Raw genomic sequence first — 55,584 nt, forward strand, 5'->3', positions numbered from 1 at the left:
CAGAACCCGGCCGTCCGCAATACCGCGGAGTCCGCCGCCCTCGGCGGCCGTGAGGTGGCCACCAAGGCGTTCGACAAGGTGTCCGCCAAGGTCGGCGACCGGATGCCGGGGCCGGTGGCCGAGCGCATCCGGGCGCTGCGCGAGCAGCGTGGCTCCGACGAGGACGACTGGGGTACGAGCAACACCTGACCTCCGGAGCGCGCGGGCGGCCGGGAACGGCCGCCCGCGTCCACCGTCCCGGCCCCCGGGGGTGTGAACCTGGCGGCCGTCCTGTCCCGTCGATGGGGCATCATCTGGGGGCATGGGGATAGTCGCCGGGCTGGACAGTTCGTCCGAGAGCACACGGATCGTCGTCTGCGACGCGGACACGGGTGCCGTCATCAGGCAGGGGTACGCGCCGCACCCCGCCGAAAAGGGACACGAGATCGACCCGCAGGCGTGGCTGATGTCACTCGGCGAGGCCGCGGGCAACGGGCTCCTCGAAGGCGTGCAGGCGATCGGGGTCTCCGCCCAGCAGCAGGGGATGCTGCCGCTGGACGCCGACGGCGCTCTCGTACGGCCCGCGCTGGTCGGCAACGACAAGCGGGCGCAGAGCGCCGCGGCCGATCTGATCGACGCGCTCGGCGGGCGGGCCGCCTGGACGCAGGCCGTCGGGGCCGTCCCGCACGCCGCCCAGCCGCTGACCAAGCTGCGCTGGCTGGCCCGTAACGAACCGGCGAACGCGGCGCGTGTCGCCGAGGTCCTGCAGCCGCACGACTGGCTGGTGTGGCAGCTGCTGGGGCGCCCGGCGCGGCGTACGACGGACCGGGGCGGCGCGTCCGGCACCGGGTACTGGTCGGCGGCGGCCGGCGCGTACCGGCCCGATCTGGTGGAGCTGGCGCTCGGGCACCAGGTGCGGCTGCCGGAGGTGCTGGGTCCGTCCGGCACCGCCGGGTTCACGCCCGAAGGGCTGCTGATCTCCGCGGGTACGGGCGAGACGATGGCCGCCGCCTTCGGGCTGGGGGTCGGCGCGGGCGACGCGGTGGTGTCGCTGGGCGCCTCGGGTTCGGTCTTCGGCATCCACCACGAGGCGCTGGCGGATTCCAACGGGACGATCACCTCGTTCGCCGACGCGACGGGGATGCATCTGCCGGTGGTGCACACGAGCAATGCGGTACGGGTGCTGCGCGGCACGGCCGAGATGCTGGGCACCGATCTCCAGGGCCTGTCCGAGCTGGCGCTGAAGTCGACGCCCGGCTCGTACGGCATGGTGCTGCTGCCCTATCTGGAGGGCGAGCGGACGCCGCACCTGCCGCACACGGCGGGGTCGCTGCACGGGCTGCGCCGCGAGAGCATGAAGCCGGAGCATCTGGCGCGGGCGGCCTTCGAGGGCATGCTGTGCGGGCTCGCGGACGCGCTGGACGTGCTGCGCGGGCGCGGTGTCGAGGTGCGCCGGGTGTTCCTGCTGGGCGCGGCGGCCGAGCTGGGCGCCGTGCAGGCGGCGGCGCCGGGACTGTTCGGGGCGCAGGTCGTGGTGCCGCAGCCGGCGGACTACGCGGCGCTGGGCGCGGCGCGGCAGGCGGCCTGGGCGCTGGGCGCGGCGCACGGCACGCTGGCGCCGCACGAGCCGCCGCGCTGGCCCGCGGCGGCCAGCCAGGTCTTCGAGCCGGGCGAGGATCTGCCGGTCGGGCAGGCGGTGCGCCAGCAGTACATCGCGGTACGGGAGGAGAGCTACGCGGGGGCGTTCCTGTCCGCGCAGTAGGGCGACGGAAGAGCGGCAGCGGGGCGGCGGAAGAGTGTGCGAGGGCGGTCGGGAGAGAGTGAGACGTACAGGACGGGCCAGGGGCCGTAGGGCCCACAGGTCCGCTCAGGGGCGGTAGGCGCGCAGGCGGCCCGGGGCCGCGGGTCCGTTGTCCGGCCCAGGAGGACTGCCTTCCGGTGCAGGTGCAGGCGCAGGTGCGGGAGACAGCCCTCTGTCCGGAGGCCCCGGAGCGGTCCGGGCAGCTCCGGGTCAGTCCAGATAGCCCCGGAGCTGGTCCGCGAAGGCGTGGTCGCGGAGCTTGTTCAGCGTCTTGGACTCGATCTGGCGGATGCGTTCGCGGGTGACGCCGAAGATCCGGCCGATCTCCTCCAGGGTGCGGGGGCGGCCGTCGACGAGCCCGTACCGCAGCTGGACGACCTTGCGCTCCCGCTCGCCGAGCGTGGACAGGACCGCTTCGAGGTGCTCGCGCAGCAGCAGGAAGGCGGCCGACTCGACGGGGGACGCGGCGTCGCCGTCCTCGATGAGGTCGCCGAGCGCGACGTCGTCCTCCTCGCCCACGGGGGCGTGCAGGGACACCGGCTCCTGGGCGAGCCGCAGCACCTCGCTGACCCGTTCGGGGGCCAGGTCGAGCTGGGCGGCGACCTCCTCGGGCGTGGGTTCGCACCCTCGCTCCTGGAGCATCCGGCGCTGTACCCGTACGACCCGGTTGATCAGTTCCACGACGTGTACGGGGACGCGGATCGTGCGGGCCTGGTCGGCCAGCGCGCGGGACATGGCCTGGCGGATCCACCAGGTGGCGTAGGTGGAGAACTTGTAGCCGCGGGCGTAGTCGAACTTCTCCACGGCTCGGATCAGCCCGAGGTTGCCCTCCTGGACGAGGTCGAGCATGGTCAGGCCGCGGCCGACGTAGCGCTTGGCGACGGAGACGACCAGGCGCAGGTTGGCCTCGATGAGGCGGCGTTTGGCCATCCGGCCGAGGACGACCAGTTTGTCGAGGTCCAGGGCGAGTTGGGAGTCCAGGTCGGGGGTGAGGCGGAGTTTCTCCTCGGCGAACAGGCCGGCCTCGACGCGGCGGGCCAGTTCGACCTCCTCCACGGCGGTGAGCAGCGGAATCCGGCCGATCTCGCGCAGGTACTGGCGGAACAGGTCGGAGGAGGGGCCGCCGGCCTCGGCACGTGGCGGCGGCTCCGGGGCGATCTCCTCCACGAGGATTTCGGGCGCGGGCGGCTCGGCCTGCTGGGGCACGGTGGCCGAATCCGCGGCCGGCGCGTCGGCGAGGGTCCGGGTCTGCACGGGGGCGACCTCCAGTGTGATCGCTGCTGAGGCGGCGGAAAGGCCGGGAGCGTCTGCGGCCGAGCCGCTGTCCGTCCCGTACATCAAGAGCGGTTCCGCGGGGGATTCCGGTTCCGTACGTCCGGACCCGCCGCGCTCCGAGGACTCAGGCACCGCTCCTCAGTGTGGAGTACGACACAGGTCCGCCACGAGGGGCGTGCGGGCACTTTTTGGGTCCGGACGGTGACCGCGCGGCTACGGCGGGGTGGGTACGGGCCGTGCGCCGCGCCTCGGCCGCGTACGGGCCGCCGGCGCGGGCGGCGGGCTCCGAGGGGCCGGCCGGGGTGCCCGGCCGCCGGGCGTGGGCGGCTACAGCGCCGCGTAGCCGCGTTCGCGCAGGGACTGGCCGTACTGCTGGAGGACCCACAGTTCGTTCTGGACGGCGGCCAGGTGCTGGGGGTCGGCGTTCGGGCCGAGGCGCTGGAGGGCGCCGCGGATCTCCGTGACGCGGCGGTTGACGGCGGCGAGCCGGACGGTCACCAACTGGACGCCGGCGTACGCCTCGTCGGGGTCGCGGCGGGTGTGCAGCGGTTCCACGGCCAGCTCGGTGACCTGGGCGCGGACCGTGTCGTCGGGGGCGGCCTCGCGGACCCGGGCGAGGTAGGTGTTGTCGCCCGCGGCGGACATCGCGCCGCCCGCGTCGGCGATGCACCGGCGGACGGTCGCGTACGGGGGCGCGGTGAACTCGTCCGCGCCGTACGCGTCGAAGGCGGGCGAGACCAGGTCGGGGCGCTGGAGGGCCAGCTTGAGCAGTTCCCGTTCGACGAGGAGGGCGGGGCTGCGGAGGTTCAGCGCGGGGCCGCGGGGGGCGGGCGGCGGCTGGGCGGCCTCGGGGGCCTGCGGGGCGGCGCGGCGGCCCGTACGGGACGGGTCCTGGCCGTTCTGTCCTTCCCGGCCGCGCTCGCGGGCCCAGCGGGCGAGCTGGCCGACCCGGCGGACGACGAACTGGGTGTCGAGGATGCCGAGCATGCCGGCCAGCTGCACGGCGGACTCGTGCTGGATGGAGCTGTTCTTGATGTTGGCGACGATGGGCGCCGCCTCGTCGAGGGCGGCGGCGCGGCCCACGGTCGTGTCGAGGTTGTGCCGGGCGACGACCTGGCGCAGCGCGAACTCGAACAGCGGTGTACGGGACTCCACCAGGCCGGCGACGGCGGCGTCGCCCTCGGCCAGGCGCAGGTCGCACGGGTCCATGCCGCCGGGGGTGATGGCGATGGAGGTCTGGGCGGCGAACTTCTGGTCGTCCTCGAAGGCGCGCAGCGCGGCCTTCTGGCCGGCCGCGTCACCGTCGAAGGTGAAGACGACCTCGGAGCCCGAATTGTCCATCAGCAGCCGGCGCAGGATCTTGATGTGACCTTCGCCGAAGCTGGTACCGCAGGTGGCGATGGCGGTGCGGACGCCGGCCAGGTGGCAGGCCATGACGTCCGTATACCCCTCGACGACGACCGCGCGGTTGGTCTTGGCGATCTCCTTCTTGGCGAGGTCGATGCCGTACAGGACGTGGGACTTGCGGTAGAGGGGGGTCTCCGGGGTGTTCAGGTACTTCGGGCCGTTGTCGTCGTCGCGCAGCTTGCGGGCGCCGAAGCCGACGACCTCGCCGGCGATGTCGCGGATCGGCCACATCAGGCGGCCCCGGAAGCGGTCGATGGGGCCGCGGCGGCCGTCCTGGGAGAGGCCGGAGAGGATCAGCTCCTTGTCGCTGAAGCCGCGGCCGCGCAGGAAGCGGGTGAGGTGGTCCCAGCCGGCCGGGCTGTAGCCGACGCCGAAATGCTGGGCGGCGGCCTGGTCGAAGCCGCGCTCGGCGAGGAACTTGCGGCCGATCTCGGCCTCGGGGCTGTCCAGCTGCTCGGTGTAGTACTGGGCGGCGATCTTGTGCGCCTCGACCAGGCGGGTGCGCTCGCCCTGCTGGCGGCCCGGGGTGTAGCCGCCCTCCTCGTAGCGCAGCGTGATGCCGGCCTGGGAGGCGAGGCGCTCGATGGTCTCGGCGAAGGAGAGGTGGTCGAGCTTCATGATGAAGTCGACGACGTCCCCGCCCTCTTGGCAGCCGAAGCAGTGGTAGAGGCCCTTGGCCGGGCTGACGTGGAACGACGGGGACTTCTCGTCGTGGAAGGGGCACAGGCCCTTGAGGTTGCCGCCGCCCGCGCTGCGCAGCTGGAGGTACTCGGACACGACGGCGTCGATCGGGACCGCGTCCCGTACCGCCTTCACGTCGTCATCGTTGATCCTGCCTGCCACGCCTGAATTCTACGGGTGGGGTACGACAGTCCGGTCCGGGCCCGCCCGGCCGGGTGGGACGGTCCGGTCCGGACGGGTACGGCGATCACGTCCGGCCGGGTACGGCGATCCCGTCCGGGCCCGCCCGGCGGCCGGGTCGCCGCCGCCGTACGGGCCCGGGGCGGCCGTCCTCAGGCCATCAGTTCCAGGAAGCGGTCCAGCCCGATGTTGCCCCCGGAGATCACCACGCCGACCCGGCGCGGCAGCGGCTCGACCGCCCCGGCCAGCAGGGCGGCCAGTGCGCTCGCCCCGCTCGGCTCGGTGACGATCTTCAGCCGTTCGAAGGCCAGCCGCATCGCCGCCCTGATCTCGTCGTCGCTGACCAGCACCACCGAGTCCAGCAGTCGCCGGTTGACGGCGAAGGTCAGCTCGCCGGGCTCGGCCAGTGCCTGCCCGTCGGCGATGGTGCGCGGTACGGGGATGCGGACCCGCTCGCCGGCCGCCAGCGAGCGCCGGGTGTCGTCCCCGGTCTCCGGCTCGACGCCGATCATGCGGATGCCGGGTGACAGCGCGGTCGCGGCGACGGCCGAGCCCGCCATCAGCCCGCCCCCGCCGACCGGCGTGAGCAGGGCGTCCAGGGGGCCGGTCTCCTCGATCAGTTCCAGGGCCGCGGTGCCCTGACCGGCGATGACGTGCGGGTGGTCGTACGGCGGGATCAGGGCCAGGCCGCGTTCGGCGGCGAGCCGTGCGCCGAGGGCGGCCCGGTCGCCGGTGTAGCGGTCGTAGGTGACGATCTCGGCGCCGTAGCCCTCGGTGGCGTCCCGTTTGGAGCGCGGCGCGTCCTGCGGCATGAGGATCACCGCGCTGCTGCCCAGCTCCCGGGCGGCCAGGGCGACCGCCTGGGCGTGGTTGCCGGAGGAGTACGCCGCGACGCCGCGCGCGAGCTGCTCCGGCGCCAGCCGGGAGACGGCGTGGTAGGCGCCGCGGAACTTGAACGCGCCGGCCCGCTGGAAGTTCTCGCACTTCAGGTGCGTCTCGGCGCCCACGAGGACGTCGAGGGTGCGGGACCGCAGCACGGGGGTGCGGTGGACGACGCCCTTGATGCGGGCGGCGGCGTCCTGGACGTCGTCGAGCGTGACGGTGGCTTCGCTCATGGGCGGGTCTCCCTGGGCGTCGGCTGCGGTTCGGGTCCTCGTCCTCCGGGCGCGCGGGTCCCCGGGCCCGGCTCCTCGGGCGCGGGTCCTCCGGGCGCGGGGAACCGGGCTCAGAGCAGCGAGTCCAGGGCCACCTCCGGGTCGGCCAGCGCGGCCGGGTCGAGGATTCGGCCCGAGCGGATGAGCTGCTGGATCGGTCCGGTGACGTCCCACACGTTGACGTTCATGCCCGCCAGCAGCCGCCCCTCGGACAGCCAGAAGGCGATGAACTCGCGCTTGCCGACGTCGCCACGGCACACGACCTGGTCGTACGAGCCCGGGGGCGCGTAGCCGGAGTACTCCAGCCCGATGTCGTACTGGTCGGAGAAGAAGTAGGGAATCCGGTCGTAGGTGACGTCCTGGCCGAGCATGGCGCGGGCGGCGGCGGGGCCGCCGTTGAGGGCGTTGGCCCAGTGCTCGACGCGCAGCCCGGCGGGCCCGCCGTCGTCCCCCGCGCCGGGCGGCAGGGGGTACGGGAAGGCGGCGACGTCACCGGCCGCATAGATGTGCGGGTCGGAGGTGCGCAGCGCGGCGTCCACCGCGATCCCGCCGCCGTCCTTCCGGCCGATCAGGTCCAGGCCCGCCTGCTCGGCCAGTGCGGTGCGCGGCGCGGCGCCGATCGCGGCGAGCACGTCGTGGGCCGGGTGCTCCTCGCCGTCGTCGGTGCGGGCGGCCAGCACCACGCCGTCGTGTCCGGCGATCTCGGTCAGGCGGGCGCCGAAGTGGAAGCGGACGCCGTGCTCGCTGTGCAGGTCGGTGAAGAGGCTGCCCAGTTCGGGCCCGACGACGCCGTGCAGCGGGGTCGGCTCGGGCTCCACGACGGTCACCTCGGCGCCGTACGAGCGAGCCGCGGCGGCGACTTCCAGGCCGATCCAGCCGGCGCCGGCGATGACGATGTGGCCGTTGTCCCGGCCCAGGGACTGCAGCACACCGCGCAGTCGCTCGGCGTGCGCGAGGCGCCGCAGGTGGTGGACGCCGACCAGGCCGGTGCCGGGGATCTCCAGGCGGCGCGGCTCGGCGCCGGTGGCCAGCAGGAGCTTGTCGTACGCGATCAGGGTGCCGTCGCCGAGGCGGACGGTGCGGGCCGCGCGGTCCAGGTGGACGGCGGGCTGGCCGAGGTGCAGTTCGATGTCCGCGCCGGCGTACCAGGCGGGCTCGTGGACGAAGACGCTGTCGCGCTCCTCCTTGCCGAGCAGGTACCCCTTCGAGAGCGGGGGGCGCTCGTACGGGTGGTCGCGCTCGTCACAGATCAGTATCACCCGGCCGGTGAAGCCTTCCGCACGAAGGGTCTCGGCGGCCTTTGCCCCGGCCAGGCCACCTCCGACGATGACGAACGTCTGGTGTGCGTCGACCACTTGCTTCCTCCTCGCTGCGGCGCGGTGCGTCCGCGTCCGTGAACGCCCCCGGTCGTGTCCCCGTTCTACCCCCCGCAGTGCTTCCGCCGCGTACTGCCCGGCGCGGCCCGCCGCGTGTCCCCGCCCGGTCGTGTGACGCGGGTGGGGACGTCCCCCAAGCCGTTCAGGTACTGGGGGACATACCGCGTTCCGCGGCCGTCCACCCTGTCGTGCCCCTGATGTGTTTCCCCCGTTCGAAACACTCAGGCTCGAGCGTCCCGCACCGCGCGCGCCGCGGGAAGGGGGCCCGTTCCCCAGGGGTCGCACCGGCCCCGTCCATGGTGGCCCGGTGGCGCGGGTGCCTGCTGGTCAGAGCGTGCCACGCGGCCGGGTGAGCCGGGCGTGCAGGGAGCGCGCCGAGACGTCGGTGAGGGCGGCGATCTGGTCGATCAGGGCGCGCATCCGGGCGGTGTCGTCGCCGGCCGCCTCGGCCCGGTCGTACAGGGCGCGGAACTGCGGGTCCAGGCCGTCCGGGGCGCGGGCGACCAGTGCCTCGGCGAGTTCGGCGATGACGATGCGCTGGTCGGCGCGGAGCGCTTCCTGCTCGGGGCGGCGCATGACGTACCGTTCGGCGACGGCCTTCAACACGGCGCATTCCAGGCGGGTTCCGGGCGGTACGACGAGCCGGGCGCGGTGCCGGGTGAATCCCCCCGTACCGGCCGCCGTGCCGGAACGGCCGGGAAGGTACCCCCACTCGGCGCGGGTGGCGGTCTCCGCGGCGAGGCAGAAGCGGCCGATGAGCTGGCTGGTGGCGTCCTTCAGGCGGGCCTGGGCGACGGCCGTGCCGTCGTAGCCGTGCGGCCACCACTCCTGGTCGAGCAGGCGGTCGAGGGCTTCGCCCAGTTCCTCCGGGTCCGCGCCGGGGGCGTAACGTTCGGCGGCGATCGCGAACACTTCGGCACGTTCGGGTTCGGCGAGCAGGCAGTTCGGGTCGACGTGGCCGGCGTGCAGCCCGTCCTCCACGTCGTGCACCGAGTACGCCACGTCGTCGGCCCAGTCCATGACCTGTGCCTCGAAGCTGCGCGCCGCCTCCGGCGCGCCCTGCCGGAACCAGCTGAAGACCGGCAGGTCGTCCTCGTAGACACCGAACTTGGACGAACCGGGATCGGTGGGGTGGCCGCCGCGCGGCCACGGGTACTTGGTCGCGGCGTCCAGGGCGGCGCGGGTCAGGTTGAGGCCGACGCTGACGGCCGTGCCGTCCGTGTCGGGGACGAACCGTTTCGGTTCCAGGCGGGTGAGCAGCCGCAGCGACTGGGCGTTGCCCTCGAATCCGCCGCAGGGCGCGGCGACCTCGTTCAGCGCCTGCTCGCCGTTGTGCCCGAAGGGCGGGTGGCCCAGGTCGTGGGCGAGGCAGGCGGTCTCCACCAGGTCCGGGTCGCAGCCGAGCGCCGCGCCGAGTTCGCGGCCGACCTGGGCGCACTCCAGGGAGTGGGTGAGACGGGTACGGGGGCTGGCGTCCCACAGGTGTCCGGTGGTGCCCGGGGTGACGACCTGGGTCTTGCCGGCGAGGCGGCGCAGCGCGGCCGAGTGCAGCACCCGGGCCCGGTCACGCTGGAAAGCCGTGCGCCCCGGGCGTTTGTCGGGCTCGGGGACCCAGCGTTCGGTGTCGGCCGCTCCGTACCCCGTACCGTCGTGGCCCGCTTCGCGGCCGGTCGTCGTTCGTGTGCCCGTCATACGGCGACGGTAGCCGCCCCGAGGGAGTCCTGGACGCACCCGCCGCGTGCAGCGAGTGCCTGGTCGTAACGGTGCAGGACCAGCCGCGCCAGCGCGGGATGGTCACCGAGCGGTGCGGCGGCGGGCCCGGGGACGGCCGCGGCGCACTGCGCGGCGAAGCGGCCGGGCGCGGTGAAGCAGGAGGCGAGGGCGGGCCGGTGGTGGCCGCGGGCGGCGAGGGTGCGCAGCGCGGCGGGGACGGAGAGCGGGGTGCCGGCCGGGCCGCCGTCCGGGGGCGCCGAGGCGTAGGCGGGCACGACCGGTACGCCGCCGAGCCGCTGGGACAGGAGCCGCGCCGTACGGGCCGTGTCGGCGGCCGCTTCGGGGGCGCGGGAGCCGGCGGCGGCCAGCACGACGGCGTCCGGGCGCCGGGCCCCGGCCTCTTCGAGACGGGCGTGCAGGGCTTCGGCGAGCAGGGGGTGCGGGCCGAGCGGGCGGGCGGAACGCGCCGTCAGGTGGGGGGCTCCGGCCAGCGCGGCCGGTATGTCGTGGCCGACGTGCCGGCCGCGCGCGAGCAGCAGTGGTACGACGACGGCCGTACCGCTCAGCTCCGCCAGCGTGTCCGGGAGCAGCGGCGCGTTCAGCTCGATGTGGCCGAGACGGACGACGAGCCCGGGGCGCAGCCGCCGTACCCGGTCCAGGAGGGCGGTGACGGTACGCAGCGCTGCGGGGTCACGGCTGCCGTGCGCGACGGCGACGAGCGGGGGCGCCTGCCAGGCCGTCGAGGCGCTGAGGGAGGGGCGGGAATCGTCCGGTACGTGGGCGGGACGGGGGCCGTCCGGTACGTGGGCGGGGCGGGGGCCGCCGGGTGTACGGGCGGCCGGGGGCCGCGGGGGGAGGCCGCGCAGCCCGACCCGGGTGAGCCGGTCGCTGAGCCGGTTGCTGATCTCCGTCATGAGCTGCGCCGTACTGTCGAAGGGAACCGCGGGGAGCGAAGGGTCCACGGGTGGCGGGGGCGGTATCGACGCCTTCATGAGGGGAGCCTGGCAGCCGGGCGTTGCCGGGCCGTTGCGCGGGTGTGACGGCTGGTTACCGGTGGCTGTCGGGGTGCCGGGGGCGGGGGTGAGGGGTGCGGAGAGCAGGCGTGAGGAGTGCGCCCGGAAGCCCGGAGCACCAGGAGCGCCCGAAGCTCCCCCGACCTCCGACCTCCGACCTCCGACCTCCGGTCCCCGGCCCCTGACCTCTGACCCCTGGGCTTCCTCACCTCCCCCGTACGGACGCCGTGAGGCACGCTTCCCCGGCCCGTAACGCCGCCCCGGACCGGCGGAAACACGGGCGCCGCAGGCTGGCCGTATGAACGCCGCCACCCCCCGCTCCACCGCCACCGCGGCGGCCCCCCTCCCGACCCCGCTGCCGGAGGCGGCCCCGGAAGCCACTCCGCCGCCACTCCCCGATCCGCACACGCCCGTGGACACCCACTGCCCCTACTGCTCGCTCCAGTGCGGCATGAGTCTGCGCCGCCTCCCGGCGGGCGCCACCGGCGCCCCCGCCGAGGTCGTGGAACGCCCCGCCTTCCCCGTCAACCGGGGCGCCCTGTGCGGCAAGGGCCGCACCGCCGCCGAACTGCTCGCGCCCGGCGTCCGGCTGACCGAGCCGCTGGTGCGCGACGAGGCGACCGGCCGTCTCGTCCCGGCGGACTGGGACACGGCCCTCGACCGGGTCGCCGCGGGCCTGTCCCGTGCCGGCGCCGCGTACGGCAAGGACGCGGTGGGCGTCTTCGGCGGGGGCGGCCTGACCAACGAGAAGGCGTACGCGCTGGGCAAATTCGCGCGGGTGGTGCTCGGCACGTCGCAGATCGACTACAACGGCCGGTTCTGCATGTCCTCGGCCGCCGCCGCCCACCAGCGGGCCTTCGGCCTGGACCGCGGCCTGCCCTTCCCGCTGGCCGACATCGCCCGCACCGGCTGCGTCGTCCTCGTCGGCTCCAACCTGGCCGAGACCATGCCGCCCGCGCTGCGCTACCTGACGGAGCTGAAGGAGAACGGCGGCCGGCTGATCGTCGTCGACCCGCGCCGCACCCGTACGGCCGAGCAGGCGGACCTGCACCTGGCGCCGCGCCCCGGCACCGACCTGGCCCTCGCCCTCGGCCTGCTGCACCTGGTGGTGGCGGAGGGCCGTACGGATGAGGAGTTCATCGCGGCGCGCACCAGCGGCTGGCCGGCGGCACGGGCCGCCGCGATGGCGCACTGGCCGGAACTGGTGGAACGTATCACCGGCGTCCCCGTCCCCCACCTCCGCGCCGCGGCAAGCCTGTTCTGCGACGCGGACACCTCCATGGTGCTCACGGCGCGCGGCCCCGAGCAGCAGTCCAAGGGGACGGACACGGTCGGCGCGTGGATCAACCTGTGCCTGGCGACCGGCCGCGCCGGACGCGAGTACTCCGGTTACGGGTGCCTGACCGGCCAGGGCAACGGGCAGGGCGGGCGCGAACACGGCCAGAAGGCCGACCAGCTGCCGGGCTACCGCAAGCTGTCCGACCCCGCCGCGCGAGCGCACGTCGCAGGGGTGTGGGGCGTGCCGCCCGAGTCCCTCCCCGGCCCCGGCCGCAGCGCGTACGAACTCCTGGACGCCCTGGGCGGCGACATACGCGCCCTGCTCCTGATGGGCTCCAACCCCGTCGTCTCCGCACCCCGCGCCGCCCACGTCGAGCAGCGCATCCGGGCACTGGACTTCCTCGCGGTGGCCGACGTCGTCCTCTCGGAGACCGCGGCCCTCGCGGACGTGGTCCTGCCGGTGGCCCAGTGGGCCGAGGAGACCGGGACGACGACGAACCTGGAGGGCCGGGTGCTGCTACGGCGCCGCGCCCTGACCCCGCCCCCCGGCGTCCGCACCGACCTCCACGTCCTCAACTCCCTCTCCACCCGCCTCGGCTGGGAAAAAGGATTCCCCACCGACCCGGAGGAGGTCTTCGACGAACTGCGCCGTGCCTCGGCCGGCGGCCCCGCGGACTACGCCGGAATCACCTACCGGCGGATCGCCACCGAGGACGGCGTCTTCTGGCCCTGCTCCGACGAGGACCACCCCGGCACCCCGCGCCTCTTCCTCGACCGCTTCGCGACCCCCGACGGCCGGGCCCGCTTCGCCCCCGTCACCCACCGCCCGGCGGCCGAGGAACCCGACGACCGCTACCCGGTGGTCCTGACGACCGGCCGCGTACTGGCCCAGTACCAGTCGGGCGCCCAGACCCGCCGCATCCCGGACCTGAATGCCGCGGCTCCCGGCCCGTACGTCGAAATCCACCCCCGGCTCGCCCGCCGGTACGGCATCGAGGACGGCCACCGGGTCGCGGTGATCTCCCGCCGCGGCCGGGCAGTGGCCCCCGCCCGCTACAGCGAAGCCATCCGCACCGACACCGTCTTCATGCCCTTCCACTGGCCCGGTTCCGGCCGGGCCAACACCCTGACCAACCCGGCCCTGGACCCGGCCTCGGGCATGCCGGAGTTCAAGATGTGCGCGGTGCGGCTGGAACGGGTGACGGGGGCGGACATCTGAGCGGTACTCAGTGCAGCGGGAAGCGGCGCCCCCTTCACGGCGTGCAGGCCCCGGCCACCGACAGGCTGTTCTCGTAGAGGTGGTGCCGGGTGATGCGGCCGTCCTCGACGGTGAGGTGCAGGGCGAACGGGCCCTCGTAGGACTTGCCCGTCGCCCGTACGGTTCCTGCCACGTGTCCCGTCAGGACGGCGTCGGTGCCGTCCACGAGGAAGGTGTCGACGGAGGCGCGCGCTTCCTCGGGTACGGTGTGCGCCGCCAATTCCTCGGCCTGCGCGGCGCATTCGGCAGCCGTGCGCCGGGGGCGGATCCACGGGACGGCCGGGTTGTCGGCGAGCAGCCAGTCGACCTCGTCGGCGAAGAGTTCCGCGAGCCGCCCGGTGTCACCGGCCATCCGGGCGGTGAGGAACTCCTGCACGACGGCCCGGGTGGCTTCGGCGACGGAACGTGCGGGAGTGGCTGAACTCGTCGTGCGGGTGGTGGGCGCGGCGGTCATCGCGTGCTCCTCGCTGCTGCGGGCGGGTCCCGGAGGGCTCGGCTTCCTCCGTGTGCTCGATCCTGCCGTGGGAGGGACGAGCGGTCGATTACTCCTGGAGTAACGGGAAGGGAGCTGAGGGCGCACCGCAGTAGTGACCACCGGGCCTGTGTGCCCGCAGACACGGACAGGGTGCCCGGCGCCCGTCACCCCCGGCCGGACCGGTCAGTCCCGCCCGTGCGCCTCGACCTCCTTGAGGTACGCCTCGCGGGTCGCCTCGTCCAGGAAGGACGCGCGGAAGGAGTTGCGGGCGAGGGTGCGCAGCGTCTCCTCGTCCAGGTCCAGGGCGTCGCGTACGGCGGTGAAGTTGTCGTCGGCGTAGCCGCCGAAGTAGGCGGGGTCGTCCGAGTTGACGGTGACGAGCAGGCCGGCGTCGAGCATCGCGGGCAGCGGGTGGTCGGCGAGTTCGTCGATGACGCGCAGGCGGACGTTGGAGAGCGGGCAGACGGTGAGCGGCACCTGGTCGGCGACCAGGCGGGCGACCAGCCGCTCGTCCTCCAGGCAGCGCACGCCGTGGTCGACGCGGTCCACGCCGAGGATGTCCAGTGCCTCCCAGACGTACGAGGGCGGGCCCTCCTCGCCCGCGTGCGCCACGCACTTGAGCCCGGCTTCCCGGGCCAGCGCGTAGACCTCCTTGAACTTCGACGGCGGGTGTCCGACCTCCGCCGAGTCCAGGCCGACGGCGGTGATCCGGTCCAGGTACGGGCGGGCCGCCTCGAAGGTGGCCAGCGCGGACTCGGCGCTCTCGTCGCGCAGGAAGCACATGATCAGGCGGGTGGTGATGCCGTACCGCTCCTCGGCGGTGTCCAGGGCTCGCGTCAGGCCCTCGACGACGGTGGCGACGGGGACGCCGCGCGAGGTGTGCGCCTGCGGGTCGAAGAAGATCTCCGCGTGCCGGACGCCCTGCGCCTGCGCGCGGGCCAGGTAGGCGTGGGTGAGGTCGGCGAAGTCGTCCTCGGTGCGCAGCACGGCCATCAGCGCGTAGTAGAGGTTCAGGAACGACTGGAGGTCGGTGAAGGAGTACGCGCGGCGCAGTTCGTCCTCGGTGGCGTACGGCAGGGTGACGCCGTTGCGTGCGGCGAGGGCGAAGGCCAGTCCGGGTTCCAGGGTGCCCTCGATGTGGAGGTGCAGTTCCGCCTTGGGGAACGGGTTCGCCGGGGCCGGGGCCGGGGAGGTCGGGGGCACGCTGGGATCACACCTGTCTACTGCTGGGACGGCCGGGGCCTCCGGGGCGGCCGGGGCCTGTGCGGTTCGGACAAGTTGTCCAGGTTAACCGGGCGGGGGCGCCGGGCGGGGGCCGGGGCGGCCGTACGGTGCGCCGTGCCCGCGGCGCGACCGCGCCCCGGTCCCCGTGTCACCTGCTCACAGCGGTCCGCCGGCGCCCCCAGGCGGCCGGCACGTTCACGCTGACGCGCCGCCGCTCTCTCTCACTTCTCTCTCACTGCTGCCTTGGGGCGGGCGTGGAGTAGACGTTGGCCGGCTCTTCCGTGAGCTTCACGAACTTTTTGTGCTCGTACTCGTCCGCGTGGGCGCGAATCCACACGTCCAGGTGCGTGGCGGAGTCCCAGACGTTCGAGCGGGCGCCACATTCAGTACCGCCGATTTCGGTGACGCATTCGGCGACGTGCTTCCGGATGCCGGTGATCTGAATTTCCTTGCGCGTGGGCACGGGGGCGGGAGTCGACATGGAATTGCCTTCGGATCGGGGAATGCCGGGGGCAGCGTCACTGCCGCCGCTGGTGCGCACATGGAGCACGCCGTCGTGTCCGCGTGAGCGCATGAGCCGGGTGAGCTTCACCCGGCCGGGGCTGGGGTTGAAGTTGGTCATTTGTGATCACCGTCCGTGAGGGAACGTCGAAATGCGATCGAGTCGCGCAGTCCGGGTGTCAATCCGGCGCAGGTTCACTCCTCTCCGTGGTCACATGACTACCGGAGAGGCTCAGCGTGGCCTACAGTCGCCCCGTCTTCAACGTGGCAGAAAGGGAGGGCACGTTGGTGAATCTCAAGGAGCTGAACCCGGAGGCAGGACCGAGGGCGGCGTTCGGTGCTCGTCTGCGCAGCGCGCGGGAGGCTCGCGGATGGAAGCAGGACGAGTTGGCCGACCGGATCGGTTACTCGGGCAGGCACATCTCGGCGGTGGAAACAGGACGCAAACCGCCAACGCTCCGCTTTTCGCGCGCCGTGGACACCGCCCTCGCGCTGGCGGGAACCACAGAATCCTTCGAACGCGCCTGGGCGGAGATCCGCAACGGGAGTTTGCTGGAGGGCTTTCCGGAATACCTGGGACAGGAGGCCCGCGCGGCGGAGATCCGGCTCTTCGAAGTAGGCGCGATTCCCGGACTGCTCCAGACACCGGAATACGCGAACGCCTTGGAAGAGGGCAACGTGAGGCGGGGCACGCTCAGCCCGGAACAGGCGCGCGAGCGAGTCGAGTTCCTGGCGGAACGCCAGGCGTCCCTGGTACGGCGCGTACCGCCCATGGTGATCGTGGTCCTGGACGAAAGCTGCATCCGGCGGCCGATCGGCGGGTCCGCCGTCATGGACGCGCAGTTGGCCCGGCTGGTCGCTTTTGCCGACCAGTGGAACACCACTCTCCAAGTAGCGCCGTACGCCATAGGTGAGCGACGTCCGTTCAACCGGTCGGTGAACCTTCTGACCCTGCCTGACCGCTCCGTGGTTTCCTACGTCGAGTCCGAGACGCACGGCCGTTTGGACAGGGAACTCACATCCGTCCTACCGCTGGTGAGGGCCTACCATCAGCTACAGACCGAAGCTCTCTCGCAGGCAGAATCAGTGGCCATGATCCAGCAGGTACGAAAGGGCACGTTGTGACGACCGAACCCCGATCCCTCGTCTGGTCCAAGTCTTCCTACAGCGGCAACGGTGGCACCTGCGTCGAGTGGGCCCCGGCCCAGGCGACCACCGGCATAGTCCCCGTCCGGGACAGCAAGCACCCGAACGGCCCCGTTCTCTCCGTCCCTACCCGTTCGTTCGCGGAGTTCATCGCGGGCGTCAAGGGTGGCGCGTTCTCCGCCTCGTGATGCGGCGCGGCAGCGCTGCCCGACCTTGGACCCCGCCACTCCCCCATCGGGAGTGGCGGGGTTCTCAGCGTGCTCGTCCGCGCGACCAGTCGCCGCCGGGGACGGGCGTTCCGGACGCGCGCAGCCGCCCGGCGAGCGGTTCGGCGGCCACGTACACCCAGGCCCGTACGGTCCGGCCGTCCGCGCACTCGGCCTGCCACACCACTCGCTCGTAGAGGTTGCCGGGAGCGCCGGGCACGTATCCCTCCAGCCGGTCGAGGTCGGCACGCACCACGTCGTGGACGTCCTCCCGCGGCCGGACGAGACCGCCGTGCACGACGCCCTCCGCGGGGCCGGTCACGGCATACGGATAGCCTGGTCCCTCGTACAGTGACACGCCTCTGACCAGCGCGGTTTCCTCATCCGCCGTGCGGCCGCGCAGGAACCGGGCGTGGTTGGCCCGGCCGGGGCGCAGCGTTCCGTAGACGAAGAACGGCAGGCGCTCGGGCTCGGTGGTCATCCGGCGGCCTCCTTCGTTCCCGCAACCATGCCAGGCCACGGCGCGTCGCTGCTTGCAGGGGTGACAAGAACAACAGGGGCAACTGATGACACCGCAGGCACAGGAGACACAGGAGGCACAGCGGGACGGGTGGCTGCGGCGCGTACGGAGACGGGTGCGTCTGCCCCGGACCCGGCGCGGCCGGCGGCGGGCCTTCCAGGCCGTCGTGCTCGGCTGTGTGCTGGCGCTGCTGCCGGCGACGTGGATGAACGCCGCCGCCTCGTCCCGGGTCCGTACGGTCGAGGACGTGCCCCCGGCGCCGGTCGCCGTCGTCTTCGGCGCGGGGCTGTGGGACGGCGAGCCGTCGCCCTACCTGGCGCACCGGCTGGACGCCGCCGCCCGTCTGTACGAGCGGGGCACGGTCCGCGTGGTCCTCGTCACCGGCGACAACAGCCGTACGGACTACGACGAGCCGGACGCCATGCGCCGGTACCTGGTCGCGCACGGCGTCCCGGCGGACCGGATCGTCAGCGACTACGCGGGCTTCGACACGTGGGACTCGTGCACCCGCGCCCACCGGGTCTTCGGGGTGGACCGGGCCGTCCTGGTCAGCCAGGGCTTCCACATCCGGCGCGCGCTGGCGCTGTGCGGCGCGGCCGGCCTGGACGCGTACGGGGTCGGTGTCGACGACCGGCACGACGTGACCTGGTACTACGGCGGCGCCCGCGAGGTGTTCGCGGCCGCGAAGGCGGCGGCCGAGGCTGCCGTACGGCCCGATCCGCACTTCCTCGGGCCGAAGGAGGACGGGGTGGCGGTCGCCCTGCGCTGACCGCCACCCCGCCCGCCGCTGTCCGTCCTCAGCTCGCGACGGCGCGGGCGTAGAGCCGGAAGATCTCCGCACCGTAGAACGGGCTGTACGAGGTCCGGTGGCCGTCCGGGCCGGACGGGCCGCCGCCGTTGAGGCCGCCGATGTTGCCGACCACGTACCCGGTCTTCGTCCGCTCGTCGAAGCGGTGCAGCCACGGGCTGCCGGAGGTGCCGCCGTAGAACCCGCCGCACTCCATGCGCAGCTGCCGCTGTCCGGTGAGCCGGGCGGTCCGCACCCCGCACCGTATGGCCCGGTCGGCGGGGTCGTTGCGGACGGTCGGGTAGCCGATGACGGTGACGTCCGTGGTGTAACCGGGCGTGCGGGCCAGGATGTTGCCGCCGGTCACCGACTCCAGGGCGCGGCCCTCGCCGTCCGGCTCGACCGTCGCGAACGCGAAGTCGAGGTCCGAGCCGGGGCCGGTGCCGGTGTGTCCGGGGTCGGTGAAGCCGCGGTCGACCGCCCAGATGCCGTACGGCTGGGTGGTGGCGCCGGAACGATACTGCGGGACGAAGGCCGCACGGGACCCCGGATCGCAGTGCCCGGCCGTGAGGATCAGGTTGCGGCGCGGGCTGCGGACCACGCTGGCGGTGCAGTGGTGCGCCCGCGCGTCCTTGTCGACGGAGAACAGCACGCCGACGGAGGGCACGCCGTCGAAGTGCCGGGCGGACCGGGCGGCGCCTGCCGTGGTGCGCGCCCCCGGAGCACCGGCGCTCTTGCCGGTGCGCGTCCCGGCGGGGACGGCCGCCGCCATCCGCCCGGCCGTCCAGTACTGGGCCGCGGTCTCGCTCGTCCAGCCGCCCGCGCCGTCATCGTCGTCGGCGGTCGCCCCGCTCGCGGGCGCCATCAGGAGGCACAGGGCGAGCCCGGCCCCGGCGGCGGCCGTCCGGCTCAGGACCGGCCATCCGCCCCGGCGCCGGCGGCCGTGCCGCGCGCCGGACCGCCGGTCCCCGCCCGGCAGCGTCCCGGACCGCCGGTCCCCGCCCGGCGGCCTCCCGTGTCGCCGCCCCACGTCAGCTCGTCTCTTCCGCGACCCAGGCGAGGTAGCCCGCCCCGCCCCGCGTGACCGGAGTCGCGATGATCTCCGGCGTGTCGTAGTCGTGCGCGTCCAGGAGGTACGCCTCCAGCGCCTCGTACCGCGCGGCCGCCGTCTTGAACAGCACCTGCCACTCCTGTGCCGTCTCGATGGCCTGCTCCCACCGGTACACGGACGTGACGGGCGCGCTGATCTGCGCGCACGCCGCCACCCGCGCCTCGACCGCGCCGCGCGCCAGCGTCTCCGCCTTCTCGGCGCTGTCGGTCGTCGTCATGACGGTCAGAAAGCCGGCCGGGCCGCCGCCGTTCGCCGCGGCTGCCTCGGTCCGGCCCTGCTCCGCCGGTTCGCCTCGCACCTGGACGCCTCCTTCGGGCACCGGTCGATGATCAGTTCCCCGCATCGTACGGACCACCGTGACCGTCCTGCTTACGGACACCGCCGCGCGCCCGCCGGCCGTCCGGCAGTCCACCGGCCATTCGGCAGCCGACCGGCCACCCGTCAGGATGGACCGCGCCCGGCGAGGGTGCGATGGGCCGGGCCGATACGGGTACCAGTACCGGCGCCGGTGCCGGCACCGGCGCCGTGGACCCCGAACGAAAGGCCGCGTCATGGACGACCTCAGCTCGCTCGCCCGCCGCCAGCTCGACGACGCCAGGGCCTCCGCTCACGGGCGCAGCGCCCATCTCTTCCTCCAGGACGGCCCGCTCCGGCAGACCGTGATCGCGCTCATCGAGGGCGCCGCCCTGGACGAGCACGTCACGCCGCCCGCCGCCAGCCTCCAGGTGCTGCACGGCCGGGTACGGCTGACCGGGACCAGCGACGACCGGGACCTGATCGCCGGGCAGGTGATGCCGGTCCCCCACGAGCGGCACGGCCTCAAGGCCCTCCAGGACTCCGCCGTACTGCTGACCGCCGTCACCGCGACGAAGTCCATGAACTGACCCCGGGGCGGGGCCGGTCGTCAGGCCGGAACCGGCCGGCAGCCGGCTCGCCCTCAGGCCAGCCACTGGTCGAAGGCCAGCTTGCACAGCAGCGACACGACGACCACGACCAGCACCCCGCGTACGAACCCGGCGCCCCGTTTGAGGGCCATCCGCGCGCCGGCCGTGCCGCCGACGAAGTTGAACGCCGCGAGCAGCGCACCCAGTTGCCACAGGACCGTGCCCTGGTAGGCGAACATGGCGAGGGCACCGACATTGGTGCACACGTTGACGACCTTGGCGGTGGCCGAGGACGTCACCAGGTCCATGTGGAGGATCGCGGCCAGCACGACGACGAGGAAGGCTCCGGTGCCGGGGCCGATCAAACCGTCGTAGAAGCCGATGCCCAGGCCCGCCACCAGGACCGCGGCCAGGACGCGCCGCCGGGTGACGGGCCCCGAGGGCGGCGGGGCGGTGCCGAACGCCGGGCGCAGGAGGACGAACGCCAGGACGCCCGCCAGGACGGTCATGATGAGCGGGCGCAGCACCGCGCTGTCGATGCCCGCCGCGAAGAACGCCCCGCCCAGTGAGCCGCCGAGCGCGGCCAGGCCGATGCGCAGGGCGGTGCGCAGATCGATCGGGGCCTTGCGTACGTAGGTCCAGGCCGCGGCGGCGGTGCCGACGACCGCCGTGGACTTGTTGGTGCCCAGGACGTACGCGGCGGGTGTGTGCGGCAGGCCGACGAGCAGCGCCGGCAGGAGCAGCAGACCGCCGCCGCCCACGACGGCGTCGATCCAGCCCGCCGCCAGGGCGGCCAGGCACAGCAGGAGGGTCGTCGTCAGCGATATGTCTGCGGGCACCGGCCGATCTTATGGAGCCGGGTGGGGCGGGAGAGGTCTGCGTGGCGGGAGTCACAGAAGGGGCGTGCGGTGGGCGGGTGATGGGCAGCCCGTGACCGCCGCCCACCACCCGTCCGTATCAGGGGCGCCCCGCCCCGGCACTGGTGGGGCGGGGCGCCGCGTCCGTCACCCGGCGAGGGCCTTGGTACGCCGGTGAGGACGGTCGGGGACGGACCGCTGGGGGCGGTCCGGTGAGAACCCTCGCGGACGGTCCGGGGCGGGCCGTCGCGGGCGGTCCGAGGCGGGCCGTCGCGGGCGGTCCGGACGGCGTTCCGCGGCAGCCGGCGCCGACGGCTTGGCCGTACGGAAGCGGGGCGTGCGCAGGACGGCGCGGTACGCGCGGGACTTGAGGACGTAGTACGCGAGGCGCGGCGTGAAGGAGCTCATACGGACCCCGGTGTTCCGGCGCCGGGCCCCGCTGTCCCCGTGCCGTCCCCCGGCGCGGCGTCCGGCCGGCCCAGGAGGTCCGCCAGCCCCTCCGCCAGGCCGCCCGCCCAGCAGACGTGGTCATGACCGCCGTTGTACTCCCTGTACGTGACGGGAAGGCCGAGGACACGCAGGGTGTCGCGCAGTTCCCGGCACCGTCCGCGCGCGTCCCCCGCGTACCGGCCCACCCGCAGGTGGGTCCGCAGTTCGCGGCGGCCTCCCTCGGCGAACCGTTCCGCCAGCCAGGACGGGCGTCCCGCGGCACCGGCCCCGGCCACGGGCCCGGGCCCCTCCGGCCGCCACCACAGCGACGGCGCCTGGGCCAGCACCTTGCCGAACCGGCGCGGCGCCGCGAACCCGGCGTACAGCGCGGTGAGCCCGCCCAGGCCCTCGCCCGCGACGACCGTGCGCGACGGGTCGAACGTCACCGGCAGCCGTGCCGCCGCCCAGGGCAGCAGTTCGGCGGCGAGGAAGTTCGTGTACGCCTGCCGGCCGCCGAACTCACGGGCGCGGGTGGCGTTGTCCACGGCGTCCGGGGCGAGCACGACCAGCGGCGGCAGCACGCCGTCCGCGATCAGCCGGTCGAAGAGGTCCGGTACGCCGAGCCGCCCGAACCACATGTCACCGTCCAGGAGCACCAGCGTGTCGGCCCCGCCGTCCGGGAGCGGCCCCGGCGGCGCGTACGTCCAGACGTCGCGGCGGGCGGCGAGCGCGGCACTGGTCAGCCGGTGCCGTTCCACCATGCCCCGGCCGCCGCCCCCGCCCGGTCCGGCGACGGCCGCCCACGGCCGCCACGGCTGCGGCGGCGCGTCGGGCAGCTCGAACACCGAGCCGCCCTCGCCGCGCCAACGGGACGGCATGACGCGCGGGTTGAGCGGGTCGGGCCCGGCGGTGGCGAGCAGTGGGAGCAGCCGGGCCTGGAAGTCGTCCGCGGGCTCGGGGGCCGGCGCGGACGGGGGTTCGTGTACGGGCGCGGACGGCTCGTGTACGGGTGCCGGTACGGACGAGGCCCCCGCGTCTTCCGTACGGTTGCGGCCACCCGCCGTACCCGCATCCGGTGCGATCACATACGACCCGCGGTGGTCCGAAGGCAGCCGGTAAGTGAGGTGCCAGACGTCGGTGCCGTGGATCCGGCGCATCAGGCTGCCTGCCAGGTGCGAGCGGTCCACGAGGCGGTCGACCAGGAGGAGGACCCGGCGGGTGCGGTCCGTGCCGCGCCACAGGAAGGTGACGGCCCGGTGCTCGGGGTCCCAGGGGATCGGCTCGACGAGCGGGGTCCCCTGCGTCCCGGCCTCGGCCCAGAACTCCCGTACGGCGGCGTCGCGTCCGCCCGCGACGGAGGCGGCCAGCGCGACGATCCGCGGGCTGTCCACGATCTCGGCCGGTGCCGGGCGCGACGTGCGCGGCGGGCCGGCGGGTACGGCTTCCGCCGCCCCCGTCGCCGTCCCCGCCGGTCCGCCGGAGGGTGCGCCCGGCACCGTCCCCCCTGCCGCCCCCGTCGCCGTACCCGTCGCGGTGCCCGGCAGGGTTGCCCCGACCGCGCCCGTCGACGTGCCCACCGATGTCTTCATCGACGCTCCCATCGACAACCCGCTTTCCCGCCCGGCGCTCCGGCGCGGGCACAGACGACTTCGGCCGGGGCCGTACGCACCGCGCGGCGACCTCGACTTAGGTAAGCCTAACCTAATCGCAGATGGGTCGCCGGGACAACACCTCGGCCCCCGGAAGCAGCGGAACGGCGGAACGGGAACGGGGAACAGCCCGCCGCCGGAACAGCCCGCCGCCGGAACAGCCCGCCGCCTGGACTCTTAGAGAGTTCTTAACCCCGCCGACTATCCACGTGTCCATGGATTCCAAGATCGCCCCAGCCGACGGCCGCCCCCGCTCCGGCACCAGCGGCCGCCCCCGCTCCCGCACCGGCACACGCGTGCTCGCCGCCTCCCTCGTGCTGACGGCCACCGCCACCGTCGGCGCCTCCGGGTGCAGCAGCCAGGCCGTGGCCGGGACCGTCGAAGGGCGGCACGTCGAGATCCCCGTCCGGGGCGGTACGGCCACCGTCGACACCGGCACCCTCGCCGTGAACGCCCGTACGGCGGACGGCGCAAACGTGGCCCTGTCCGCCCCGTCCGGCACCGGCCTCGGCAAGCCCGGCCCGGTCGAGCGCACCGACGGCGGCGCCCGCTGGAGCTACCCGGACAAGGGCCTGACGGTGACCGCGCGCGCCGAGCACGGGCGGCTGCGGGTCAGCATGAAAGCGGACCGCGACGGTTCGGTCAGCTGGCCGGTGACCGGCACCGACCGGGCCGCGTCGTCCGTCCAGCTGCCGCGCGGCGAGGGCCTGGACATCCCCGTACGCGACACGTTCTGGAACTCCGCGAAGGCCGGGCTCACGGACGGCGCGATCGACGTGGGCGGCCAGCTCGAACTGCCGCTGTGGGGCTACTCCCTGGGCAAGGGGCGCGGCGTCAGCTACCTCACCCCCACCGACCTCGGCACCTCGCTGACGTTCCGCTCCGACGGCGGGCGGCTGCGCACCTCCACCACCCACGACTTCAACGGCGGCGACGGCACCCGCGACTACACCGTCACCTTCGCCCTCACCGACGGCAACCCCGTTGCGCCCGGCGCCGATTACCGCTCCTGGCTCTCCGAGCACGGGCAGCTCGGCAGCCTGCGCGAGAAGATCAGGAAGAATCCGGCGAACGGCCGGCTGCTCGGCGCCTTCCACGCCTACGTGTGGGGCGACGCGCGCAAGGCCGGGGGCGTCGAGGCGCTGCGGAAACTGGGCGTGGACCGGATGTGGCTCGGTTACGACGCCGGGCCCGACCCGATGGACGCCGCGGCCGTCAAGGCCGCCGAGAAGGCGGGCTACCTGGTGGGCCCGTACGACACGTTCGCCAACGGCCAGGACCCGAAGTCCGCCGACTCCCCCACCTCCGTGTGGCCCGGCACCGTCTACCCGGACTTCTGCGTACGGGACGCCCAGGGCAAGCCGGCGACCGGCTTCGGCAACCGCGGCTGCTACCTCAGCTCGCGCGCCTTCGAACAGGCCGAGCCGCAGCACCACTACCTCGCCGACCGCACCCGCGCCATGACCGCCAACGGTGCCGACAGTTACTTCCTCGACGTCGACGCGACCGGCGAGGAGTTCCGCGACCACAGCGCCGCCCACCCGATGACCAAGGCCGGCGACCGCGAGAACCGGCTGGCCCGGATGCGGCGCCTGGCCCGGGACAAGAAGCTCGTCCTGGGCTCGGAGAGCGCCCAGTCCTGGGCCAACAAGGTGCTGGCGTTCAACCACGGAGCGGCCACCCCGGTCGCCGACGGCCTGTGGAAGCTCCAGCGCGACAAGGAGACCTGGGGCGGCTGGTACCCGCAGAACGCCCCCAAGGCGTTCTTCAAGCCGGTGGAGCTGCCGGCCGACCTGGCGAAGGCGATGTACGACCCGGCCTACCGGGTGCCGCTGTACGAGACCGCGCTGCACAGCTCGCTCGTCAACGCCGAACGCTGGGAGCTGTCGTACGGCAAGCTGCCGCGGCAGAAGACCGACCGGGCGCTGCTGGCGATGCTCTACAACATCCCGCTGAACTACGTGCTCGACGGCCCGGCCATCAAGAAGTCCGGTCCGGAGCTGGCCGCGCTGCAGAAGTACTTCTCGCCGCTGCACAAGGCGGCGGGCACCGAGAAGCTGACATCGTTCCGCCGACTGACCGACGACAACCTCGTGCAGCGTACGGAGTTCGGCGACGGCAAGCTCACCGTCACCGCCAACTTCGGCAGCACACCGTACGCGGGGCTCCCCGGCGGCTGCGTGGACGCGAAGCTGAAGGGCGACGGGCAGCCGCGCCGCCTGTGCCCGGCGAAGATCACGGGCTGAGGCAGCAGTCCGACGCGGCAGTGGGGCGGACGTCCGGTGGACGTCCGCCCCTGCGCTCTCCGCGGGTGCCCGGCCGTGCTACTCGCCGTGGCGGCTGCGGCCGCCCTTCTGACCGGCCTCGGCGGCCCGCTCGCGGTCGTTGGCGAAGTTGCCGCCGCTCTCGTGGCCGCCCTTCTGACCGGCCTCGGCCGCGCGCTGCGGGTCGTTGGCGAAGTTGCCGCCGCTCTCGTGGCCGCCCTTCTGACCGGCGCGGGCCGCCTTCTCGCGGTCGTTGGCGAAGTTGCCGTTGTTGGTGGACTCAGCCATCACTACTCACCCTTACTCGTTGTGGGGGCTGTTTCCTTCCAGTCAGGCGGGTTGCCTCCCGCCCCGGGACTAAACACACGCACCAGGAAGAAAGCCGGCGAACCGCACCAACCCGCCTTACGGGCAGTCCACCACCTGCCCCGCGTACGACAGTCCCCCGCCGAAGCTCAGCAGCAGTACGGGCCCGCCGGACGGCAGGTCGCGGCGCTCGACCAGCTTGGACAGGGCGAGGGGCACCGACGCGGCGGACGTGTTGCCGGAGTCGACCACGTCCCGGGCGATCACCGTGTGCCCGGACAGGCCGAGCTGCTGCGCCAGGGCCTCGATCATGCGCAGGTTGGCCTGGTGGGTGACGACACCGGCGAGGTCCGCGAGGGCGACACCGGCCCGTTCGCAGGCTTCCCGGGCCAGCGGGGCGAGTTCGGTGGTGACCCAGCGGAACACCGTCTGCCCCTCCTGCGCGAAGCGCGGGTGCCAGTCGCCCGTCAGGCGCACGGCCTGGGAGCGGGTGGGGTCCGAGCCCCAGACGACGGGCCCGATGTGCTCGGACTCCGCGGCGCTGACCACGGCGGCGCCCGCGCCGTCGCCGAGCAGGACGCACGTACTGCGGTCGGTCCAGTCCGTCACGTCCGACATCTTCTCGGCGCCGATGACCAGGGCGTGCCGGGCGGCGCCCGCGCGAACCGAGTGGTCGGCGGAGGCGAGTGCGGTGCAGAAACCGGCGCAGCCGTTGTTCAGGTCGTACGCGACGGCCGAGGGGATGCCGAGCGCGGCGGCGACCTGGGCGGCGGTGGACGGGCAGCGGTCGATGGCCGAGCAGGTCGCCACGGTGACCAGGCCGATGTCGCCGGGTTCCAGCCCGGAGGCGGCCAGTGCCTTGGCGGCGGCGGCCGTGGCCAGGCCGGCGACGGACTCCTCGTCGGCGATCCGGCGGGTGACGATGCCGGTGCGCCGCCGGATCCACTCGTCACTGGTGTCGACCATGCCCGCCAGGTCGTCGTTGGTCAGGACGCGGGACGGCTGGTGGTGGCCCAAGGCGGCGATACGGGTTCCCGGCACGGCTGCTCTCCTCGGCTCGCGGACGGCACGGCGGGGCGCGGCCGGTGCGCCTGGTGCGGTGGTGCCGGCCGCACCGGTCGGAAATATAGCAACCGATCGGTCGGAAGCTAATTGCGGGAGCTCTGGGACCACGCTGGCTACGATGGCGGCATGAGCCCACGCAAGTCCGTCGCCGAGTCCCGCAGGACCCGCGAGCGGATCATCGACCGCAGCATCGCGATCGCCTCGGTCGAAGGACTGGACGGGCTGACCATCGGCCGCCTCGCCACCGACCTGGGCATGAGCAAGGCCGGCGTCCTCGGCCACTTCGGTACGAAGGAGGCGCTTCAGCTCGCCTCGCTGGACGGCGCGTCCGCGGTCTTCTCCAGAGCGGTGTGGGAGCCGGCCGCCGGCACGGCCCCCGGCCTCGCCCGGCTCCGGGCCGTCTGCGAGTACTGGATCACCTATCTGGAACGGGAACGCGGCGCCTTCCCCGGCGGCTGCTTCTTCACCACGGCGGCCGTCGAGTTCGACGCGCGCGTGGGCCCCGTCCGGGACGCGGTGGTACGCCGTTCCCAGCTCTGGCGCCGCCGCCTGGCCCACGAGATCCGGTACGCCGTCGAGACGGGCGAACTGCCCCCGGACACCGACCCGGACCAGCTCGTCTTCGAGCTGATCGGCCTCTACACCGGCCTCAACCAGGCCATCCAGCTCTTCGCCGACCCCCTGGCCCAGGACCGCACCCGGCGCGCCCTCGCCCGGCTGCTGGCGCCCGCACCGGAGAAGGAGATCCCGTGACCGACACGCGCCGGACGCACGTCGCGGACCTGCTCAGGACCGAGATCGAGGTCATCTGGCCCACGGACGTACGGGGCCGCTTCCGGGGCCCGCACCACATGGTGATCGCCGTATCGGCCGACGGCCGTCACCAGGTCCCGGCAGCCGCCGGTCACCTGCCGGACGCGCTCGCCGCCGATCTGCTGGCGGCCGTCACACCGCAGCCCACTCCCGTGGACCCGGGGTTACCGCCCCCGGCCCTCCCCCGCATCCAGCACCTGCTGGAGGCGGCCCTCGGCCCCGTACACATCACCTCGGGCCCCAGCTACCTCGTCCTCCCCGACCGCATCCGGTACGCCCCGACCGCCCCCGTCGTCCGGTCCGACACCGCGGACCCCGCCGCCGTCGCGGCCCTGCGCAGCGCCAACCCCGGCAACTGGGACACCGACGAATGGCGCGACCTGCTCGACGGGAAGCTCGGCTGGTGGGCCATGGCCCTCGACCCCGCCGCCCCGCCCCCGGGCACCGGGCGCCCCGCCCACATCGTCTCGATCTGCCACACCCCCTGCTGGACCGACCACGGCGCGGAAGCCGGGACCTGGACCCGCCCCGGGCACCGCGGCCGGGGCCACGCCGCCACGGTCACCGCCGCCTGGTCCCGTCTGCTGGCGCCGACCGGCCGCCACCTCTTCTACAGCACCTCCGACGCCAACCGCTCCTCCCGGAACGTCGCCGCCCGCCTGGGCCTGCGGCCGCTGGGACAGTTGTGGAAGCTGTCGCCCCCGGCCGGCATCGCGCTCTAGCCCCCGCCCTTCGTGCGCCCCGCCTCTACCCCACCGCCTCCAGGTACCGCAGCACGGCGAGCACCCGGCGGTGGTCCGTATCGGACGGCGGGAGGTCCAGCTTGGTGAAGATGTGGGCGATGTGTTTCTCGACGGCGCGTTCGGTGACGACGAAGGCGGCGGCGATGGCCTGGTTGGTGCGGCCCTGGGCCATCTGGGAGAGCACTTCGCGTTCGCGTGGCGTGAGGGTGGCCAGCGCGTCCGCGCGGCGCCCTGCGCCGAAGAGCTGGGTGACGACCTCCGGGTCCAGCGCGGTGCCGCCCGCCGCGACGCGTTCCAGCGCGTCGACGAACTCGGCGATGTCCACCACCCGTTCCTTGAGCAGGTAGCCGACGCCGCCCGCCCCGCCGCCGAGCAGCCGCGCCGCGTACCTGGTCTCCACGTACTGGGAGAAGATCAGTACGCCGGTGCCGGGGTGGTCGCGGCGGAGGGTGACGGCCGCGCGCAGTCCTTCGTCGGTGTGGCCGGGCGGCAGGCGGATGTCGACGACGGCGGCGTCCGGGCGGTGCTCGGCGACCGCGGACCGCAGCGCCTCGGCGTCGCCGACGGCCGCCGCCACCTGCACGCCGCGCAGGGTGAGGAGCTGGACGAGTCCGTCGCGCAGGATCGCGGAGTCCTCGGCGATGACGACGCGCATGGAGCCTGCCTTTGCCGTGTGCGGGGTGAGGGGTGCGGGTTACGGGTGCGGGATGCGGACGGTGACCACCGTAGGCCCACCGGGTGGACTGTCACAGGTCAGCGTGCCGTCCACGGTACGGACCCGGGCGCGCAGCCCGGTGAGGCCGCTGCCCGCGCCGACGGCCGCTCCGCCGCGGCCGTCGTCCCGTACGACGAGGCGGAGTTCGCCCCCGGGCCCGCGCCCGCCGGGCCCGTGCCCCTCCCGCTCCGCGCCGTTCGTCACCTCCACCTCGACCCGCGAAGCGCCGCTGTGCTTGGCCGCGTTGGCGAGGAGTTCGGCGGCGCAGAAGTAGACGATGGACTCGATGGCGGGGGACGGCCGGTGCCGGGCCGCCGTGCCGGTGGTGAGGGTGACGGGCAGCGCGCTGTCGGCGGCGAGGGTGGCGAGGGCCGTGTCCAGCCCCTGGTCCAGGACGGGCGGGTGGATGCCCCGTACGAGGTGGCGGAGGTCGGCGACGGCCTGCTCGGCGTTGCCCCGGGCGGTTTCCACCACGGTCAGCAGCTGCGCCCGGCCGGCGTCCGCGATGATCATTTCGCGGATCACCGTGAGGTGCATACCGAGCCCGACCAGCCGTGCCTGGGTGCCGTCGTGCAGGTCGCGTTCGATGCGGCGGAGCGTCGCCGCGGCGTCCTCGACGGCCTGGGCGCGCGTCTCCTCCAGCGTACGGATGCGCTGCGCCGACGGGTCGGGGCCGAGCAGCGAGCGCAGCAGGAGGCGGTGCGGGGCCTGGGCCTGGCGCAGCAGCCAGGGCGCTACGAGGAGCAGTGCGGCCCCGGTGGCGACGACCAGCAGCCATCGGGGCCAGGAGTCGAACTCCACCCCGTTCACCTGGAGGGAGATGTGGCGTTCGGTGCCGTCAGGGCCGCGCTCGGTGACGTGATTGAGGTTCTTGAGGACGGGGTGGGCGAGGAAGAGCAGCCCGTAGACGTACGCGGCCAGCACGACGAGGAGCGGCGCGACGGCCGTGAACGGCGCGAGGAGGGCGCAGCCGGCCGCCCGCCATCCGGCCCGGTCGCCGAGCACCGCCCGCCGCCACCCGAGCGCCCCGCCGCCGGTGCGCCGCGCGGGCGCTTCGATGTCCAGTCCCAGCAGCCCGCGTGCCAGGCCGCGCTGCGCGCTGCCGAGGGCCGTCGCTCCGCGTACGGTCAGCGCCGTCAGCCACGGGCCCAGCGCCGTCCACGCCAGCACCGTGCTCACCAGCAGCCCCACGACGACCAGCACCATGCCGAGCAGCGCGAACGGCAGCCCGAGTACGGCGTGCAGCACCGCGGCCAGGTTGCGGGGAGTGAAGGGCACGGCAGCCCGGCGGAGTAGGTGGCGCGGTCGCATGAGCAGCAACTTACGGCGGGGACGCGTCGGGATCGACCGTGCGGGTACGGGGGGCGGGGGTTCGGGTGGCCCCACCCCGGCCGTTCGGGCCGCCCCGGCCCTCACACCCCGCCCTCGCCCACGCTGAGGGCAGCGTTCCCCGCGGGAAACAGCGCAGATGCGGACGGGTAACAGCCGGACCGCACGCTGGCGGACATGACCTCGCAACAGCGTGTGGTGGTGATCGGTGGCGGCATGGCCGCCGCCCGGCTCGCGCAGCGCCTCCACCCGGCCGCCGCCGACGGCACCGACGGCGGCGGCCCGGCGCTCACCGTCCTCGGTGAGGAGCCGCACGCGCCGTACAACCGTGTCCTCCTCGCGGAAGTGCTGGCCGGCCGGTACGCGCACGAGGTCATCGCCCTGCCCGCCCCGCCCGACGGTGTGCGGTGGCTGGGCGGGGTACGTGCGGTGCGGATCGACCGGGCGAGCCGTACGGTGCTGTGCGACGACGGGCAGGCCGTACCGTACGACCGGCTCGTCCTCGCGACCGGCTCCAACCCGGTGCTGCCGCCTTTGCGGGGGCTCTTCCCGCCCGGCCACGACGATCTTCCCGACGGCGTCCACCCCTTCCGCACCCTGGACGACTGCGCGGCGCTGGACGCGGCCGCCACCCGGCCGGGTCTGCGCGCCGTGGTGATCGGCGGCGGGCTGCTGGGCGTCTCCGCGGCCCGTGCGCTGGCCGAGCGCGGCGTATCGGTGCTGCTCGCGCAGCAGGGCGAGCACCTGATGGAACGACAGTTGGACGCCGGTGCCGCGGCCCTGCTGCGCGCCCATCTCGAAGCGCTGGGCGTGGAGGTCCACACGGGGTGCCGGGTGCGCGGGCTGCGCGTCGAGGACGGGTCCGTACGGGCCGTGGAACTCGCGGACGGTTACGTGTCCGACGCCGGCCTGGTCGTCCTCGCCTGCGGCGTACGGCCGCGTGTCGGCCTCGCCCGGGGGGCCGGTCTGCCGGTGGACCGCGGCATCGTCGTGGACGACCACCTGCGGACGGCCGACCCGCGTATCCACGCGATCGGCGACTGCGCGCAGCACGACGGCGTGGTGTACGGCCTGGCCGGCCCCGCCCTCGAACAGGCCGACCTGCTGGCGCGCGTCCTCTCGGAGGAGGCCGCCCGCTACCGCGGCACCCGCGCCCTCACCCGTCTCACCCTCACCGGCCCCAGCTCCAGCCCCGGCCCGTCCACCACCCCCCTCGACCTCGCCTCCTTCGGCACCCCCTCCCCCCGCCCCGGCGACGACGTGGTCCACCTGTCCGACGCCACCCGCCGCGCCTACCGCAAGGTCATCGTCCGCGGCGACCGCCTCGTCGGCGGCATCCTCCTCGGCGACCTGGGCGCCGTCGGCACCCTCGCCCGTACCTGGGAAGCCGACGACCCGCTGCCCGCGGCGCCCCTCCTGCACCTGCTCACCACCGACCACAGCGGCGGTCCCCGCACCGCCCCCACCCCCGACGGAGGCTCCTGACCATGGCCGCAACCGCCGTTCCCACCCTCGTGCTCATCGGCCACGGCATGGTCGGCCAGCGGTTCCTCGAAGCCCTCGCCGACCGTGGTGTGACCGCGCGTACCCGGGTCGTCGTGCTGTGCGAGGAGCCCCGGCCCGCCTACGACCGGGTCCAGCTCACCTCGTACTTCTCCGGCCGCACGCCGGACGACCTGTCCCTCACCGACCCGGACTTCATGGCCCGGCACGGCATCGAACTGCACCTCGGCGACCCGGCGACCGCCGTCGACCGCGAGGCGCGCACCGTCACCGCCCGTTCCGGGCTGACGGTCACCTACGACACGCTCGTACTGGCCACCGGCTCGTACCCCTTCGTGCCACCGGTGCCGGGCGCGGACAGCACCGGCTGCTTCGTGTACCGGACGGTCGAGGACCTGCTCGCGATCGAGGAGTACGCCGAGAACTCCCGCACCGGCACGGTCGTCGGCGGCGGCCTGCTCGGCCTGGAGGCGGCCGGCGCCCTCAAGGGCCTCGGACTGCGCACCCACATCGTCGAGTTCCAGCCGCGGCTGATGGCGGTCCAGGTGGACGAGGGCGGCGGCAGCGCGCTGCGCCGGACCGTCGAGGAGATGGGCCTGAGCGTGCACACCGGCGTCGGCGGCAAGGCGATCGTCGCAGGTGAGGACGGGGCGGTGACGGCCATGGAGCTGTCGGACGGCTCGCGCGTCGAGACCGATCTGGTGATCTTCTCGGCCGGGGTGCGCCCGCGCGACCAGCTCGCCCGCGACTGCGGGCTGGTGGTCGGTGAGCGCGGCGGCATCGGCGTCGACGAGCGGTGCCGTACCAGCGATCCGGCCGTGTACGCGATCGGTGAGTGCGCGCTGGCGGCGGACGGCCAGGTGTACGGCCTGGTGGCGCCCGGCTACGAGATGGCGGAGACGGCGGCGGCCGCGATCGCGGAGGGCCAGGGCGGCTCCGAGGCGTCCGGCGCCCCCGGCTTCACCGGCGCGGACACCTCCACCAAGCTCAAGCTGCTCGGCGTGGACGTGGCCTCCTTCGGGGACGCGCACGGCGCCACCCCGGGCTGCCTCGACGTCGTGTACGCCGACTCGCGTTCCGGCGTCTACAAGAAGCTGGTCATCGGCGCGGACGGCGAACTGCTCGGCGGGGTGCTGGTCGGCGACGCCGAGTCGTACGGGCTGCTGCGCCCGCTCACCGGCAGCGTGCCGCCGGTCGCCCCGGAACAGCTCGTGCTGCCCGCGGGCACCGGCGCCCCGGCCGCCCTCGGGCCCGCCGCCCTGCCCGACGACGCGGTGATCTGCAACTGCCACAACGTCACCAAGGGCACCATCCGTAGCGCGGTCTCCGAGCACTCCTGCACCACCGTGCCCGAGGTGAAGAAGTGCACCAAGGCGGGCACCGGCTGCGGCAGCTGCGTCAAGGCGCTGACCACCCTGGTCAACGACGAGCTGGCGGCCGGCGGCGTGGTCGTGGACCAGGGCCTGTGCGGCTGCTTCCCGCACACCCGCGCCGAGCTGTACGAGATCGTCCGCACCCGCCGCCTCACCTCGTACGCCGAGCTGCTGGACCGCCACGGCCGGGAGGAGGCGCGCGGCGGCGACGGCTGCGAGATCTGCAAGCCGACGGTGGGCTCGATCATCGCCTCCCTGGCGCCCACGGTCGGCGCCGACGGGTACGTCCTGGACGGCGAGCAGGCCGCCCTCCAGGACACCAACGACCACTTCCTCGCCAACCTCCAGCGCAACGGCTCCTACTCGGTCGTCCCGCGCATCCCCGGCGGCGAGATCACCCCGGAAAAACTGATCGTCATCGGCGAGGTGGCCCGCGACTTCGGCCTCTACACGAAAATCACCGGCGGCCAGCGCATCGACCTGTTCGGCGCCCGCGTCGACCAGCTCCCGCGCATCTGGGCCCGCCTGGTCGACGCCGGTTTCGAGTCGGGCCACGCGTACGGAAAGGCGCTGCGCACGGTGAAGTCCTGCGTCGGCCGGACCTGGTGCCGCTACGGCGTGCAGGACTCCGTCCGCATGGCCATCGACCTGGAACTGCGCTACCGGGGCCTGCGCTCCCCGCACAAGCTCAAGTCGGCGGTCTCCGGCTGTGCCCGCGAGTGTGCCGAGGCGCGCGGCAAGGACTTCGGCGTCATCGCCACCTCCAACGGCTGGAACCTGTACGTCGGCGGCAACGGCGGCGCCGACCCCCGCCACGCCGACCTGCTCGCCCAGGACCTCTCCGACACCGAACTGGTCCGCCTGATCGACCGCTTCCTGATGTTCTACATCCGCACCGCCGACCGCCTGGAGCGCACCTCCGCCTGGCTGGAGCGCATCGAGGGCGGCCTCGACCACGTCCGCGACGTCGTCGTGCACGACTCGCTCGGCCTCTGCGACGAGCTGGAGGCGCTGATGGCCGCGCACGTGTCCGCCTACCGCGACGAGTGGGCCGACACCCTCGCCGACCCCGAACGCCTCGCCCGCTTCGTCTCCTTCGTCAACGCGCCGGACGCCCCCGACCCGGCCGTCCGCTTCGTCCCGGAGCGCGACCAGATCAAGCCGGACCTGCGCCTGCTGGCCGGGCCGAAGCTGCCGGTCCGCACCGCCCGCACCGCCACAGACGACCGCACCCTGGAAGGGACCGCCGCCCGATGACTCTCGCCGTCGAACTCCCCGCACCCGCTCCGGAACGGCCGGAGACCCGCTGGTTCCCGGTCTGCGACCCGTCCGCCCTCGTCCCGGGCCGGGGCGTCGCCGCCCTCCTTCCCGACGGCGGGCAGGTGGCACTGTTCGTGGACCGCGCGGGCCGCCCGTACGCCATCGGCAACCGCGACCCGTTCACCGGCGCGTACGTCCTCTCGCGCGGCCTGACCGGCTCGGCGGACGGCCGCCCGTTCGTCGCGTCCCCCCTCCTCAAACAGCGCTTCGACCTGGAGACGGGCGCCTGCCTGGACGATCCGTCGGTGTCGGTGCCCGTCTACCGGGTGCGGGAGGTCGGGAGTTAGGAGCGCTCCGCTCAGCTGTTGCCGCCGCCGATCCCGGACGTCCCGAAGTCCCACGTCCGGTGGTTCCCCGTCCGGCCCCGTACAGCCGTCGGCAGGCGCATCAGCCCGTTCCGGCGCTCCGGAGACCACGCTCCTCCCCGTCCGCATACGGACTTCCGGCAACCGCGGCCCCGCCCGGCCTGGGAGTCTCCCCACCGGTCCGGGCGTACGCTGGTGCCCCCGACGTCCCGACGAAGGAGCGCAGCAGGCGTGACCCGTTGGACCACGAGCCACATCCCCGACCAGACGGGCCGCTCGGCAGTCGTCACCGGCGCCAACAGCGGCATCGGCTACATCACCGCCCGCGAACTCGCCCGCCGCGGCGCCAGGGTCGTCCTGGCCTGCCGCAACGAGGCACGCGGGCACACGGCGCTCGCCCGGCTGCGCTCCGAAGTGCCGGCCGCCGAGGCCGAGTTCCGGCAGCTGGACCTGGCCGACCTGGCCTCCGTACGCGCCTTCGCGGCGGGCCTCGACGACTTCGACGGCGACCGCCTGGACCTGCTCATCAACAACGCCGGGGTGATGGCGCTCCCGCACCGCCGTACCGCCGACGGCTTCGAGATGCAGTTCGGGACCAACCACCTCGGCCACTTCGCGCTCACCGGCCTCCTCCTGCCCAAGCTGCTGGCCACCCCCGGAGCGCGCGTCGTCACCGTCTCCAGCGGCTTCCACATGCTGGGCAACGTCGACCTGGACGACCTCAACAGCGAGCGCGGCTACCGCCGCTGGATCGCCTACGGCCGCTCCAAGAGCGCCAACCTGCTCTTCGTCCACGAACTGGCGCGCCGCCTCGCGCGGGCCGGCTCGCAGGTGCTGGCCGTCGCCGCGCACCCCGGGTACGCCGACACCAACCTGCAGAGCGCCGGTGTACGGATGGAGGGGCGTACGGGCGCCGAGCGCCTGGTGGCGCTGGCCAACCGCGTCGTCGGCCAGCCCGCCGAGTCCGGCGCCCTGCCGACCCTGTGCGCCGCCACCGCCCCGCACATGAAGCCGGACGCCTTCCTCGGCCCCCGCAACGGCCTGCGCGGCGCGACCGCGCCGTCCCCCCGCGCCCCGTGGACGCGCGACGACGAGACGTCGGAGCGGCTGTGGGAGGCGTCGCAGGAGCTTACGGGCGTGCGGTACGACTTCGGCGGGGCGAAGGGCTGACGAGCAGGGCTGTGCGTGAGGGGTGAGCAGGAGGGCTGAGGCGGAGGGCGCCAGGGGCGCGGACCGGCCACCGGGGCAGGAGCGGACCGGCCACCGGGGCAAGCTCCGCCTGCGGCTGACGGCGGCCCGTCACTCCAGGCCCGAAGCCTCGAAGATCTTCCGGGCCCCGTCCCGGTCGACGTGCTCGCCCAGCACCCTCAGCACCTCGCTGCCCGACCGCAGCAGGCCGCGCTCCCGGGACAGCCGGGCGCCGGTGTCGAGCAGGTGCCACAGGGCCGGGTCGGCGGTGAGGACCTTGGGGTCCAGTTCGACGCGGTCGCCCAGCGCGTCACGCAGCACCAGCCGGGGCGCCACCCCGTCGCTGCGGTGCACGAGGACCAGCAGGTCGGTACGGACCCGGCGCTCGCGCAGCAGCCCGCGTACGGCGAGCCGGCCCGGTCCGGCCGTCACCCGTGCCGGAAAGAGCGCCGCGAAGAGCACCACCGCGAGGGCCGTCCAGCAGGCGGCGCGCAGCGGGTCGAGGGTGTGGCCGGCGAGGTCGACGACGAGCATGAGACAGAGCACGCCGGCCGTGCAGCCGGCCGCCGTGCGCAGTTCGGCCGCCCACCGGCGGTCGCGGTACGCCGCCGGGCCGTGCACCGGGGGTGGAAGGGCGTGCCTCTTCCGCGTATGCCGTGCGTGCCGTCCATCGCGCGCCCCACCGCCTCTCCGTCCGCCGCTGTACGCGCCGTCTCCGCCGTCCTCCCCGTGGACCGTGGCACCGGCCCCGGGCACCCATCTCCGTCCCATAGCCGTGACGCTAGGGCTACGGCGGGGGAACCGCCGGGACGTTGACGCGGCGCTGACGACGCTTCCCGGAAACTTGACGCGCCGCTGACAACACTGACGCGCCACCGGCAACGCCGCGCGCCCCTACGCCGCCCGCCCAGGACACTCCCAGGTCCGCGCCGCATCTCCCTCGGGGCCGCAGCCACCCGATGCACCGTCCACCCGGCGCCCCACCCACCCGTCCTCATCGGCACGCCCCCGCCGGGCATCAAAAAGGCGTGAAGAAGGCCGGATCATCCGCCAAAGCCACGCCAAGAACCGGCGCGCCCGTACGAACCGGCACTCACGCTGGGCTGGCCCCGTCACCGGGGTTCTCATCCCGCAGCGCACGGAGGTACGGCGAACGATGTCGATGGTGTGGAAGCCCACGGGCCGGACCGCAGGCCGGGTACCCGAGCCGGCCGCGCCCCCTCCCTCCCCGCCGCCCCCTGCCGCTCCCGACCCGGACGCCCGGCACCGCCTGACCTCCCTCCAGGGCCTCGCCGCCCTCTCCCTCGACGCGATGGCCTCCGTCGCGTACGGACCCGAGTCCGTCGTCCTGGTGCTGGCCGCCGCCGGTGCGTACGGCCTCGGCTTCACCCTCCCGGTGACCCTCGGCATCGCGGCGCTGCTCGCCGTACTGGTCGCCTCGTACCGCCAGGTGATCGCGGCGTTCCCGAACGGCGGCGGTTCGTACGCCGTCGCCAAGGCGCACCTCGGACGCCGTACGGCGCTGGCCGCCGCGGCCTCCCTGCTCCTCGATTACGTCCTGAACGTCGCCGTCTCCGTGACGGCCGGCGTCGCCGCACTCACCTCCGCCTTCCCGGCCCTGTACGGCGAACGGCTGTGGCTGTGCCTGGCGGTGCTCGTCCTGGTGACCGGCGTGAACCTGCGCGGCATCGTCGACTCCGCGAAAGCGTTCCTGCTGCCCACCGCCGCCTTCGTGGGCTCCGTACTCGTCCTCATCGCGGTCGGCCTGTTCCGGGACGCGCCCGCCTCCACGGCGTCCGCCGCCGGTCACGCCTCCGTACTGTCCGACAACGCGACCTCCGTCGGCGCGCTGCTCCTGCTGAAGGCGTTCGCCGCCGGGTGCTCGGCCCTGACCGGCGTGGAGGCGGTCGCCAACGCCGTACCGTCCTTCCGCGCACCCGCCGCCAAGCGCGCGCAGCGCACCGAGATCGCCCTGGGCGCCCTGCTCGGCGTGATGCTGATCGGTCTGTCGGTGCTCATCGGGCGCTTCCACCTCCAGCCGGTGGAGGGCGTCACCGTCCTCGCGCAGCTCGCGGACGCGTCGCTCGGCCACAACTGGGCGTTCTACGTCGTCCAGTTCGCGACCATGGTGCTGCTCGCCCTCGCCGCCAACACCAGCTTCGGCGGACTGCCGGTCCTGATGAGTCTGCTGGCCCGCGACAACTACCTGCCGCACGTCTTCGGCCTGAAGGCCGACCGGCAGGTGCACCGGCACGGCGTCCTCGCGCTGGCCGCCGTCGCCGCCCTGCTCCTGGCCTTCTCCGGCGGCGACGTGAACACCCTCGTCCCGCTCTTCGCCATCGGCGTCTTCGTCGGCTTCACCATCTGCCAGGTGGGCATGGTCCGCCACTGGCGGCAGGAACGATCCTCCGGCTGGCGCGGCAAGGCCGTCCTCAACGGTTCCGGCGCGCTGCTGACCGGCGTCTCGGCCGTCGTCGTCACGGCCACGAAGTTCACCGAGGGCGCCTGGCTGATCGTCATCGCGCTACCCCTCCTCGTCCTCGCCTTCGAGGCGGTGCACCGCGCGTACGGCAGGATCGCGGACCACCTGCACCTGGGCCGCATCCCCGAGACCCCGCACCGCGACCGCTCCCTCGTCGTCGTCCCCGTCTCCCACCTCTCCAAGCTGACCTGCGAGGCGCTGAACGCCGCCGTCTCGCTCGGCGACGAGGTGGTGGCCGTCACCGTCACCTACGCCGCCCCCGAGGACCGCCACGCGGCGGAGTCCCTGCGCCGCGACTGGGAACTGTGGAACCCCGGCGTCAGCCTCCTCGAACTGCCCTCCACCACGCGCACCGTCGGCCGCCCCGTCGCCGCGTACGTACGCGAACTCGGCGCCCGTCGCCCCGGCACCCGGGTCACCGTCCTGATCCCCGAGGTCGAACCGGCCCACCTGTGGCAACGCCTCCTCCAGAACCAGCGCGGCGCCGTCGTCGCCCACGCGGTCCGCCGCACGACGGACGCGACGATCTGCCGGCTGCGGTTCCGAGTGCGGGCGTAACCGGCCGGAGGGGCGGGGGCAGGGGAGGCGGACTGGTGCCGCTGTTAGGGTCGCGGGGGTCGGAAACCGGTGGGGCACCGGGCACCGGACGCCATCGATCACCTCTGCCAGGACCTGCTGTTCATGCTTCTCGGACGCATACTCGCCACCCTCTCGCTGCTCTGCGCACTCGCCGTTGCCGCCATCGGTTTCTGGCGCGGCGACGGGTGGGGCATCGGCCTCGGTGTCTATTCGGTGTGCAGCGCGTCCTTCGTCATGGCCGTGGTCTGGCGAGCCCGCAAGTAGGCGCTCGCCTGCGGTCCGTCCCCTGCCGGCTGATCCTGCCCGGGGAGGCGGCTCCCCGCCTCCCCGGCCCGGCTCGGAGAGTTGCTCAGTCGATACAGAACTCGTTGCCCTCGATGTCCAGCATCGGGATGCACGACTCGTTCTCGTCATCGGCGTACAGCGTCTGCACGTGAGTGGCGCCGAGCGCGACCAGCCGTGCGCACTCGGCTTCGAGTACGGCGAGGCGCTCGTCCCCCACCAGCCCGGTGCCGGCCCGGACGTCGAGATGCACCCGGTTCTTGGCGGCCTTGCCTTCGGGAACGCGCTGGAAGTACAGGCGCGGGCCCACGCCCGAGGGGTCACTGCAGGCGAACCAAGAATCCCGCTCCTCAGGGGGCAGGGTGCTGTTGAAAGCGTCCCAGGTGGCGTACCCCTGCGGTGGCGGCGGTACGACATACCCCAGCACCTCGCACCAGAAACGAGCCATGCGCTCAGGTTCTGCGCAGTCGAAGGTGACTTGGAACTTCCTGATCGTTGACATCGGCGCACCGTAGCAGGCGGGCTCCGCCCGGTTCTCGGAACTCAGCCCTGCCTGTCCACCCGCGCCCCACCACCAGCTCCATCAGGAGCGGGACGCCCCTCAGCCTCACTTCCCCGAACCGGGCGGCTGGAGGTCCCGTTCCGTCGGGTCCTCCCGCTCGGGCCGGTCCGGCGCCCGGACGAAGTCGTGCGAGGCGTTGTCCGAGGACTGTCCGCCCCAGTGGGGCAGCGGCCGGTCGCAGCCGGGCCCCGGCCGGTTCCCCATCGGCATCAGCGCCAGGTCGGAGCCGAGGAACGGCATGATGGAGTACCCGCCGTTGCACATCGGCAATACGTAGAACCGCTGCGCCTCCAGCTCCTTGCTGTTCGGGGCCTTGGGGTCCTGCGGGTCCGTGAAACGCATGCCGTCCCGGAGGTTGGCCGGGTTGACCGCCGGCCGTTTGCCCTCCCGCTTGTTCTCGAAGCTGTAGACCGTGTTGTTCTTGTAGTAGCCCACCAGGTGGACCACCCACAGGTGGGCATGCCCGTACCCATGACACCGGACGCCCGCATATGCCCGGGGCCAGAAGCGTTCACCGGGTGCGCGCGAAGACACAGCTGGCATGAACAGCGCCCGCCGCGCACCGACTTGGCGCGGTCGTACGCCCCCCATCGCGAACCGCACAGCGCGCGCCCGCCGATCGCCCCCCCGGGCCCGGGGCCGGTTCCCGTCCTTGCCGACCCCGCCGCTCCGTGCGACAACGACCCCATGCCGACCTCACCGACCCCGTACCAGGGCTTCCCCCTGCGCCGGCCCGCACGGCCGCCGTTCCTTCTCCCCGCCGACCCGGAGAGTTGCGAGCGGTACGGCCCGGTCTTCGGCCACACCGACGTGACCCCCCTCGACAGCGAGCTCACCCGCCACCACGCGGGCACCCCCATCGGCGAGCGCATCACCCTGACCGGCCGCGTCGTGGACGGTCTCGGTCGCCCCGTCCCCCGCCAGCTCCTCGAACTCTGGCAGGCCAACGCCGCCGGCCGGTACGCGCACCAGGGCGACCAGCATGACGCGCCCCTGGATCCCCACTTCACCGGGGCGGGCCGCGCCCTCACCGACGCCGAGGGCCGCTACACCTTCACCACGATCAAGCCGGGCCCGTACCCGCTCGGCACCCCCGACGGCGCCTGGCGCGCCGCCCACCTGCACTTCTCCCTCTTCGGCCGCGCGTTCACACAACGCCTGGTCACCCAGATGTACTTCGAGGGCGACCCGCTCCTGGCCCACGACTCGGTGCTGCACGCGGCCCCCGGCGCGGCGGCCCGCCGCGCCCTGATCGCGTCCTACGCCCCGACCCCACCCCTACCAGGCCGCCCCACGTCCCTCACTTACCACTGGGACATCGTCCTCGGCGGCCCGTCCCCCATGGTCACTCCTGCCTGACGTCCACCTCGCACCACACCGTCTTACCGATCTCCCGGTCCCGCACCCCCCACCGCGCGGCCACCTCCTGTACGAGCACCAGTCCGAGCCCGCCGGGCCTGTCGCCCCCCGGCTCCCGTACGCACGGCCGGACTTCCCCCGCGCATCACTGACCGACACCCGCAACACCTCTCTCCCCACCGTCAGATGCACCCGCACGAGCCGCCCGGGCACCCGGCCGTGCGTGATCGCGTTGGTCAGCAGCTCGGACACCAACAACTCGGCATCGTCCACGAGGTGCCCGTACCCCCAGTCCCACAACAGCCGCGCATCCGGTACCGCGCGAGCCGCACGCTCTTCGGGAACGGCGAGTAGTCGAGCAGGTCCTCGTGGAGGACCACTTCTGTGGGGTCATGCGGAGAGATCATCGACGGCCACCTCCGATTACGGGCAGCGCGCACCCTTGCGCCAACTGATGCGGCCGCGCGAGCAGTTCGGTCGTTACGGACGGTAGGGGCAGCGAGGCGCGCCGTACAAGTTCCTCTTGGAGGAGATCCTCCGAACGAGTTGCGAGGCCGTCTCGGACGCCACCAGACTGACCCGGCACCGCTCAGGAGGAGCAATACGTGGCAACCAGCCAGCCGACGCAGGGAAACAGCACCTCGACCGTCTTGGGCCGCAGACTCGGCGGCGAGCTGATGCGCCTGCGCACCGCAGCGGGCCTCCGCCAGCCCCACGCCGCCAAGGCGCTCACCGCTTCCACCACCAAGATCGCCAAAATGGAGGGCGGCTGGGTACCGATGCGCGACCCGGACATCCGCGCGTTGTGCGAGCTGTACGGCGTGCACGACCCCGCCGTCGTGGGCGGCCTGCTGGAACTGGCGAGGGTGGACCGTGAGCGGCGGAAGGCGAGGGGGTGGTGGAGTGAGTTTCCGGGCATCGGCGCCATGCAGGAGTACGTGGCGCTGGAGTGCGCTGCGACGATCATCAGGGCTTGGCAACTGGCCTTCGTACCCGGCTTGCTACAGGCACCGGAGTACGTGCGCGCGTTGAACCCGGACGAGGGCTTCGTGAACGCCAGGATGGCGCGCCAGCGACGCCTCGTGGACGATTCCCCTCTCGCCTTCCGCGCTGTGGTGTTCGAGGCAGCGCTCAGGACGATCGTCGGAGGCGTCGAGGTGATGCGCAGACAACTGAAGCACCTGGCCGCCATGGTTGAGCAGCCCAACATCGACGTGCGAGTCCTTCCGTTCAGCGCTGGGGCTCAGCCCGGCATGGGATGCGCCTTCAACATCCTCTCGTTCGCCGAACCAGGCGCCATGGACGTGGTCTACATGGAGATTCCCCGTAACGAGTTGTGGCATGAAGGGGGCGACGAGGCTGGCGTGTACGGCGCCATGTTCGAGACCATCGAACAGAACGCTCTCACCACCGAAGAGACCCTGGCCCTCATCACGAGCCTCAGCAAAGAACTGTGAGCCATGCCCTCCTACGCCTTCCGCAAGTCCAGCTACAGCAACGAAGAACGCGAGTGCGTCGAAGTAGCCACCAACCACCCCCACACCATCGCCATACGCGACTCAAAACACCCCACCGGCCCCATGATCCGCCTCTCCCCCACCGCCTGGACGACCTTCCGGGACGCCGTCGCCGACGGCAGCCTCGGCGCCTAGAGGCGCCCCAGCGGAGCACCACCGCACAGGTCCTCGTCCAGCTTCGCGAGCACGGCGGCGGTCAGCGCGGGAGCGTGGCCGTGAACCCACTGTTCGGCGCGGGCGAGGAAACCCTTGAGGTCGTCGTGCACGCCCCGGAGCAGGGCCGGCAGTTCGGTCAGGGGAAGCTCGACGGGGCTCTTCGCCGAGGCCGCCGTGTCGGGCCACACCCTGACGGATGCCCCCTCGTGCTCGACATGTGCCACGGTGCCGTGGCCGAGCCACAGTTCCTCGCCGTCCATGAGGTCGTACCAGTCGCGCCAGTTCTCCAGGCCGAAGCAGCAGCCCGGGGCGATCACGGTGCCGGTCGTGGTGTCCTTCAGGCGGATGCCGCCCGGCGCTGTCGCGAGGTCGACGCTGAGCAGGTGCACCAAGCGCCGGGCCACGGCTTCGGCGTCCGGGTCCTGGCTCGCGGCCGGGGCCTCGTTGTCCTCCTCGTGGCCGCTGGTCAGGACCGCCATCGCCGTACCGACTTGCCGAAGTGACATTTCACCGGAGAGCACCAGAAGACGGTCCGCGCGCGGCGCGGCGGCGGGCCACAGGGTGAAGTCCACGGCGTCGTGGGTCTCCATGACAGCATCCATGATCAGCACAGATTCATTCTCGTCGGCCGTCGGCGCGGGCGCTTCCCCTTTTGCCGGTGTCCGGCGGCGCGACGCCCTTCCCCGGCCCTACGCCTTACACCCTGTAAGCCTGTGACCTACCGGTTGTTAGGATTTGCCGGAACTTGGGGGGCTCGTACATTTAGTCGGTCGGGAGAGGAATGGCCTCTTCCTGCCCTCCGTCGCGCACCGTGGCGCTCCGCGCCGCGCCTTGCCTGGAGGGCACATGAAACGTTCACCCGCGCCGGGGCCGAGACGGTCCCGGCCGTTCCGGCAGATCGTGGGCGGAGCCGTCGCGCTCGGGCTCACGGTGAGCGGAGGGGCGCTCGCGTCCCCCGCTGCCGCCGCCCCCGCGAAGCCGGTTCTGAGGATCACGCCGGGGTCGGAGATCGTGAGCGCCGGCACCACCGGCTTCCTCTCCGTCGACCCGAAGAACACCCTCCGGTGGACGCGTTACGCCGACGGAACGACGACCGAGGTGGGCCAGGACAGCGGCCGGCACACGCAGGACATCACGCACGGTTCCGCGTCCGATGTGGTGGCGGTGGGCGACAACACCACCATCACCGCGTCTCACAAGATCACTCTGCGGGACATGGCCTCGGGGTCGTCCGCCCTCGTGGACCTCGACACGTACGGCTACGAGTACAAAGGGGCGGTCGGGCCCTGGGTGATCGCGGTCAAGCACCTGAAGGACACCGAGGAAGCCCACGTCCTCGGGATCGTGGACGGCAAACCCACCGACCGGAAGATCACCGGGCTGCCGGAGAAGACGCAGAGGATCGCGGCGGTGGCCGGGACACCGGGCTCGGCTCTGGTGCGGTTCGCCGGGATGTCGGAGCCCTTCGAGAGCAATGACTTCGCGGTGGTCGACCTGGCCACCGCGAAGGTCAGCGACAACCGTGGGCTGATGACCGGCGACTCGGCCGGCGCCGCCCTGTCCCCGACGCACATGGCCTCGATCGGAGCCCTCCACAGCGGTGACAAGCGCGTCAGCGTCAGCGTCGCGCAGCGTGGGCCGGAAAGGCGGCCGTGGAACAGGGAGCTGTACGGCGTCTACGGCACCATGGTGGGCCTGGTCGGCAACTGGGTGCTGTACGGAAAAGCGGACCAGGTGTACGAAGGGTACGCCGCGCATGCCTCGGCCTTCTACGCCAACTTCATCGGCGGCCCTGAGCACAAGGTGCTGGACCACGCCACCTCCACGACACCCACGCCCGAGGGCGACCTGCTGGTGATGGGCGGCTCCGTCGAGCAGGGCGAGGGCCTCTACCGGATCTCCGCCGGGGCCAAGGGCGCACCCGTCACCGAGCTCGTCGCGAGCACCGGAGAGCCGACCAAGCTCACCCTCCTCGGCTCTTCCGTACCCGCCGTTGCCGACCTGAGCCGCGGTAGCTGGTGGGCACACTGGCAGCTTTCGCGGCGCAATGCCTCCGTGTACATCACGCTGCGCCACACCGCGTCCGGCAGGGAACGCTTCATCGACTTGCCCACGATGGACAGGGGCCCGGGGCCGAGGTCCCTGGACGTGGAGTGGGACGGTCTGCTCGGCTCCGAGAGCGACACCACGGCCGCGCCCAATGGTGACTACACCTGGCAGCTCACCGCCAGGCCCAACAACGGAATCGGCCCCGACCTGGATCTGAACGGCAAGTTCACCGTCCGCCGCAAGCCCGCTCCGCACGACTACACCGACAACGGTTCGCCGGACGTGCTCCTCCGCGACTCGGCGGGCAACCTGTCGCTCCAGGACACCTACCACTCTTCGTGGGGCTCGCTGCACCTCGAAGCCACGGAGTCGAAATCGGCCGGCCGGGGCTGGAACATCTACGACAAGGTCGTCGCCGTCGGCGACGTGGCCGGTGGCTCCGCCGGTGACGTGGTGGCGCGGGACGCGGCAGGCGTGCTGTGGCTCTACCTCGGCAAGGGGGACGGCACCTTCGACCGGCGGCTGAAGGCCGGCGCCGGCTGGGACGCGTACGACGAGATCACCGGCGGCAGCGACCTGAACGGCGACGGCCGCGGCGATCTGCTGGCCCGGGACCGGTCCGGCGTGCTCTGGCTCTACCAGGGCACGGGCAACTGGCGGGCACCGTTCGCGCCGCGCAAGAAGATCGGCGGCGGCTGGGGCGGCTACGACAGCATCACGGCCGTCGGTGATGTGGCCGGTGCCTCCGCCGGAGACCTGGTGGCCCGCGACCGTTCCGGCGTCCTGTGGCTGTACCTGGGCACCGGGAACGGCAAGGTCGCCTCCCGCGTGAAGATCGGCGCCGGCTGGGGCGGCTACCGCCAGCTGGTCGGCACCGGCGACTCCAACGCCGACGGCCGCGCCGACCTGCTCGTCTCCACGTCGGACGGCAGCTCGTACGTCTACCACGGCACGGGCAGCTGGCGGGCACCGTTCGCGCCGCGCGAGCTGACCGGCATCAAGACGCCGTCGCACGAGACCATCGCCTGACGGGCGGGCGGCGACGGGCGCACACGTGCCCACCGGGGCCGGGACCAGGAGCACCCAGATCACGGGTGCCGGGTCCCGGCCCTGTTCCGCTCGGACGGCCTCGCCGCCGGACATCCGGTACGTGCTCACCTCCGCGTCAAGAGACGCAGCCGTCTTCGCCCGGCCCGGGAACACCGGGCCGCCGCCCGGTGCTCACTCTTACGGCGCGCTCACCGGCCGGTTTCGCGCAGGTGCAATGCGTTCTTCACGCCGGTGCGGCAGAGTGGGCGCCCGTGGCGGACGGTGATCGTCGATCACCGGAAGCCGCACGACAGCCGTACGACGATCACGCCCGTCGCGCAACGGGCGACGGGCGACGCAGGGGGCGATCGGTATGACTCGCGGTATCGGCAGACGGCGGCTGCTCGGTGTGGCCGGAGGTGTGGCCGGAAGTGCGGCCCTGACCGCCGTGCTGGCGGCCTGTGGTTCCAACACCGGACGCAACGGCAAGGGTTCGGGTCCGGAGCTCAGCCAGTGGTACCACCAGTACGGGGAGCCGGGTACCGAGCAGGCCGTGCGGCGGTACGCCGCCGCGTACGACAAGGCGCGGGTGACCGTGCAGTGGCGGCCCGGCGATTACGACCGGCAGACCGCCGCCGCGCTGCTGACCGACTCCGGACCGGACGTGTTCGAGGTCAACGGGCCGAAGCTGGACCAGATCAAGGGTGGTCAGGTCGTGGACCTGACGGCGGAGATCGAGTCGGTGAAGGGCGACTTCCATCAGGCGGTTCTCGCGCCGAAGACCTGGCAGGACAAGGTCTGGGCGGTGCCGCAGACCGTGGACACCCAGTTGTTGTTCTACCGGAAGAGCATGCTGAAGGCGGCGGGTGTCGAACCGCCGCGGAGCGTCGACGCGTTGGTGGAGGCCGCGAAGGCGCTGACCGCGCGGCACCGGAAGGACAAGGTCAAGGGGCTGTTCCTGGGGAATGACGGCGGGGCCGCGGTGCTGGGCGGTACGCCGCTGTTCGCCGCGGGGCTGAGTCTGGTCACGGAGGACGGGAAGGCCGGTTTCGACGACCCGGCCGCCGCCCGCGTGCTCGGGAAGATCCGGCAGCTGTACGCCGACGAATCGTTGCTGCTGGGAGCGCCGACTGACTGGTCCGACCCGGCGGCCTTCGTACAGGGGCTGACGGCCATGCAGTGGTCGGGGCTGTGGGCCCTGCCACAGGTCGAGAAGGCTTTGGGGGACGACTTCGGGGTGCTGCCGTTCCCCAGGGACGGCGCCGGGAAACCGTCCGTCCCGGTGGGCGCGTACGGCTCGGCGGTCAGCGCCCGGGGCAAGCACCGGGAGGCGGCCAAGGCGTACGTGAAGTGGCTGTGGGTGGACGGGACCGACAAGCAGGAGGACTTCGCCCTCTCGTACGGTTTCCACATCCCCGCCCGCACCTCGCTCGCCAAGAAGGCGAAGCAGCTCCAGGAGGGCGCGGCGGCCGACGCGGTCTCGTACGCCACCGAGTACGGCCACGCCGAGCCGCTGCTCTGGACGACGCCGAGCAGCACCGCCTACCAGGACGCCCTCAACCGCATCATCAAGGGCGGCGCGAATCCGGAGAGCGAGCTGAAGGACGTGGTGCGCAAGGTCGAGGCCGAGTTGCAGCGGGCGAAGAAGAAGTGAGGGTGAGGAGGGCCGGAGCTGCGGCCGGTGGAGGGCCGGGGTCCGGCGCGCGGGCCGGGGCTGCGGCCGGCAGGGGCACGGAGGCGGGCGGCACGCGGTCCGGTGGGCTGCTCGCGCGCCTCCGGGGGCAGCAGAACCGGAACCTGTGGTTCTGGGCGTTCGTGGGCCCGTTCGCGATCGGCCTCGCGCTGTTCACGTACGTACCGTTGGCCTGGAGCGTCTACCTCAGCTTCTTCGACGCCCACAACACGGTCACCCCGACGGACTTCGTCGGACTGGACAACTACACGGCGATGCTGGGCGATGACGCCTTCCTGAACAGCCTGGGCACATTCCTGCTGTTCACGGCGTTCATCGTGCCGGCGACGTACGTGCTCTCCCTCGGCCTCGCACTCATGGTCAACCGGCTGCGCTTCGCCCAGGCGTTCTTCCGCTCGGTCTTCTTCCTGCCGACCGCGTGCTCGTACGTGGTCGCGGCGCTGATCTGGAAACTGTCGATCTTCAACGGGGTGCGGTTCGGGCTCGCCAACACCGTGCTGGGATGGTTCGGCGCGGACCAGACCGCCTGGCTGTCCACGACCGACCCGCCCTGGTACTGGCTGGTGATCGTCACCGTACGGCTGTGGCTCCAGGCGGGTTTCTTCATGATCCTGTTCCTGGCCGGGCTGCAGCGGATCTCACCGCGCCTGTACGAGGCCGCCGCGGTGGACGGCGCGCGGCCCGGCTGGCAGACGCTCCGGTACATCACCCTGCCGCAGCTGCGTGCCACGTCGGTCGCCGTCGTCCTGCTGCTGGTGATCAACGCGTTCCAGGCGTTCGACGAGTTCTACAACCTGATGTCCGACGCGCGCGGCTACCCGCCGTACGCCCGCCCGCCGCTGGTCTACCTCTACTACACCGCGCTCGGGCAGGAGCAGAACCTCGGCCTGGGCAGCGCGGGCGCGGTGATCCTGGCGCTGATCATCGCCGTGGCGACCGTCGTACAGGCGCGCTGGTTCGGCCTCGGACGGAAGGAGGACTGAGCACCGATGACCGTGCCTACAGGACGAGGACGGCCGGGCGCCCCGCGGGACCCCCGCGTACGGGCCGGGCGCGCGCTGCGCGCGGTGACCGTCACCGTCCTCGCCGTCCTGTTCCTCGTCCCGTTCTACCTCCTCGTACGCAACGGCCTGGCCACCGAGCAGGACATCACCGCCCCCGACTGGACGTTCTTCCCGCGCGAGATCCAGTGGTCCAACCTGACCGAGGTCTTCGACGACCCGAACCTGCCGATGGCGCGGGCCCTGCTCAACTCCACCCTCATCGCGGTCTCCACGACGGCGGGCACGGTGCTGCTGGCGTCGCTGGCCGGGTACGGGCTGGCGCGCATCCCGTACCGGCACGCGAACCTCGTCTTCTACGCCGTCCTCGGCACCCTGATGGTCCCGGCGGCCGTCACCTTCGTCCCCAGCTTCGTCCTCGTCTCGTCGCTCGGCTGGATCTCGACGCTGCGCGGGCTGATCATCCCGACCCTCTTCAGCGCCTTCGCCTGCTTCATGTTCCGCCAGTACTTCCTGGGCTTCCCCCGGGAGCTGGAGGACGCGGCGCGGGTGGACGGGCTCGGGTACTGGCGCACGTACTGGCGGATCGTGGTGCCCAACTCGCGGCCCGTCTTCGCGGCCGTCGGCACGATCGTCTTCATCGGCGCGTGGAACGCGTTCCTGTGGCCGCTGGTCATCGGACAGGACCGCGAGTCGTGGACGGTACAGGTCGCGCTCTCCACGTTCACCACGGCGCAGAACCTCAACCTGCATGAACTGTTCGTCGCCGCCGCGATCTCGATTGCGCCGCTGGTGGTCGTGTTCGTGCTGTTGCAGCGGTACATCGTGGCGGGGGGGGGGGGGGGGGGGGGGGGGGGGGGGGGGGCACCCCCCCCCCCCCCCCCCCCCCCCCGCCCCGTCAGGAACTCCCGGCCGCCTTCGGGTTGCGTTCGAAGGCCGACCACGGGCCGCCGCCCTCGCAGTAGCCGCAGTGCGCCCCGAAGAATTCGGCACGGGCCCGCCGGTCACCGAGAAGCTGTGCCCTGAACCACGCCGTGACCGGCCCGCGGAACCCGCCGCCGTCCAGCGCGGGCGTGAGGTGCGTCGCGCCGGCCAGTTCGGCGTAGACCGCGGGGACGTGGGTGGTCTGCCGGTAGCGCGGGTGGACGAGGAGCCACGGCACCACCACCGTGTCGTACTGCCCGGCGAGGAAGAGCGCGGGGCCCCGCAGTGCGCCCACACTGCCCTGCGGGCCGGGCTCGATCGCCACCGTGGTGTCCACCCGGGGGTCGGCACCGGCGGCGAGAGCACCGCCGCCGCCCTGCGAATGCCCGGTCGCACCGACCCGGGACAGGTCGACCTTGTCCTCGTAGACGCTGCCCGGCGTGCCGTTCTGCCGGGTGAGGAAGTCGATGCCCGCCAGCATCTCGCGGCCGGAACCGGACCACGTCGTACGGGCGGCGGCGACGATGAAGCCGTGCGAGGCGAGGTGCCGCAGCAGCGGTCCGTAGGCCTGTACGGGAGCGCCGGTGCCGTTGCCCCAGACGATCACCGGGTGCTTGCCGCAGCCGAGGCCCCCGAGGCCGGCCGGGCGGTAGACGGTGTGGGCCGGGCCCGCGGGTTCGACGGTGACGGCGAACGGGCCAGGGGCCGCCCAGGCACCGTGGACGGAGGGGCAGCCGGAGGCCGCCGGAGTGGGCGCCGCCGCCATAGGGGCCGCCGTCGCGGGGCTCGTGCCGCCGAGGGTCAGCGTGGCGGTGACCAGGGAGCCGGCGAGGAGGGCGCCGAGGGCGCGCAGGGGTCTCGACAGGCTGAGCGGGCTCTTCACAGCGAGGTACCTCCGATCGCGTCCGCCACCGTCGCCCCCGCATGCGCCATCCCCGCGCCGTTCGGGTGGTACGGCGCCGCCGCCGAGCCCGGCAGCACCCCTTCCATCCACTTCTCGCCCTTCGCGGCGCAGACACCGTGCCGGGCACTGGGCGTCCGGAGGTCGATGTAGCCCGCGCCGCCCGCTGCGGCCCGCTCGGCGAGCATCGTGTGCAGGCGGTCGAAGGTGTTCTGGAGGTAGTCCGCGTCGCCGGGCCAGAAGGGCTCCTTCGGCCAGCAGCCGCCCGGCTGGAAGTACGTGCCGTACGAGACGACGTACACCTTCGCGTGCGGGGAACGGCGGTGGATCTGCCCGAGTGCGGCGGCGACCTTGGGGCCCGTACGCGTGATCCGCCCGGCCAACCGGTCCCGGCCGCCCGCCGTGTAGAGCGACTCGCACGTCCGGCCCACACCCGCCACCCGCGGAAGCGGCCGGACGCAGGACGGCAGGGCGGTGCCCATGCTGATGTCGTTGGCGCCGATGACCAGGGTGACCAGGTCCGTGTCCGCCCGCAGGGCGTTCAGCTGCGGCGGTACGAGACCGAACTGCCGTCCGGCCAGGGCGCCCGTGGTGGCACCGCTGCACGTGACGTCGGTGAGCCGGGCACCGAGGCGCGCGGCGGCGACGGCCGGCCAGTTCCGGTGCGAACGCAGGCACGGGAGGCTGGTCTGGGCCGGGATCAGCGGGCCGGCGGCCGAGGAGTCGCCGAGCGCGACGTAGTGGGGTTTCCAGCCGGACGTGGTGGAAGCGGTGCCCGCCGTGGCGGTGGGGGTGCCGAGCGCGGCCAGCACGGCGGCCGCCGCGGCAACGCGTCCGGCCCGGCGCGGACTTCGGACCATCGCACTCTCCTGCTACTCGTGGGTTGATGACCGACACGATGATGGGGCACCGTTTCCCCCGACGACATGGGGCGGATCTCAGAGAAAGCGGCCACGTTCTGTGACGCGTGACAAGGAAGACTCCCCAGAACCCCCGGCCATACGCATCGGCGGCCTCGACCTCCACGCCTCGCTGACCGCGCGCCTGCCCGCCCTGACCAGCGCGGTGCTCCAGGCCCTGGTGGCCCGTGTCCCGGCCTACCGGCAGCTGCCGGACGAGGAGCTGGGCGGCGACATCAGCTGGGTGATCCGGCAGAACCTGCGGTCGGTCATCACGATCCTGCGGACGCGGTCCATGCCCGGCGAGGCGGAGCTGCACGCCCTGCGCGAGTCGGCGGCGCGCCGGGCCGAGGAGGGCGTCCCCGTCGAGTTCGTGCTCACCGCGTACCACATCGGCATGGAGGTGGTGTGGGACGCGGTCGTCGCCGACGCCCGGCCCGACGATCTCCCCGGCGTGCTGGCCGCCCACTCCCTGTCCCTGCGCTACCTGCAACTGGTCGCCCCCGTCGTCGCCGCCGGATACGTGGAGGAACGGCAGACGATCTCCGGTGACGAGCACTCCGCCCGGCACACCTTGCTGTCCGCGCTGCTCGACGGCGCCCCGGACGACGACATCGCGGCCAGGGCCGGGTTACGGCTGCCGCCCTGCTACCTGGTGCTGGCCGTCTCCCTGGGGCGGCACCCCGACGAACACGCCGACGGCGTCGACCCGACGGTGGCCGCCCGCCGCAAGCTGCGCCGGGCGCGCGCCGAGCTGGAACGGCGGATGCGGGGGCCGGTGCTGTCGTCGCTGACGGTGGACGGCGGGACGGTCCTCCTGCCGCACCCCGTACCGCCCGGTGAGCTGGCGCCGCCGGACTGGGCGTGGCTGCGTGAGCTGGTGTCGGCGGCGGCCGCGGCCGCCGAGGCGGGCGTCACGGCCGCCGCGGTCCCCGCCGTACCCGCCGGGGTGGGCGACGCCGCCACGCTGGCCCGCGACGTGCTCGACGTCGTCCTCGCCACGGAACGGCCGCCGGGTGTCTATCAGTTGGACGACGTCCTGCTGGAGTACCAGCTCTCCCGGCCGAGCGCGGCACGCGACCGGCTGTCCGGCCTGCTCGCCGGTCTGGACAACAGCCCCGAGCTGCTGGAGACGCTCATCGGCTACCTGCGGCTGGGCGGCCGGCGCCCCAGCGCCGCCGCCCTGCACGTCCATCCCAACACGGTCGACTACCGGCTGCGCCGGGTCCGTGCCCTGACCGGCCTGGACCCGACGAAGGCCACCGGCATGAGCCTCCTCGAAGCGGCGCTGGCGGCCCGCCGGGCCGGTGGCCTGCGAGGGGGTGGCCCGTAGGCGGAAGGCCCGTGGGCGGGCGGCCCGTAGGCAGGTGGCGTGTGCGCGGCCGGCGCGGAAACTCGGTGGCGGTGCGCCGGGAACGTATGGGAGAACTCAGGCATGAGCGATGCCACCACCCCGGCCCAGGAAGCCGCACTCGCGGTCGGCGCACACGACCCAGGGCTGGACAAGCGCCTTGAGGGCGAGCTCGACGCGTTCAACGCCGCCGCGACGGACAACGCCGAGCAGGCCGAATTCTCGGTACGGGTGACGGACGCGGAGGGCGAGTTGATCGGCGGACTGAGCGCCTGGACCTGGGGCGGGCTGTGCGGGATCCATCTGCTGTGGGTACGCGAGGACAGCCGCGCGGCCGGCTGGGGCGCGAAGCTGCTGCGCGCCGCCGAGCAGGAGGCGGTACGGCGCGGCTGCGACCGCGCCACGGTGTCCTCGTACACGTTCCAGGCGCCGGGATTCTACGAGCGCCAGGGATACGCCGAGGTCGGGCGCGTGCCGGGGATGCCGGGCGGACACGCGGACGTGTACCTGTACAAGGAGTTGAAGGGCTGAGGAGCTGACGGGCCGAGGGGCTGAGGGGCTGAGGGCGGAGAGTCCCGGGGGGTAGAGAGGGGGCGACGGGCCGGCCGGCCATGAGGTACGGTGCGTGCCATGACCACGTACTCGGCCTTCCGTGAGACGGAGCCGCTGCACCGCGGCCCCCACGGCGAGTGCGCGCCCCGCGGCATGACGTTTCTGCGCCGCCGTGGCCGGGTGGGTTCTCCCCCGGCCACCACTCTTCCCCGCTGTCGGTGATTCCCGGGCGTAACGCCCTCCCGACGGCAGCGACCGACTGCCGCGGCAGCTCCGCACCCGTACGGCAGCGGCGCCTGTTCCCGTAGCCCCGGGAACCTTTTCCCTGGACACCGGTACGAACGCCGTGCCTCTACCCGCACGTCCACTCCTCGCCTTCAGGAGGACCCCTTGACGGCCACCGCCGACCACACCGCCCCGGCCCCCACCCCGCGCTCCCCCTCCCCCGCCCTCCGCGACCACCGGATCCCCGCCGACGGCCTCTACGAAGGCGCCCGCGTTCTCCGCCGCACCCCCGAAGGCTGGGAGGACCGGCCGTACGAGCGCTTCGAGGTCGTCCCGCAGGCCGCCACCATCGGCGCGGAGATCCGCGGGCTCGACCTGTCCCGCCCCCTCGGCCCGGCACTGCGCGAGGAGTTGAACCGCGCGCTGCTGGAGTGGAAGGTGCTGTTCTTCCGGGGGCAGCACCTCACCTCGGCCGCACAGCGCGCGTTCGCCCGCAACTGGGGCGAGCTGGAGACCAATCCGCTGCTGGCGACGGGGGACACCGAGGACGTCGTACGGTTCGACCGCAGCGCGGTGCCGACCTTCGAGAACGTCTGGCACACGGACGTGACGTTCCGCGAACACCCGGCGCTGGGAGCGGTGTTGCAACTGCGCGAGGTGCCGCCGTTCGGCGGTGACACCATGTGGGCGGACATGGCGGCCGCGTACGACAACCTGCCGCAGGACGTACGGGACCGTATCGACGGCGCGACCGCCGTGCACGACTTCCTGCCGGGCTTCGCCCGGTTCTTCTCCGCCGAGCGGCTGGCGCCGTTCCAGGAGCGGTTCCCGCCGGTGGAGCACCCGGTCGTACGGCGGCACCCGGAGACCGGCCGCCGGATGCTGTTCGTCAACACCTCCTTCACCACCCGGATCGTGGGGTGGGAGCGGGAGGCGAGCGACCGGATGCTGAGGCTGCTCTTCCAGCAGGCGCATGTGCCGGAGTTCCAGGTGCGGTTCCGCTGGCAGGCGGGTGACATCGCCTTCTGGGACAACCGGGCCACGCAGCACTACGCGGTCAACGATTACGGGGCGCGGCGCCGGGTGGCCGAGCGGGTGGCGATCACGGGCGACCGGCCGCACTGAGGCCGGGCGCGGGCGCTCGGCCGGGGCGGTTCCGATGCACGGGCCGCCCCCGCCCCGGGCGCCGGAACGTTACCGCACGGCCCCGGCCCCCGGCACCTGCACCTCCATCTCCCGCGCCTCCAGCGCCGATATCTCCAGCCCCCGGGTGTCCACCCCGCGCACGTCGGCCTCCGGGCCGCCCCGCAGCAGCGCCGCACCCAACGGCGTCAACGTGTGCAGCACGGCGTTGCCATGACGCAGCGTCAGCAACAGCCCCGCGTCGCGCAGCACCGTCGCGTGCTGGCTGGCCGAGGCCAGCGAGACGTCGACGCGCCGCGCCAGCTCGCTGGTCGTACAGCCGCCGCCGACGCCGTGCAGGATCGCCGAGCGGGTCCGTCCGACGAGCTTGCCCAGCGAGTGGCCGGGCGCGACCGTCGGCATGACGCGGGGCGCGGGGTGTTCGAGGGGGTAGACCAGGACGGGCGTCAGGTCGGGGTTGTGAAAGGTGACGGGCGTGCGACGACAGAAGAACGACGGCAGCAGGAGCAGCCCCCGGCCGTTCAGGAAGAGGTCGCGGTCCACCGGGTAGTCCACTTCGAGGACAGGCGGCCGCCACCGCATCGTCGGCGGGAGCGAGGCCAGCAGGTGGTCCGCGCCGCCGTCCAGGAGCGCCCGGCCACGGGCGGCGCGGTCCGCCTCGATACGGGCCTGGAGCAGCGGCCAGTACGGCGCGACCGCGTTCTCGTAATAGCTCCGCAGGGCGCCGGCGACCCGGCCGAGCGCGGCGGAATCGCCCTCGCTCAGCTCCCGCAGCCACGACGGCAGCGGCCGGGTCGCGGGCAACCGCGAAAGTTCGGCGTGCAGTCGGGCGGGCGGGGTTGCGCGGAGCGCTTCCAGCCCTTCATCGATGCCGAGCAGTCCCTCCGGCGGCGTCAGGAAATCCGGAAAATAGCCGCGCGTGGGAACGAGTGGCGCCAGCAGTCGTGTTTCACCATTCAACCTGCAACGGGCTTCGGAGCGCCATTTGCCGAAGGCCGCGCCGGGCCGCCGGTCGCGCAGTCGGTGAAAACTTAAAACGGTCTCCCACAGCA

General features: G+C 73.2%; 51 protein-coding genes and 1 pseudogene (1 of these 52 running past the window's edge). 26 read left to right on the plus strand and 26 right to left on the minus strand.

Annotated features, from left to right (window positions below; translation table 11 throughout):
* Both ACZ4Z1_RS17455 and ACZ4Z1_RS17460 read left to right on the plus strand, forming a co-directional pair.
* A protein-coding gene (locus ACZ4Z1_RS17455; RefSeq protein WP_468487464.1) for a YtxH domain-containing protein crosses the window boundary here: on the plus strand, positions 1 to 189 show its 3' portion. Its footprint begins 111 nt before the window's first position; only the last 189 of its 300 coding nucleotides appear in the window; the start codon falls outside the window, past its left edge; it ends in the stop codon at positions 187 to 189.
* 112 nt (positions 190 to 301) lie between these two features.
* Positions 302 to 1,741, plus strand: coding sequence for an FGGY family carbohydrate kinase (locus ACZ4Z1_RS17460; RefSeq protein WP_468487465.1), 1,440 nt, complete (start codon positions 302 to 304; stop codon positions 1,739 to 1,741).
* 249 nt (positions 1,742 to 1,990) lie between these two features.
* Here the strand turns inward: ACZ4Z1_RS17460 and ACZ4Z1_RS17465 are convergent, their stop codons facing one another.
* The 6 genes from ACZ4Z1_RS17465 to ACZ4Z1_RS17490 all read right to left on the minus strand — a co-directional run bounded on the left by ACZ4Z1_RS17465 (position 1,991) and on the right by ACZ4Z1_RS17490 (position 10,480).
* Complete coding sequence (locus tag ACZ4Z1_RS17465; protein WP_468487466.1) at positions 1,991 to 3,187, minus strand: RNA polymerase sigma factor; 1,197 nt, start codon at positions 3,185 to 3,187, stop codon at positions 1,991 to 1,993.
* Positions 3,188 to 3,382: 195 nt separating this feature from the next.
* The gene (gene dnaG, locus ACZ4Z1_RS17470) at positions 3,383 to 5,305 is read right to left on the minus strand and encodes a DNA primase (RefSeq protein ID WP_468487467.1); all 1,923 of its coding nucleotides are present in this window, start codon (positions 5,303 to 5,305) and stop codon (positions 3,383 to 3,385) included.
* 170 nt (positions 5,306 to 5,475) lie between these two features.
* Positions 5,476 to 6,438, minus strand: coding sequence for a pyridoxal-phosphate dependent enzyme (locus ACZ4Z1_RS17475; RefSeq protein WP_468487468.1), 963 nt, complete (start codon positions 6,436 to 6,438; stop codon positions 5,476 to 5,478).
* Positions 6,439 to 6,548: 110 nt separating this feature from the next.
* On the minus strand, positions 6,549 to 7,832 hold the full coding sequence (locus ACZ4Z1_RS17480) for an NAD(P)/FAD-dependent oxidoreductase (RefSeq protein ID WP_468487469.1): 1,284 nt from the start codon (positions 7,830 to 7,832) through the stop codon (positions 6,549 to 6,551).
* Between the two features lie 348 nt (positions 7,833 to 8,180).
* Complete coding sequence (locus tag ACZ4Z1_RS17485; RefSeq protein ID WP_468487470.1) at positions 8,181 to 9,545, minus strand: deoxyguanosinetriphosphate triphosphohydrolase; 1,365 nt, start codon at positions 9,543 to 9,545, stop codon at positions 8,181 to 8,183.
* The gene (locus ACZ4Z1_RS17490; protein WP_468487471.1) at positions 9,542 to 10,480 is read right to left on the minus strand and encodes a sirohydrochlorin chelatase; all 939 of its coding nucleotides are present in this window, start codon (positions 10,478 to 10,480) and stop codon (positions 9,542 to 9,544) included. The genes ACZ4Z1_RS17485 and ACZ4Z1_RS17490 overlap by 4 nt, the downstream gene beginning before the upstream one ends.
* A 550-nt stretch (positions 10,481 to 11,030) precedes the next feature.
* On the opposite strand from ACZ4Z1_RS17490, the gene ACZ4Z1_RS17495 reads away from it, so the two are divergent.
* Positions 11,031 to 13,076 carry a molybdopterin oxidoreductase family protein gene (locus tag ACZ4Z1_RS17495; RefSeq protein WP_468487616.1) on the plus strand — a complete coding sequence of 682 codons (2,046 nt, stop codon included), beginning with the start codon at positions 11,031 to 11,033 and terminating at the stop codon, positions 13,074 to 13,076.
* Between the two features lie 34 nt (positions 13,077 to 13,110).
* Here the strand turns inward: ACZ4Z1_RS17495 and ACZ4Z1_RS17500 are convergent, their stop codons facing one another.
* The 3 genes from ACZ4Z1_RS17500 to ACZ4Z1_RS17510 form a co-directional block, all read right to left on the minus strand.
* A complete protein-coding gene (locus tag ACZ4Z1_RS17500) occupies positions 13,111 to 13,569 on the minus strand; it encodes a nuclear transport factor 2 family protein (protein ID WP_468487472.1) in 459 nt (152 codons plus the stop codon).
* 204 nt (positions 13,570 to 13,773) lie between these two features.
* Complete coding sequence (locus ACZ4Z1_RS17505) at positions 13,774 to 14,793, minus strand: adenosine deaminase (RefSeq protein WP_468487473.1); 1,020 nt, start codon at positions 14,791 to 14,793, stop codon at positions 13,774 to 13,776.
* Positions 14,794 to 15,046: 253 nt separating this feature from the next.
* Positions 15,047 to 15,436, minus strand: coding sequence for a hypothetical protein (locus tag ACZ4Z1_RS17510; RefSeq protein ID WP_468487474.1), 390 nt, complete (start codon positions 15,434 to 15,436; stop codon positions 15,047 to 15,049).
* 167 nt (positions 15,437 to 15,603) lie between these two features.
* Here ACZ4Z1_RS17510 and ACZ4Z1_RS17515 point away from each other — a divergent pair, with 167 nt between their 5' ends.
* Entirely contained in the window at positions 15,604 to 16,440 is an 837-nt protein-coding gene (locus ACZ4Z1_RS17515) for a helix-turn-helix domain-containing protein (RefSeq protein WP_468487475.1), read from the plus strand.
* On the plus strand, positions 16,437 to 16,649 hold the full coding sequence (locus tag ACZ4Z1_RS17520) for a DUF397 domain-containing protein (protein ID WP_468487476.1): 213 nt from the start codon (positions 16,437 to 16,439) through the stop codon (positions 16,647 to 16,649). Before ACZ4Z1_RS17515 ends, ACZ4Z1_RS17520 begins: the two co-directional genes overlap by 4 nt.
* A gap of 64 nt (positions 16,650 to 16,713) precedes the next feature.
* Here the strand turns inward: ACZ4Z1_RS17520 and ACZ4Z1_RS17525 are convergent, their stop codons facing one another.
* On the minus strand, positions 16,714 to 17,148 hold the full coding sequence (locus ACZ4Z1_RS17525; protein ID WP_468487477.1) for a gamma-glutamylcyclotransferase family protein: 435 nt from the start codon (positions 17,146 to 17,148) through the stop codon (positions 16,714 to 16,716).
* 85 nt (positions 17,149 to 17,233) lie between these two features.
* On the opposite strand from ACZ4Z1_RS17525, the gene ACZ4Z1_RS17530 reads away from it, so the two are divergent.
* Positions 17,234 to 17,956 carry a SanA/YdcF family protein gene (locus ACZ4Z1_RS17530; protein ID WP_468487478.1) on the plus strand — a complete coding sequence of 241 codons (723 nt, stop codon included), beginning with the start codon at positions 17,234 to 17,236 and terminating at the stop codon, positions 17,954 to 17,956.
* Between the two features lie 28 nt (positions 17,957 to 17,984).
* Here the strand turns inward: ACZ4Z1_RS17530 and ACZ4Z1_RS17535 are convergent, their stop codons facing one another.
* Positions 17,985 to 19,004 (minus strand): trypsin-like serine peptidase, encoded by a 1,020-nt coding sequence (locus ACZ4Z1_RS17535; RefSeq protein WP_468487479.1) that lies wholly within the window; start codon positions 19,002 to 19,004, stop codon positions 17,985 to 17,987.
* A gap of 1 nt (position 19,005) precedes the next feature.
* Positions 19,006 to 19,302 (minus strand): divalent-cation tolerance protein CutA, encoded by a 297-nt coding sequence (gene cutA / locus ACZ4Z1_RS17540; protein WP_468487617.1) that lies wholly within the window; start codon positions 19,300 to 19,302, stop codon positions 19,006 to 19,008.
* 334 nt (positions 19,303 to 19,636) lie between these two features.
* On the opposite strand from cutA, the gene ACZ4Z1_RS17545 reads away from it, so the two are divergent.
* A complete protein-coding gene (locus tag ACZ4Z1_RS17545; protein WP_030022365.1) occupies positions 19,637 to 19,969 on the plus strand; it encodes a cupin domain-containing protein in 333 nt (110 codons plus the stop codon).
* 53 nt (positions 19,970 to 20,022) lie between these two features.
* Here ACZ4Z1_RS17545 and ACZ4Z1_RS17550 read toward each other — a convergent pair whose 3' ends face one another.
* The 3 genes from ACZ4Z1_RS17550 to ACZ4Z1_RS17560 all read right to left on the minus strand — a co-directional run bounded on the left by ACZ4Z1_RS17550 (position 20,023) and on the right by ACZ4Z1_RS17560 (position 22,844).
* A complete protein-coding gene (locus ACZ4Z1_RS17550) occupies positions 20,023 to 20,808 on the minus strand; it encodes a sulfite exporter TauE/SafE family protein (RefSeq protein ID WP_468487480.1) in 786 nt (261 codons plus the stop codon).
* A gap of 165 nt (positions 20,809 to 20,973) precedes the next feature.
* The gene (locus tag ACZ4Z1_RS17555) at positions 20,974 to 21,234 is read right to left on the minus strand and encodes a hypothetical protein (protein ID WP_468487481.1); all 261 of its coding nucleotides are present in this window, start codon (positions 21,232 to 21,234) and stop codon (positions 20,974 to 20,976) included.
* On the minus strand, positions 21,231 to 22,844 hold the full coding sequence (locus ACZ4Z1_RS17560; protein ID WP_468487482.1) for an alpha/beta hydrolase-fold protein: 1,614 nt from the start codon (positions 22,842 to 22,844) through the stop codon (positions 21,231 to 21,233). The genes ACZ4Z1_RS17555 and ACZ4Z1_RS17560 overlap by 4 nt, the downstream gene beginning before the upstream one ends.
* Before the next feature lie 275 nt (positions 22,845 to 23,119).
* On the opposite strand from ACZ4Z1_RS17560, the gene ACZ4Z1_RS17565 reads away from it, so the two are divergent.
* Positions 23,120 to 25,150, plus strand: a complete 2,031-nt coding sequence (locus tag ACZ4Z1_RS17565) for a glycoside hydrolase (protein ID WP_468487483.1) — start codon at positions 23,120 to 23,122, stop codon at positions 25,148 to 25,150.
* Positions 25,151 to 25,228: 78 nt separating this feature from the next.
* Here the strand turns inward: ACZ4Z1_RS17565 and ACZ4Z1_RS17570 are convergent, their stop codons facing one another.
* Together ACZ4Z1_RS17570 and ACZ4Z1_RS17575 are read right to left on the minus strand one after the other, a co-directional pair.
* Complete coding sequence (locus ACZ4Z1_RS17570; protein ID WP_468487484.1) at positions 25,229 to 25,456, minus strand: con-10 family general stress protein; 228 nt, start codon at positions 25,454 to 25,456, stop codon at positions 25,229 to 25,231.
* 117 nt (positions 25,457 to 25,573) lie between these two features.
* Positions 25,574 to 26,515: a beta-ketoacyl-ACP synthase III gene (locus tag ACZ4Z1_RS17575; protein ID WP_468487485.1), complete on the minus strand. Its 942-nt coding sequence runs from the start codon at positions 26,513 to 26,515 to the stop codon at positions 25,574 to 25,576.
* Between the two features lie 150 nt (positions 26,516 to 26,665).
* On the opposite strand from ACZ4Z1_RS17575, the gene ACZ4Z1_RS17580 reads away from it, so the two are divergent.
* Both ACZ4Z1_RS17580 and ACZ4Z1_RS17585 read left to right on the plus strand, forming a co-directional pair.
* Entirely contained in the window at positions 26,666 to 27,292 is a 627-nt protein-coding gene (locus ACZ4Z1_RS17580; RefSeq protein ID WP_468487486.1) for a TetR/AcrR family transcriptional regulator, read from the plus strand.
* Positions 27,289 to 28,074 (plus strand): GNAT family N-acetyltransferase, encoded by a 786-nt coding sequence (locus ACZ4Z1_RS17585; protein WP_468487487.1) that lies wholly within the window; start codon positions 27,289 to 27,291, stop codon positions 28,072 to 28,074. The genes ACZ4Z1_RS17580 and ACZ4Z1_RS17585 overlap by 4 nt, the downstream gene beginning before the upstream one ends.
* A gap of 25 nt (positions 28,075 to 28,099) precedes the next feature.
* Here ACZ4Z1_RS17585 and ACZ4Z1_RS17590 read toward each other — a convergent pair whose 3' ends face one another.
* Together ACZ4Z1_RS17590 and ACZ4Z1_RS17595 are read right to left on the minus strand one after the other, a co-directional pair.
* Positions 28,100 to 28,750: a response regulator transcription factor gene (locus tag ACZ4Z1_RS17590; protein WP_468487488.1), complete on the minus strand. Its 651-nt coding sequence runs from the start codon at positions 28,748 to 28,750 to the stop codon at positions 28,100 to 28,102.
* A 39-nt stretch (positions 28,751 to 28,789) separates the two neighbouring features.
* A complete protein-coding gene (locus tag ACZ4Z1_RS17595) occupies positions 28,790 to 30,121 on the minus strand; it encodes a sensor histidine kinase (RefSeq protein ID WP_468487489.1) in 1,332 nt (443 codons plus the stop codon).
* A 195-nt stretch (positions 30,122 to 30,316) separates the two neighbouring features.
* Here ACZ4Z1_RS17595 and ACZ4Z1_RS17600 point away from each other — a divergent pair, with 195 nt between their 5' ends.
* The 4 genes from ACZ4Z1_RS17600 (at position 30,317) to ACZ4Z1_RS17615 (ending at position 35,810) form a co-directional block, all read left to right on the plus strand.
* Positions 30,317 to 31,624, plus strand: a complete 1,308-nt coding sequence (locus ACZ4Z1_RS17600; RefSeq protein WP_468487490.1) for an NAD(P)/FAD-dependent oxidoreductase — start codon at positions 30,317 to 30,319, stop codon at positions 31,622 to 31,624.
* A gap of 2 nt (positions 31,625 to 31,626) precedes the next feature.
* Entirely contained in the window at positions 31,627 to 34,272 is a 2,646-nt protein-coding gene (gene nirB / locus ACZ4Z1_RS17605; RefSeq protein WP_468487491.1) for a nitrite reductase large subunit NirB, read from the plus strand.
* Entirely contained in the window at positions 34,269 to 34,622 is a 354-nt protein-coding gene (gene nirD, locus ACZ4Z1_RS17610) for a nitrite reductase small subunit NirD (RefSeq protein ID WP_468487492.1), read from the plus strand. Before nirB ends, nirD begins: the two co-directional genes overlap by 4 nt.
* A gap of 249 nt (positions 34,623 to 34,871) precedes the next feature.
* Positions 34,872 to 35,810, plus strand: coding sequence for an oxidoreductase (locus tag ACZ4Z1_RS17615; protein ID WP_468487493.1), 939 nt, complete (start codon positions 34,872 to 34,874; stop codon positions 35,808 to 35,810).
* 129 nt (positions 35,811 to 35,939) lie between these two features.
* Here the strand turns inward: ACZ4Z1_RS17615 and ACZ4Z1_RS17620 are convergent, their stop codons facing one another.
* The gene (locus tag ACZ4Z1_RS17620) at positions 35,940 to 36,449 is read right to left on the minus strand and encodes a hypothetical protein (RefSeq protein WP_468487494.1); all 510 of its coding nucleotides are present in this window, start codon (positions 36,447 to 36,449) and stop codon (positions 35,940 to 35,942) included.
* Positions 36,450 to 36,984: 535 nt separating this feature from the next.
* Here ACZ4Z1_RS17620 and ACZ4Z1_RS17625 point away from each other — a divergent pair.
* Both ACZ4Z1_RS17625 and ACZ4Z1_RS17630 read left to right on the plus strand, forming a co-directional pair.
* A complete protein-coding gene (locus tag ACZ4Z1_RS17625) occupies positions 36,985 to 38,868 on the plus strand; it encodes an APC family permease (RefSeq protein ID WP_468487495.1) in 1,884 nt (627 codons plus the stop codon).
* A 69-nt stretch (positions 38,869 to 38,937) separates the two neighbouring features.
* Positions 38,938 to 39,153, plus strand: a complete 216-nt coding sequence (locus ACZ4Z1_RS17630; RefSeq protein ID WP_468487496.1) for a hypothetical protein — start codon at positions 38,938 to 38,940, stop codon at positions 39,151 to 39,153.
* A gap of 85 nt (positions 39,154 to 39,238) precedes the next feature.
* On the opposite strand, the gene ACZ4Z1_RS17635 is transcribed toward ACZ4Z1_RS17630, so the two are convergent.
* Positions 39,239 to 39,673 (minus strand): VOC family protein, encoded by a 435-nt coding sequence (locus ACZ4Z1_RS17635; protein WP_468487497.1) that lies wholly within the window; start codon positions 39,671 to 39,673, stop codon positions 39,239 to 39,241.
* 105 nt (positions 39,674 to 39,778) lie between these two features.
* A complete protein-coding gene (locus tag ACZ4Z1_RS17640) occupies positions 39,779 to 40,180 on the minus strand; it encodes a hypothetical protein (RefSeq protein ID WP_468487498.1) in 402 nt (133 codons plus the stop codon).
* 240 nt (positions 40,181 to 40,420) lie between these two features.
* Here ACZ4Z1_RS17640 and ACZ4Z1_RS17645 point away from each other — a divergent pair, with 240 nt between their 5' ends.
* The 3 genes from ACZ4Z1_RS17645 (at position 40,421) to ACZ4Z1_RS17655 (ending at position 42,744) form a co-directional block, all read left to right on the plus strand.
* Entirely contained in the window at positions 40,421 to 41,092 is a 672-nt protein-coding gene (locus ACZ4Z1_RS17645; RefSeq protein ID WP_468487499.1) for a dioxygenase family protein, read from the plus strand.
* Between the two features lie 605 nt (positions 41,093 to 41,697).
* Entirely contained in the window at positions 41,698 to 42,549 is an 852-nt protein-coding gene (locus tag ACZ4Z1_RS17650; protein WP_468487500.1) for a helix-turn-helix domain-containing protein, read from the plus strand.
* Positions 42,550 to 42,552: 3 nt separating this feature from the next.
* Entirely contained in the window at positions 42,553 to 42,744 is a 192-nt protein-coding gene (locus ACZ4Z1_RS17655; protein WP_468487501.1) for a DUF397 domain-containing protein, read from the plus strand.
* On the opposite strand, the gene ACZ4Z1_RS17660 is transcribed toward ACZ4Z1_RS17655, so the two are convergent.
* Complete coding sequence (locus ACZ4Z1_RS17660; protein WP_468487502.1) at positions 42,741 to 43,355, minus strand: hypothetical protein; 615 nt, start codon at positions 43,353 to 43,355, stop codon at positions 42,741 to 42,743. The two genes, ACZ4Z1_RS17655 and ACZ4Z1_RS17660, sit on opposite strands and share 4 nt — an antisense overlap.
* A 256-nt stretch (positions 43,356 to 43,611) precedes the next feature.
* Between ACZ4Z1_RS17660 and ACZ4Z1_RS17665 the strand changes: the two genes are divergently transcribed.
* The 4 genes and pseudogenes from ACZ4Z1_RS17665 to ACZ4Z1_RS17680 all read left to right on the plus strand — a co-directional run.
* The gene (locus ACZ4Z1_RS17665; RefSeq protein WP_468487503.1) at positions 43,612 to 45,843 is read left to right on the plus strand and encodes an FG-GAP repeat domain-containing protein; all 2,232 of its coding nucleotides are present in this window, start codon (positions 43,612 to 43,614) and stop codon (positions 45,841 to 45,843) included.
* A 373-nt stretch (positions 45,844 to 46,216) separates the two neighbouring features.
* Entirely contained in the window at positions 46,217 to 47,497 is a 1,281-nt protein-coding gene (locus ACZ4Z1_RS17670; RefSeq protein ID WP_468487504.1) for an ABC transporter substrate-binding protein, read from the plus strand.
* A gap of 107 nt (positions 47,498 to 47,604) precedes the next feature.
* Positions 47,605 to 48,519, plus strand: coding sequence for a carbohydrate ABC transporter permease (locus ACZ4Z1_RS17675; RefSeq protein ID WP_468487618.1), 915 nt, complete (start codon positions 47,605 to 47,607; stop codon positions 48,517 to 48,519).
* A gap of 6 nt (positions 48,520 to 48,525) precedes the next feature.
* Positions 48,526 to 49,371: pseudogene (locus ACZ4Z1_RS17680) on the plus strand (carbohydrate ABC transporter permease); the annotation flags it as partial.
* A 64-nt stretch (positions 49,372 to 49,435) separates the two neighbouring features.
* Here ACZ4Z1_RS17680 and ACZ4Z1_RS17685 read toward each other — a convergent pair.
* A complete protein-coding gene (locus ACZ4Z1_RS17685) occupies positions 49,436 to 50,344 on the minus strand; it encodes a poly(ethylene terephthalate) hydrolase family protein (RefSeq protein ID WP_468487505.1) in 909 nt (302 codons plus the stop codon).
* On the minus strand, positions 50,341 to 51,222 hold the full coding sequence (locus ACZ4Z1_RS17690; protein ID WP_468487506.1) for an SGNH/GDSL hydrolase family protein: 882 nt from the start codon (positions 51,220 to 51,222) through the stop codon (positions 50,341 to 50,343). Before ACZ4Z1_RS17690 ends, ACZ4Z1_RS17685 begins: the two co-directional genes overlap by 4 nt.
* A gap of 100 nt (positions 51,223 to 51,322) precedes the next feature.
* Between ACZ4Z1_RS17690 and ACZ4Z1_RS17695 the strand changes: the two genes are divergently transcribed.
* The 3 genes from ACZ4Z1_RS17695 to ACZ4Z1_RS17705 all read left to right on the plus strand — a co-directional run bounded on the left by ACZ4Z1_RS17695 (position 51,323) and on the right by ACZ4Z1_RS17705 (position 54,514).
* Complete coding sequence (locus tag ACZ4Z1_RS17695) at positions 51,323 to 52,594, plus strand: PucR family transcriptional regulator (RefSeq protein ID WP_468487507.1); 1,272 nt, start codon at positions 51,323 to 51,325, stop codon at positions 52,592 to 52,594.
* A gap of 102 nt (positions 52,595 to 52,696) precedes the next feature.
* The gene (locus ACZ4Z1_RS17700) at positions 52,697 to 53,143 is read left to right on the plus strand and encodes a GNAT family N-acetyltransferase (protein WP_468487508.1); all 447 of its coding nucleotides are present in this window, start codon (positions 52,697 to 52,699) and stop codon (positions 53,141 to 53,143) included.
* A gap of 411 nt (positions 53,144 to 53,554) precedes the next feature.
* A complete protein-coding gene (locus tag ACZ4Z1_RS17705) occupies positions 53,555 to 54,514 on the plus strand; it encodes a TauD/TfdA dioxygenase family protein (protein ID WP_468487509.1) in 960 nt (319 codons plus the stop codon).
* A gap of 69 nt (positions 54,515 to 54,583) precedes the next feature.
* On the opposite strand, the gene ACZ4Z1_RS17710 is transcribed toward ACZ4Z1_RS17705, so the two are convergent.
* Positions 54,584 to 55,492, minus strand: a complete 909-nt coding sequence (locus tag ACZ4Z1_RS17710; protein WP_468487619.1) for an ArsR/SmtB family transcription factor — start codon at positions 55,490 to 55,492, stop codon at positions 54,584 to 54,586.
* Positions 55,493 to 55,584 lie beyond the last annotated feature (92 nt).

It is taken from the genome of Streptomyces sp. NPDC030165 (genome assembly GCF_055573595.1).

What these genes read in the sequence shown, in the direction of transcription:
- ACZ4Z1_RS17460 (WP_468487465.1), top strand. Translation starts at nt 302, where the DNA reads ATGGGGATAGTCGCCGGGCTGGACAGTTCGTCCGAGAGCACACGGATC.
- ACZ4Z1_RS17475 (WP_468487468.1), bottom strand. Translation starts at nt 6,438, where the DNA reads ATGAGCGAAGCCACCGTCACGCTCGACGACGTCCAGGACGCCGCCGCC.
- ACZ4Z1_RS17485 (WP_468487470.1), bottom strand. Translation starts at nt 9,545, where the DNA reads ATGACGGGCACACGAACGACGACCGGCCGCGAAGCGGGCCACGACGGT.
- ACZ4Z1_RS17490 (WP_468487471.1), bottom strand. Translation starts at nt 10,480, where the DNA reads ATGACGGAGATCAGCAACCGGCTCAGCGACCGGCTCACCCGGGTCGGG.
- ACZ4Z1_RS17495 (WP_468487616.1), top strand. Translation starts at nt 11,031, where the DNA reads ATGAGTCTGCGCCGCCTCCCGGCGGGCGCCACCGGCGCCCCCGCCGAG.
- ACZ4Z1_RS17500 (WP_468487472.1), bottom strand. Translation starts at nt 13,569, where the DNA reads ATGACCGCCGCGCCCACCACCCGCACGACGAGTTCAGCCACTCCCGCA.
- ACZ4Z1_RS17510 (WP_468487474.1), bottom strand. Translation starts at nt 15,436, where the DNA reads ATGACCAACTTCAACCCCAGCCCCGGCCGGGTGAAGCTCACCCGGCTC.
- ACZ4Z1_RS17525 (WP_468487477.1), bottom strand. Translation starts at nt 17,148, where the DNA reads ATGACCACCGAGCCCGAGCGCCTGCCGTTCTTCGTCTACGGAACGCTG.
- ACZ4Z1_RS17530 (WP_468487478.1), top strand. Translation starts at nt 17,234, where the DNA reads ATGACACCGCAGGCACAGGAGACACAGGAGGCACAGCGGGACGGGTGG.
- cutA (WP_468487617.1), bottom strand. Translation starts at nt 19,302, where the DNA reads ATGACGACGACCGACAGCGCCGAGAAGGCGGAGACGCTGGCGCGCGGC.
- ACZ4Z1_RS17545 (WP_030022365.1), top strand. Translation starts at nt 19,637, where the DNA reads ATGGACGACCTCAGCTCGCTCGCCCGCCGCCAGCTCGACGACGCCAGG.
- ACZ4Z1_RS17555 (WP_468487481.1), bottom strand. Translation starts at nt 21,234, where the DNA reads ATGAGCTCCTTCACGCCGCGCCTCGCGTACTACGTCCTCAAGTCCCGC.
- ACZ4Z1_RS17560 (WP_468487482.1), bottom strand. Translation starts at nt 22,844, where the DNA reads ATGAAGACATCGGTGGGCACGTCGACGGGCGCGGTCGGGGCAACCCTG.
- ACZ4Z1_RS17565 (WP_468487483.1), top strand. Translation starts at nt 23,120, where the DNA reads ATGGATTCCAAGATCGCCCCAGCCGACGGCCGCCCCCGCTCCGGCACC.
- ACZ4Z1_RS17570 (WP_468487484.1), bottom strand. Translation starts at nt 25,456, where the DNA reads ATGGCTGAGTCCACCAACAACGGCAACTTCGCCAACGACCGCGAGAAG.
- ACZ4Z1_RS17580 (WP_468487486.1), top strand. Translation starts at nt 26,666, where the DNA reads ATGAGCCCACGCAAGTCCGTCGCCGAGTCCCGCAGGACCCGCGAGCGG.
- ACZ4Z1_RS17590 (WP_468487488.1), bottom strand. Translation starts at nt 28,750, where the DNA reads ATGCGCGTCGTCATCGCCGAGGACTCCGCGATCCTGCGCGACGGACTC.
- ACZ4Z1_RS17595 (WP_468487489.1), bottom strand. Translation starts at nt 30,121, where the DNA reads ATGCGACCGCGCCACCTACTCCGCCGGGCTGCCGTGCCCTTCACTCCC.
- ACZ4Z1_RS17600 (WP_468487490.1), top strand. Translation starts at nt 30,317, where the DNA reads ATGACCTCGCAACAGCGTGTGGTGGTGATCGGTGGCGGCATGGCCGCC.
- nirB (WP_468487491.1), top strand. Translation starts at nt 31,627, where the DNA reads ATGGCCGCAACCGCCGTTCCCACCCTCGTGCTCATCGGCCACGGCATG.
- nirD (WP_468487492.1), top strand. Translation starts at nt 34,269, where the DNA reads ATGACTCTCGCCGTCGAACTCCCCGCACCCGCTCCGGAACGGCCGGAG.
- ACZ4Z1_RS17625 (WP_468487495.1), top strand. Translation starts at nt 36,985, where the DNA reads ATGTCGATGGTGTGGAAGCCCACGGGCCGGACCGCAGGCCGGGTACCC.
- ACZ4Z1_RS17635 (WP_468487497.1), bottom strand. Translation starts at nt 39,673, where the DNA reads ATGTCAACGATCAGGAAGTTCCAAGTCACCTTCGACTGCGCAGAACCT.
- ACZ4Z1_RS17645 (WP_468487499.1), top strand. Translation starts at nt 40,421, where the DNA reads ATGCCGACCTCACCGACCCCGTACCAGGGCTTCCCCCTGCGCCGGCCC.
- ACZ4Z1_RS17655 (WP_468487501.1), top strand. Translation starts at nt 42,553, where the DNA reads ATGCCCTCCTACGCCTTCCGCAAGTCCAGCTACAGCAACGAAGAACGC.
- ACZ4Z1_RS17660 (WP_468487502.1), bottom strand. Translation starts at nt 43,355, where the DNA reads ATGGAGACCCACGACGCCGTGGACTTCACCCTGTGGCCCGCCGCCGCG.
- ACZ4Z1_RS17665 (WP_468487503.1), top strand. Translation starts at nt 43,612, where the DNA reads ATGAAACGTTCACCCGCGCCGGGGCCGAGACGGTCCCGGCCGTTCCGG.
- ACZ4Z1_RS17670 (WP_468487504.1), top strand. Translation starts at nt 46,217, where the DNA reads ATGACTCGCGGTATCGGCAGACGGCGGCTGCTCGGTGTGGCCGGAGGT.
- ACZ4Z1_RS17690 (WP_468487506.1), bottom strand. Translation starts at nt 51,222, where the DNA reads ATGGTCCGAAGTCCGCGCCGGGCCGGACGCGTTGCCGCGGCGGCCGCC.
- ACZ4Z1_RS17700 (WP_468487508.1), top strand. Translation starts at nt 52,697, where the DNA reads ATGAGCGATGCCACCACCCCGGCCCAGGAAGCCGCACTCGCGGTCGGC.